50 protein-coding genes and 1 pseudogene are annotated in these 57,671 nt (G+C 69.4%); 35 read left to right on the top strand and 16 right to left on the bottom strand.

Features of this window, described 5'->3' with window-relative positions; genetic code table 11:
• Positions 1–84: 84 nt before the first annotated feature.
• The 7 genes from map (at position 85) to rplQ (ending at position 4,542) form a co-directional block, all read left to right on the top strand.
• A complete protein-coding gene (gene map / locus FK267_RS04085; protein ID WP_075378882.1) occupies positions 85–966 on the top strand; it encodes a type I methionyl aminopeptidase in 882 nt (293 codons plus the stop codon).
• 287 nt (positions 967–1,253) lie between these two features.
• Positions 1,254–1,475 carry a translation initiation factor IF-1 gene (gene infA, locus FK267_RS04080; protein WP_003781847.1) on the top strand — a complete coding sequence of 74 codons (222 nt, stop codon included), beginning with the start codon at positions 1,254–1,256 and terminating at the stop codon, positions 1,473–1,475.
• 33 nt (positions 1,476–1,508) lie between these two features.
• A complete protein-coding gene (rpmJ, locus tag FK267_RS04075) occupies positions 1,509–1,622 on the top strand; it encodes a 50S ribosomal protein L36 (protein ID WP_003781903.1) in 114 nt (37 codons plus the stop codon).
• A 165-nt stretch (positions 1,623–1,787) separates the two neighbouring features.
• Complete coding sequence (rpsM, locus tag FK267_RS04070) at positions 1,788–2,162, top strand: 30S ribosomal protein S13 (RefSeq protein WP_010614542.1); 375 nt, start codon at positions 1,788–1,790, stop codon at positions 2,160–2,162.
• Positions 2,163–2,224: 62 nt separating this feature from the next.
• On the top strand, positions 2,225–2,626 hold the full coding sequence (gene rpsK / locus FK267_RS04065; RefSeq protein WP_003781888.1) for a 30S ribosomal protein S11: 402 nt from the start codon (positions 2,225–2,227) through the stop codon (positions 2,624–2,626).
• A 158-nt stretch (positions 2,627–2,784) separates the two neighbouring features.
• The gene (locus FK267_RS04060) at positions 2,785–3,786 is read left to right on the top strand and encodes a DNA-directed RNA polymerase subunit alpha (protein WP_003789324.1); all 1,002 of its coding nucleotides are present in this window, start codon (positions 2,785–2,787) and stop codon (positions 3,784–3,786) included.
• Between the two features lie 30 nt (positions 3,787–3,816).
• Positions 3,817–4,542: a 50S ribosomal protein L17, sunset domain variant gene (gene rplQ, locus FK267_RS04055; RefSeq protein ID WP_141406395.1), complete on the top strand. Its 726-nt coding sequence runs from the start codon at positions 3,817–3,819 to the stop codon at positions 4,540–4,542.
• 446 nt (positions 4,543–4,988) lie between these two features.
• On the opposite strand, the gene FK267_RS04050 is transcribed toward rplQ, so the two are convergent.
• Complete coding sequence (locus FK267_RS04050; protein WP_141406394.1) at positions 4,989–6,818, bottom strand: tetratricopeptide repeat protein; 1,830 nt, start codon at positions 6,816–6,818, stop codon at positions 4,989–4,991.
• A 177-nt stretch (positions 6,819–6,995) separates the two neighbouring features.
• Between FK267_RS04050 and FK267_RS04045 the strand changes: the two genes are divergently transcribed.
• Positions 6,996–7,724 (top strand): MgtC/SapB family protein, encoded by a 729-nt coding sequence (locus tag FK267_RS04045; protein ID WP_141406393.1) that lies wholly within the window; start codon positions 6,996–6,998, stop codon positions 7,722–7,724.
• A gap of 12 nt (positions 7,725–7,736) precedes the next feature.
• Here the strand turns inward: FK267_RS04045 and FK267_RS04040 are convergent, their stop codons facing one another.
• The 3 genes from FK267_RS04040 to FK267_RS04030 all read right to left on the bottom strand — a co-directional run bounded on the left by FK267_RS04040 (position 7,737) and on the right by FK267_RS04030 (position 11,722).
• Positions 7,737–9,215 (bottom strand): NAD(P)(+) transhydrogenase (Re/Si-specific) subunit beta, encoded by a 1,479-nt coding sequence (locus FK267_RS04040; protein ID WP_141406392.1) that lies wholly within the window; start codon positions 9,213–9,215, stop codon positions 7,737–7,739.
• Between the two features lie 12 nt (positions 9,216–9,227).
• The gene (locus FK267_RS04035; protein ID WP_141406391.1) at positions 9,228–10,778 is read right to left on the bottom strand and encodes a Re/Si-specific NAD(P)(+) transhydrogenase subunit alpha; all 1,551 of its coding nucleotides are present in this window, start codon (positions 10,776–10,778) and stop codon (positions 9,228–9,230) included.
• A 188-nt stretch (positions 10,779–10,966) separates the two neighbouring features.
• Positions 10,967–11,722: an ROK family protein gene (locus FK267_RS04030; RefSeq protein ID WP_075375122.1), complete on the bottom strand. Its 756-nt coding sequence runs from the start codon at positions 11,720–11,722 to the stop codon at positions 10,967–10,969.
• A 48-nt stretch (positions 11,723–11,770) separates the two neighbouring features.
• Between FK267_RS04030 and truA the strand changes: the two genes are divergently transcribed.
• The 7 genes from truA (at position 11,771) to FK267_RS04000 (ending at position 19,938) form a co-directional block, all read left to right on the top strand.
• Positions 11,771–12,658 (top strand): tRNA pseudouridine(38-40) synthase TruA, encoded by an 888-nt coding sequence (truA, locus tag FK267_RS04025; protein WP_141406390.1) that lies wholly within the window; start codon positions 11,771–11,773, stop codon positions 12,656–12,658.
• A gap of 258 nt (positions 12,659–12,916) precedes the next feature.
• Positions 12,917–13,360, top strand: coding sequence for a 50S ribosomal protein L13 (gene rplM, locus FK267_RS04020; protein WP_003789346.1), 444 nt, complete (start codon positions 12,917–12,919; stop codon positions 13,358–13,360).
• A 43-nt stretch (positions 13,361–13,403) separates the two neighbouring features.
• Entirely contained in the window at positions 13,404–13,898 is a 495-nt protein-coding gene (gene rpsI / locus FK267_RS04015) for a 30S ribosomal protein S9 (RefSeq protein WP_141406389.1), read from the top strand.
• Between the two features lie 311 nt (positions 13,899–14,209).
• Positions 14,210–15,571 carry a phosphoglucosamine mutase gene (gene glmM / locus FK267_RS04010; protein WP_141406388.1) on the top strand — a complete coding sequence of 454 codons (1,362 nt, stop codon included), beginning with the start codon at positions 14,210–14,212 and terminating at the stop codon, positions 15,569–15,571.
• A gap of 225 nt (positions 15,572–15,796) precedes the next feature.
• Positions 15,797–16,147, top strand: coding sequence for a DUF7718 family protein (locus tag FK267_RS13840; RefSeq protein ID WP_428839584.1), 351 nt, complete (start codon positions 15,797–15,799; stop codon positions 16,145–16,147).
• A gap of 33 nt (positions 16,148–16,180) precedes the next feature.
• Complete coding sequence (locus tag FK267_RS04005; protein WP_141406387.1) at positions 16,181–16,642, top strand: hypothetical protein; 462 nt, start codon at positions 16,181–16,183, stop codon at positions 16,640–16,642.
• Between the two features lie 98 nt (positions 16,643–16,740).
• Positions 16,741–19,938 (top strand): AfsR/SARP family transcriptional regulator, encoded by a 3,198-nt coding sequence (locus tag FK267_RS04000; RefSeq protein ID WP_141406386.1) that lies wholly within the window; start codon positions 16,741–16,743, stop codon positions 19,936–19,938.
• A 16-nt stretch (positions 19,939–19,954) separates the two neighbouring features.
• Here the strand turns inward: FK267_RS04000 and FK267_RS03995 are convergent, their stop codons facing one another.
• The 3 genes from FK267_RS03995 to FK267_RS03985 are packed head-to-tail and all read right to left on the bottom strand — an operon-like array spanning position 19,955 to position 22,921.
• On the bottom strand, positions 19,955–20,788 hold the full coding sequence (locus FK267_RS03995; RefSeq protein ID WP_141406385.1) for an ABC transporter permease: 834 nt from the start codon (positions 20,786–20,788) through the stop codon (positions 19,955–19,957).
• Complete coding sequence (locus FK267_RS03990) at positions 20,785–21,855, bottom strand: ATP-binding cassette domain-containing protein (protein WP_141406384.1); 1,071 nt, start codon at positions 21,853–21,855, stop codon at positions 20,785–20,787. Before FK267_RS03990 ends, FK267_RS03995 begins: the two co-directional genes overlap by 4 nt.
• 58 nt (positions 21,856–21,913) lie before the next feature.
• Positions 21,914–22,921, bottom strand: a complete 1,008-nt coding sequence (locus tag FK267_RS03985; RefSeq protein WP_070511627.1) for a ketopantoate reductase family protein — start codon at positions 22,919–22,921, stop codon at positions 21,914–21,916.
• 309 nt (positions 22,922–23,230) lie between these two features.
• Between FK267_RS03985 and FK267_RS03980 the strand changes: the two genes are divergently transcribed.
• A complete protein-coding gene (locus FK267_RS03980) occupies positions 23,231–23,671 on the top strand; it encodes a helix-turn-helix domain-containing protein (protein ID WP_141406383.1) in 441 nt (146 codons plus the stop codon).
• 28 nt (positions 23,672–23,699) lie between these two features.
• The gene (locus FK267_RS03975) at positions 23,700–24,764 is read left to right on the top strand and encodes an alpha/beta fold hydrolase (RefSeq protein ID WP_141406402.1); all 1,065 of its coding nucleotides are present in this window, start codon (positions 23,700–23,702) and stop codon (positions 24,762–24,764) included.
• A 533-nt stretch (positions 24,765–25,297) separates the two neighbouring features.
• Here the strand turns inward: FK267_RS03975 and coaA are convergent.
• Positions 25,298–26,281: a type I pantothenate kinase gene (gene coaA, locus FK267_RS03970; protein ID WP_141406382.1), complete on the bottom strand. Its 984-nt coding sequence runs from the start codon at positions 26,279–26,281 to the stop codon at positions 25,298–25,300.
• A gap of 172 nt (positions 26,282–26,453) precedes the next feature.
• On the opposite strand from coaA, the gene glmS reads away from it, so the two are divergent.
• On the top strand, positions 26,454–28,358 hold the full coding sequence (glmS, locus tag FK267_RS03965; RefSeq protein ID WP_141406381.1) for a glutamine--fructose-6-phosphate transaminase (isomerizing): 1,905 nt from the start codon (positions 26,454–26,456) through the stop codon (positions 28,356–28,358).
• Between the two features lie 81 nt (positions 28,359–28,439).
• Here glmS and FK267_RS03960 read toward each other — a convergent pair whose 3' ends face one another.
• A complete protein-coding gene (locus tag FK267_RS03960; RefSeq protein WP_141406380.1) occupies positions 28,440–28,919 on the bottom strand; it encodes a holo-ACP synthase in 480 nt (159 codons plus the stop codon).
• 197 nt (positions 28,920–29,116) lie between these two features.
• Between FK267_RS03960 and FK267_RS03955 the strand changes: the two genes are divergently transcribed.
• The 9 genes from FK267_RS03955 (at position 29,117) to FK267_RS03915 (ending at position 39,550) form a co-directional block, all read left to right on the top strand.
• Positions 29,117–31,027 carry a bifunctional ADP-dependent NAD(P)H-hydrate dehydratase/NAD(P)H-hydrate epimerase gene (locus FK267_RS03955; RefSeq protein WP_141406379.1) on the top strand — a complete coding sequence of 637 codons (1,911 nt, stop codon included), beginning with the start codon at positions 29,117–29,119 and terminating at the stop codon, positions 31,025–31,027.
• Positions 31,028–31,148: 121 nt separating this feature from the next.
• The gene (gene alr, locus FK267_RS03950) at positions 31,149–32,465 is read left to right on the top strand and encodes an alanine racemase (RefSeq protein ID WP_141406401.1); all 1,317 of its coding nucleotides are present in this window, start codon (positions 31,149–31,151) and stop codon (positions 32,463–32,465) included.
• Positions 32,466–32,545: 80 nt separating this feature from the next.
• The gene (gene tsaE / locus FK267_RS03945; RefSeq protein ID WP_141406378.1) at positions 32,546–33,184 is read left to right on the top strand and encodes a tRNA (adenosine(37)-N6)-threonylcarbamoyltransferase complex ATPase subunit type 1 TsaE; all 639 of its coding nucleotides are present in this window, start codon (positions 32,546–32,548) and stop codon (positions 33,182–33,184) included.
• A complete protein-coding gene (locus FK267_RS03940) occupies positions 33,181–34,230 on the top strand; it encodes a hypothetical protein (protein ID WP_141406377.1) in 1,050 nt (349 codons plus the stop codon). Before tsaE ends, FK267_RS03940 begins: the two co-directional genes overlap by 4 nt.
• 9 nt (positions 34,231–34,239) lie before the next feature.
• On the top strand, positions 34,240–34,998 hold the full coding sequence (gene tsaB / locus FK267_RS03935; RefSeq protein WP_141406376.1) for a tRNA (adenosine(37)-N6)-threonylcarbamoyltransferase complex dimerization subunit type 1 TsaB: 759 nt from the start codon (positions 34,240–34,242) through the stop codon (positions 34,996–34,998).
• 25 nt (positions 34,999–35,023) lie between these two features.
• Positions 35,024–35,629: a GNAT family N-acetyltransferase gene (locus FK267_RS03930; RefSeq protein ID WP_141406375.1), complete on the top strand. Its 606-nt coding sequence runs from the start codon at positions 35,024–35,026 to the stop codon at positions 35,627–35,629.
• 388 nt (positions 35,630–36,017) lie between these two features.
• Complete coding sequence (locus FK267_RS03925) at positions 36,018–36,770, top strand: succinate dehydrogenase cytochrome b subunit (RefSeq protein ID WP_178389488.1); 753 nt, start codon at positions 36,018–36,020, stop codon at positions 36,768–36,770.
• 12 nt (positions 36,771–36,782) lie between these two features.
• A complete protein-coding gene (locus tag FK267_RS03920; RefSeq protein WP_141406374.1) occupies positions 36,783–38,783 on the top strand; it encodes a fumarate reductase/succinate dehydrogenase flavoprotein subunit in 2,001 nt (666 codons plus the stop codon).
• Positions 38,780–39,550, top strand: coding sequence for a succinate dehydrogenase/fumarate reductase iron-sulfur subunit (locus tag FK267_RS03915; RefSeq protein WP_003785183.1), 771 nt, complete (start codon positions 38,780–38,782; stop codon positions 39,548–39,550). The genes FK267_RS03920 and FK267_RS03915 overlap by 4 nt, the downstream gene beginning before the upstream one ends.
• 10 nt (positions 39,551–39,560) lie before the next feature.
• On the opposite strand, the gene FK267_RS13590 is transcribed toward FK267_RS03915, so the two are convergent.
• Positions 39,561–40,217 carry an HAD family hydrolase gene (locus tag FK267_RS13590; protein WP_282958435.1) on the bottom strand — a complete coding sequence of 219 codons (657 nt, stop codon included), beginning with the start codon at positions 40,215–40,217 and terminating at the stop codon, positions 39,561–39,563.
• 45 nt (positions 40,218–40,262) lie between these two features.
• Here FK267_RS13590 and tsaD point away from each other — a divergent pair, with 45 nt between their 5' ends.
• Positions 40,263–41,309: a tRNA (adenosine(37)-N6)-threonylcarbamoyltransferase complex transferase subunit TsaD gene (gene tsaD / locus FK267_RS03905; RefSeq protein ID WP_141406373.1), complete on the top strand. Its 1,047-nt coding sequence runs from the start codon at positions 40,263–40,265 to the stop codon at positions 41,307–41,309.
• Here tsaD and FK267_RS03900 read toward each other — a convergent pair.
• Positions 41,293–42,015, bottom strand: coding sequence for a TetR/AcrR family transcriptional regulator (locus FK267_RS03900; protein ID WP_141406372.1), 723 nt, complete (start codon positions 42,013–42,015; stop codon positions 41,293–41,295). The two genes, tsaD and FK267_RS03900, sit on opposite strands and share 17 nt — an antisense overlap.
• Before the next feature lie 120 nt (positions 42,016–42,135).
• Between FK267_RS03900 and FK267_RS03895 the strand changes: the two genes are divergently transcribed.
• Positions 42,136–46,020 carry an ABC transporter ATP-binding protein gene (locus FK267_RS03895; RefSeq protein ID WP_141406371.1) on the top strand — a complete coding sequence of 1,295 codons (3,885 nt, stop codon included), beginning with the start codon at positions 42,136–42,138 and terminating at the stop codon, positions 46,018–46,020.
• A gap of 728 nt (positions 46,021–46,748) precedes the next feature.
• Here the strand turns inward: FK267_RS03895 and FK267_RS03890 are convergent.
• Both FK267_RS03890 and FK267_RS03885 read right to left on the bottom strand, forming a co-directional pair.
• Positions 46,749–47,981: a glutamate--cysteine ligase gene (locus tag FK267_RS03890; RefSeq protein ID WP_003789393.1), complete on the bottom strand. Its 1,233-nt coding sequence runs from the start codon at positions 47,979–47,981 to the stop codon at positions 46,749–46,751.
• A 76-nt stretch (positions 47,982–48,057) separates the two neighbouring features.
• The gene (locus tag FK267_RS03885) at positions 48,058–49,329 is read right to left on the bottom strand and encodes a class I SAM-dependent methyltransferase (protein WP_141406370.1); all 1,272 of its coding nucleotides are present in this window, start codon (positions 49,327–49,329) and stop codon (positions 48,058–48,060) included.
• A 357-nt stretch (positions 49,330–49,686) separates the two neighbouring features.
• Between FK267_RS03885 and FK267_RS03880 the strand changes: the two genes are divergently transcribed.
• Positions 49,687–50,337 carry a SanA/YdcF family protein gene (locus FK267_RS03880; protein ID WP_075378907.1) on the top strand — a complete coding sequence of 217 codons (651 nt, stop codon included), beginning with the start codon at positions 49,687–49,689 and terminating at the stop codon, positions 50,335–50,337.
• A gap of 250 nt (positions 50,338–50,587) precedes the next feature.
• The gene (gene groES / locus FK267_RS03875) at positions 50,588–50,884 is read left to right on the top strand and encodes a co-chaperone GroES (RefSeq protein WP_003789398.1); all 297 of its coding nucleotides are present in this window, start codon (positions 50,588–50,590) and stop codon (positions 50,882–50,884) included.
• Between the two features lie 181 nt (positions 50,885–51,065).
• Here groES and FK267_RS03870 read toward each other — a convergent pair whose 3' ends face one another.
• Entirely contained in the window at positions 51,066–51,368 is a 303-nt protein-coding gene (locus tag FK267_RS03870; RefSeq protein ID WP_075378908.1) for a WhiB family transcriptional regulator, read from the bottom strand.
• A 439-nt stretch (positions 51,369–51,807) separates the two neighbouring features.
• Between FK267_RS03870 and guaB the strand changes: the two genes are divergently transcribed.
• The gene (gene guaB, locus FK267_RS03865) at positions 51,808–53,370 is read left to right on the top strand and encodes an IMP dehydrogenase (protein WP_198498099.1); all 1,563 of its coding nucleotides are present in this window, start codon (positions 51,808–51,810) and stop codon (positions 53,368–53,370) included.
• 132 nt (positions 53,371–53,502) lie between these two features.
• On the opposite strand, the gene FK267_RS03860 is transcribed toward guaB, so the two are convergent.
• Positions 53,503–54,285: an exonuclease domain-containing protein gene (locus FK267_RS03860; protein ID WP_141406368.1), complete on the bottom strand. Its 783-nt coding sequence runs from the start codon at positions 54,283–54,285 to the stop codon at positions 53,503–53,505.
• 136 nt (positions 54,286–54,421) lie between these two features.
• On the opposite strand from FK267_RS03860, the gene FK267_RS03855 reads away from it, so the two are divergent.
• The 3 genes from FK267_RS03855 (at position 54,422) to FK267_RS03845 (ending at position 56,974) form a co-directional block, all read left to right on the top strand.
• Complete coding sequence (locus FK267_RS03855; RefSeq protein ID WP_060956634.1) at positions 54,422–55,546, top strand: GuaB3 family IMP dehydrogenase-related protein; 1,125 nt, start codon at positions 54,422–54,424, stop codon at positions 55,544–55,546.
• Between the two features lie 166 nt (positions 55,547–55,712).
• Positions 55,713–55,979, top strand: coding sequence for an HPr family phosphocarrier protein (locus FK267_RS03850; RefSeq protein ID WP_010614584.1), 267 nt, complete (start codon positions 55,713–55,715; stop codon positions 55,977–55,979).
• A 101-nt stretch (positions 55,980–56,080) separates the two neighbouring features.
• Positions 56,081–56,974 (top strand): GRP family sugar transporter, encoded by an 894-nt coding sequence (locus FK267_RS03845; protein ID WP_075378910.1) that lies wholly within the window; start codon positions 56,081–56,083, stop codon positions 56,972–56,974.
• Positions 56,975–57,018: 44 nt separating this feature from the next.
• Here FK267_RS03845 and FK267_RS03840 read toward each other — a convergent pair.
• Positions 57,019–57,671, bottom strand: a pseudogene (locus tag FK267_RS03840) (IS1634 family transposase); the annotation flags it as partial.

Here is a 57,671-nt window from a genome sequence, read left to right as displayed (position 1 = left end):
ATGCTCCGGCCCGTCCCCGTCCCTGACGGGGGAGCCGGAACCGCCCCAGGCCCAGCCCGCTACACACGACCCCAGGAGGCACCCGTGCTCTCACGCGAACAGATCCAGATCAAGACGCCGGAGCAGGTTCGTCTCATGCGCCGGGCCGGGCTCGTCGTCGCCGACATCCACGCCGCCTTGCGCGAGGCGGTGCGCGCCGGCATCACCACCGCCGAGCTCGACGCCGTCTCGGCTGGGGTCATCAAGGCCGCCGGCGCCCACTCCAACTTCCTGGGCTACTACGACTACCCGGCCACCGTGTGCATCTCGGTCAACGAGGAGGTTGTCCACGGCATCCCCGGTGAGCGGGTTCTGGCCGACGGCGACCTGGTCACCTTCGACTGCGGCGCCTACATCGTCGACGAGGACGGCACTCAGTGGCACGGCGACGCCGCCTTCACCACTGTCGTCGGCGGGACCTACCTGAGCGAGACCGACCGGCTCGTGGATACCACCACCCGGCAGGCCCTGTGGGAGGCCATTGCCGCCGTCGCCCGCGCCGCAGCGGGGGAGGGGCGGGGGCGCCAGCTGTGCCTCAACGCGGTCGGCGACGCCGTCGAGACCGTTGTCGCGGAGGTGGCCGAGCGGGAGGGCCACGAGCTGGGGATCCTTCAGGAGTACGTCGGCCACGGTATCGGCACGAGCATGCACATGGCCCCCGACGTCCTCAACTACTCCGTCAAACGGCGCGGCCCCCGCCTGCGCCCCGGCATGGTGCTGGCCATCGAGCCCATGCTCACCGCTGGCAGCCCGGCCACCCGCGAGCTCGACGACGGCTGGACCGTCGTCACCCGGGACGGCTCCCACGCCGCCCAGTGGGAGCACACCGTGGCCATCGTCCCCGGCGGTGTCTGGGTCCTCACCGCGCCCGACGGCGGAGCCGAGGGCCTGGCCCCCTACGGCATCGAGCCCAAGGCGCTGGGCTGAGTCGCTGATGCGGGAACTGCTGCGGGGGTGCGTCCTCGACGACGCACGCGCCTGCGGTGTGTCAGGAAACACCGCGTGATCGCGCCATCTGGCATGGTGGAGCCCGGGCCGTCTGCCGTAAAGTTATCCGCTGGACGCGCGTCCGTCGATGACGCATGCCCTCATACCGCATTCACGACCCTGGCAACGGGGACCCGCCCGCGGTGGGCCTGCGCAACGGCGACCGCGACTGCCCGGCGGCGACGTCGTCGGGGTGAACTCGAGCGAGAAAGCACCGATGGAGGAACATGGCTAAGAAGGACGGAGTCATCGAGGTCGAGGGATCGGTCGTCGAGGCCCTTCCGAACGCGATGTTCCGGGTGGAGCTGAGCAACGGGCACGTCGTGCTCGCGCACATCTCCGGAAAGATGCGGCAGCACTACATCCGCATCCTCCCCGAGGACCGGGTGGTCGTGGAGCTGAGCCCCTACGACCTGTCCCGCGGCCGAATCGTCTACCGGTACAAGTGACATGTCGGCTCTCAGAGCCGGCGGAGGAACATCATGAAGGTCAAGCCGAGCGTCAAGAAGATCTGTGACAGCTGCAAGGTGATTCGTCGCCACGGCCGCGTCATGGTCATCTGCGAGAACCCGCGGCACAAGCAGCGTCAGGGCTGAGTCCCCGGCGCCGGGCCGCCCAGAGAGCTGGACGGCCCTTTCCAGCACCCATCCCAGCGCACCCGCACCGCGGGTCCGCAACCCCCGGTTCTCGGAGGCCGGGGCCACCAGGCGAGGTGGGGGAGATGGGTGACGACCTCCGGGAGCACACAGGAGAACCACACCGTGGCACGCATTTCCGGTGTCGACCTGCCTCGCGAGAAGCGAGTCGAGATCGCACTCACCTACATCTTCGGGATCGGACGCACCCGCGCGGACGAGACCCTGAAGGCGACGGGCGTCAACCCCGACACCCGCGTCAAGGACCTCACCGAGGAGGAGCTGGTCAAGCTCCGCACCCACATCGACGGCAACTACCAGGTTGAGGGTGACCTGCGTCGTGAGGTTCAGGCGGACATCCGCCGCAAGATCGAGATCGGCTGCTACCAGGGCCTGCGCCACCGCCGCCACCTGCCGGTGCACGGTCAGCGCACCAAGACCAACGCGCGTACCCGCAAGGGCCCCAAGCGCACCGTGGCCGGTAAGAAGAAGGCCAAGTAAGCAGCAGCTCGCGCCCCGCCCAGCGCAGGGCGCAGTGACGACCTCATCACGAAGAAGGAAGAATGCCTCCCAAGACCCGCGCCGCCGCGCGCAAGACGCGCCGCAAGGACCGCAAGAACGTTACCCACGGTCACGCCTACATCAAGTCCACCTTCAACAACACCATCGTCTCGCTGACGGACCCGCAGGGCGCCGTCATCGCCTGGTGCTCCTCCGGCCAGGTCGGCTTCAAGGGCTCGCGCAAGTCGACCCCCTACGCCGCCCAGCTCGCCGCCGAGGCCGCCGCCCGGCGCGCCCAGGAGCACGGCATGAAGAAGGTTGACGTCTTCGTCAAGGGTCCCGGCTCCGGCCGCGAGACCGCGATCCGCTCCCTCCAGGCCGCCGGCCTCGAGGTCGGCTCGATCACCGACGTCACCCCCCAGGCCTTCAACGGCTGCCGTCCGCCCAAGCGCCGTCGCGTCTGAGCTTTAAGGGGACGACGGCGCAGCCGGTTGCTGCGTCGTCGTCTCACCACGTTCCGCTCCCACGGCGGGACGCGGAGTAGGGCCGGCCCAGTCGGGCCGGCTGCTCCACCCATGAGGAACGGCGTCATATAGCGGGCGCCGCGACGAAAGGAAACCACGTGCTCATTGCACAGCGACCCACGCTCACCGAGGAGGTCGTGGTCGAGGACCGCCGCTCGCGCTTCGTACTCGAGCCCCTCGAGCCCGGCTTCGGCTACACGCTCGGCAACTCCCTGCGCCGCACGCTGCTGTCCTCCATCCCGGGGGCGGCCGTGACCAGCGTCCGCATCGACGGGGTGCCCCACGAGTTCCGCACGATCCCCGGGGTCAAGGAGGATGTCGCTCAGATCATCCTCAACATCAAGGAGATCGTCCTGTCCTCGGAGAACGACGAGCCGGTCGTCATGTACCTGCGCAAGTCCGGTCCGAGCGAGGTCACCGCCGGTGACATCACCCCGCCGGCCGGCGTCGAGATCCACAACCCCGATCTGGTCATCGCCACTCTCAACGAGAAGGGCAAGTTGGAGATCGAGCTGACGGTCGAGCGCGGCCGCGGCTACGTCTCCGCCAACCAGAACAAGGACCCCAACGCGGAGATCTCCCGCATCCCGGTGGACTCGATCTACTCGCCGGTCAAGAAGGTCTCCTACTCCGTCGAGGCCACCCGTGTGGAGCAGCGCACCGACTTCGACCGTCTCATCGTCGACGTCGAGACCAAGTCCTCCATCACCCCGCGTGACGCCCTGGCCTCGGCCGGTAAGACCCTCGTGGAGCTCTTCGGCCTGGCCCGTGAGCTCAACGTCGAGGCCGAAGGCATCGAGGTCGGCCCCTCGCCGATCGACGAGGCCTTCCAGCAGGACCTGGCCCTCATGATCGACGAGCTCGACCTGCAGGCCCGCTCCTCCAACGCCCTCAAGCGCGAGGGCATCCACACCGTCGGTGAGCTCGTCTCGCGCAGCGAGGCCGACCTGCTCGACATCCGTAACTTCGGCGCCAAGTCCATCTCCGAGATCAAGGACAAGCTGGCCGAGCTGGGGCTCTCCCTCAAGGGCTCCCCGGTCGACTACGTCTCGGACGACGACTACGCCAACCCCACGTTCAGCGACGAGACCCAGGCCTGAGCCGGCTCGTTATTCACCTAGGAGACAACCATGCCTCGCCCCACTAAGGGTCCCCGTCTGGGCGGCAGCGCCCAGCACGAGCGTCACCTGCTCGCCAACCTGGCCACGCAGCTCATCGTTCACGAGTCGATCAAGACCACGGAGGCTCGCGCTCGTCGCCTGCGTCCCTACGTCGAGAAGCTCATCACCAAGGGCAAGCGCGGTGACCTGCACGCCCGCCGCACTGTGCTGAAGAAGGTGACGGACAAGTACGCCGTCTACCGCCTCTTCGAGGAGCTCGCCCCCAAGTTCGAGGGCCGCGAGGGCGGTTACACCCGCATCATCAAGACGACCCCCCGCAAGGGCGACAACGCCCCCATGGCGGTCATCTCCCTGGTGCTGGAGCCGGTTGCCCGCAAGGAGATCGTGGAGGACGCGGTCGCCACCGCTAAGAAGGCCGCCCAGAAGGCTGTCGCCGACGAGGACAAGGCCGAGAAGAAGGCCACGACCGAGAAGGCTGAGGAGAAGGCCGACAAGGCTGACAAGGCTGACAAGGCCGAGTACGCCGGCGCGGTCCGTCTCGAGGAGGGCGCCACGGACGCTCCCGACGACGACCACCTGGTCAAGGGCAACGAGGACTCCATGAAGTACCACGTTCCCGGCTCGCGCTGGTACGACGCCACGGTCGCCGAGGTCTGGTTCGCCAGCGCCGAGGACGCCGAGGCCGCGGGCTTCGCCCCCGCCGGCGGCGCCGCCGCCCAGAAGGTCGAGAAGTGAGCCAGAGCTGACGCTCTGAGCCAATACTCCGGGGAGGGCCGGTCACCTGATGGTGACCGGCCCTCCCTGTGTTAGTCGGCAGATGGTGGCCGACGGCATCGGCACTGGCCGGGGCCTGGCACGCACCAGAGGAGAATGCGGCCTGCCCGTGTTGACTCCCCGCATAGTAGACGATGACCACCCAGGTATCCCGCGATGGGGTGGGGCTGACGGGGCAAGCGGGAAACTCAGGGCAGGCCGGTAGATCGGGGCCTTGTGCGTCGGACATCGTGATCGGGGACGTACTTTTTCGACGAGAACTGCGATGTCCTCCAGATCACTGGGGACGGACCGCAGTCGTATGGGGGAGAAGTACGTCCTGGGCACAGAACGCAGTTCCCGATCCGCCCGGCGTCGCGTTCTGCGCTCTCCGCGCCCGCGCGGCACTGCCGGGCCGGCGCCGCTCCTCAGAATCCCCGGATGGAGTCCTCCAAGGCCGTTTCCTCCGTCATGGCCTCGCTCTCCTGGCGGATGCGGGCGGCGTCGGCCTTCCTGCCCGCCCACTCGAGGACTGACGCATAGGTGCCGAGCGCGCCGGCGAGCCCCCGGCTGAAGTCATCCGGGCGCCTGCGGGCCAGGCTCCGGTAGGCGGCGACCGCCTCCCGTGCGGTCTCCAGGGCCTCGCCTCGGTGACCGGCCTCGGCCAGGCGCTTGGTGAGCCGGTGCAGGCACGGGGCCAGCGCCGGGGCGTGCGTCGCTGGGTCGCGCGCTGCCAGCTCCCGACGGAGCTCCGCCGTCTCCCGGATCGCGGCCAGCGCGGCGGAGCGGTCCCCGATATCACCCAGGCACGTGGCCAGGTTGTGCAGGCAGGCCGCCAGGTCCGGCTTGTAGGCGGTCGGATCGACCTGAGCCAGGCTCCGGTAGAAGGTGACCGCCTCCTGTACCGCAGCCAGGGCCTCGTGCGCACGCCCGGCCCGGCTGAGGTTCAAGGTGAGGATATTGAGTGCCCGAGCCAGGTTGGCGGTATGAGGGGCCGGGTTGGTGCGGACCAGCTGCCGGTAGATGTCGATGGCCTCCCAGGCCATCGCGAAGGACTCCTGCAGCTGCCCGGCCGTGTACAGGTAGACGGCGAGGACGTACAGGGACTCAGCCAGGGCCGGGGTCTCAGTGCTGGGGCGGCTGTGCTCCAGAGCGCGTCGAATGCTGACCGCCTCCCGCGCCGAAGCCAGAGCGCGGTCCAGCCTGTCAGCCTCACGCAGGCAGGCGGCCTGGACCGTGAGGGTGTCGGCCAGGTCAGGCAGATGGCTGTCGGGGGCGCTGTGGGCCAGAGCGCGAGCGAGGTTGACTGCCTGCTCACCCGCGGCGAGTGCCTCGCGGTGCCGACCCACGTCGCTCAGGCGCCGAGCCAGTGTTCCCAGGGCATGGGCGGCCTTCGGCGAGGAGAGCGCCGGCGTGCGGCGGGCCAGTCCCCGGTAGAGCGCAGCGGCCTCCTCGGCCGCCTCCAGGGCCTCGGTTCGGTGCCCGACGGCAGCCCCGCAGGCGGCCAGCACCTCGAGGGCACCGGCAAGATCGCCGGTGCACGAACCGATCTCCTCCTCATCGAGGCGGCGGTAGAGACCCGCGGCTTCCCGGGCCATCTCGAGTGCCTCTTCGACATAGCCCACCGTGCGCAGCCTAGGAGCCAGACGTGCCAGGTCCGCTGCGAGTCGGGGCGTGTGCACATCCGGATCGGCCCGGACCAGACGCCGTCGGACAGTGAGGGCCTGCTGGGCGCTGACGAAAGCGGCGCTCGGCCGACCGGACTCACTCAGGCAGCAGGCGAGCGTGACCAGAGCCTGAACCAATCCGGTCTCGTCGGTGACGGAATCATCCCGGCGCAGGCTCCGGTAGAGGTCCACGGACTCCTGAGCGCTGGCCAGGGCGTCACGCAGCTCGCCGGAAGCGCTCAGGTCGACGGCGAGACGGCACAGAGCCTGCGCCAGCCCGGAGGCGTGGGCGTCGTAGTCGTGCCGGGTCAGGCGCCGTCGGAGCCGGACCGTCTCCTGCGAGACCGCAACCCCCTCACGCATGCGGCGGGCCTCGCGCAGGCGGGATGCCATGACCGACAGCCCCTCGGCAAGATCTGGCAGGTACGTGCCTGAATCGAGCCGGGCCAGGCTCCGGAGAACCTGGCAGGCCTCCCGCGCGGCATCCAGCGCCTCCCCCCGACGGCCCGACTCGGCCAGGCGCTCACTGAGCTCCAGCAGCCGACCGGCGCGAGCAGCCCCCTCGGGGGCGGCGCAGGAGGAGAGCAACACGTCGGACAAGCCTCAGGAACAGGGGGAAGATGGTGTGCTCACGCTAAACGGTGCCTGAGCGCCGCCGCGATGGGGAGACATCACCAAAGGCGCGCCCGGCCAAGGGCTCCTTTAGAATCGTCGCTGTGCTGGCAGCGGGCCGGCAGGGAACCGGCGGCTGCCGGCAGGACAGGCACGGTGACGACACGGAAGGGAGCCGGTGTGGACACGCTGTTCAGCCTGAACCACGTGGGGGTCCAGGTCGTCGCGATGCTCGCCACCTTCGTCCTGTGCCTAACGCTGGGCGCCGAGCGCCACCTGCGCCACAAGGACGCCGGCGTCAAGACGCACGTCCTGGTGGGACTGGGCTCGTGCCTGTTCACCCTCGTGTCCGCCTACGGCTTCGCCCCGATCACCGGCTCGGATGTCGCGGTGGACCCCAGTCGCGTGGCCGCGCAGATCGTCTCCGGCATCGGCTTCCTGGGCGCCGGGGTCATCTTCGTCAACAACGACACCGTCCGGGGCCTGACCACCGCCGCGACCGTCTGGCTCAGCGCCGCCATCGGCATGGCCTGCGGGGCGGGCATGATCCCCCTGGCGGCCACGGCGGTCGCGCTGGACTACATCGTCGTCCTGTTCCTGGGCCCCCTCACCTCGCGCCTGCAGCGCCGCCGCGGCGAGGTGACCGTGCGCATCGACTACGAGATCGGCAGCGCCATCATGCCGGAGATCCTCCAGGTCGCCACCGCGTCGGGCTTCACCGCCACCCTGGAGGAGACCGAGGTGACCCGTGGCGAGCACGGACGCACCATGAACGCCGTCATGCGCTTCCACGGGCAGCGGCCCGCCGTCAACCTCATCGAGGCCCTCTCCGGGCTCGACGGCGTCGACGGCGTCGAGTGCCTCGAGGGCGGCCGGCTCGACTGAGACCGGCCCCTCCTACTCCAGGGCGCGGATGATGGCCTCAACCGTGTCCTTGGCGTCGCCGAACAGCATGGAGCTGTTCTCCCGGAAGAAGAGCGGGTTGTTGACCCCCGCGTAGCCGGTCGCCATGGAGCGCTTGAAGACGATGACCCGGCTCGCCTCCCACACGTGCAGCACCGGCATACCCGCGATCGGGGATCCCGGCTCCTTCGCGGCCGGGTTCACAGTGTCGTTGGCGCCGATGATGAGGACGACATCGACCTCGTCGAAGGAGTCGTTGACCTCATCCATCTCCAGGACGATGTCGTAGGGGACCTTCGCCTCGGCCAGCAGCACGTTCATGTGCCCGGGCAGGCGGCCCGCCACCGGGTGGATGCCGAAGGTGACCTCCACGCCCTCCGAGCGCAGCATCTCGGTCAGCGTGGCCACCGGGTACTGGGCCTGGGCGACGGCCATCCCGTAGCCGGGGGTAATGACCACGCGCCGGGCGGACTGCAGCAGGTGGGCCACCTCGCCGGCAGTGGTCTCATGCACCGTGCCCTCCTGTCCCGAACCGCTCGAGGCGGCGCTGGTGGAGTCGGTCCCGTAGCCTCCCAGTAGCACCGAGAGGAAGGAGCGGTTCATGGCCTGGCACATGAGGTAGGACAGGTAGGCCCCCGAGGAGCCCACCAGCGCCCCGGTGATGATGAGCAGGTCGTTGTCCACCATGAAGCCGGTGAAGGCGGAGGCCCATCCCGAGTAGGAGTTCATGATCGAGACGACCACCGGCATGTCGCCGCCGCCGATGGCCAGCACCAGGTGCGCCCCCAGCGCCAGTGCGATGAGCGTCATCACCGCCAGGAGGGCCCAGCCCGCGGCGGAGCCAGCCGGTGCCATCATGAAACCGACCATGAGGACCAGGGAGCCGATGAGCGCCCCCAGGTTGAGCAGGTTGCGGCCCGGCAGCGTCAGCGGCCGCCCCGGCACCCGGCCGGCCAGCTTGGCGGCCGCCAGGACCGAGCCGGTGAAGGTCACCCCGCCGACGAACACGCCCAGGAAGACCTCACCCAGGTGGAAGGCGCCCAGCGAGGCGGACAGGGCGTCGGGGGAGACGTAGGAGTTGTAGCCCACCAGGACGGCCGCCAGCCCCACCAGCCCGTTGAGCACGGCGATGAGCTGGGGCATCCCGGTCATGGCGACGCGCCGGGCCACCACCAGCCCGATGACCGAGCCCAGGGCCAGGCCCATGGCGATGAGCAGCAGCGTGGGCAGCACGCCGCGTGCGGGGTGGTTGCTCAGGGCCAGGCCGATGGCGGCCAGCACCGCAACGCCCATGCCGACGGCGCCCGCCACGTTGCCGGCCACGGCCGTCTCATGGCGGGACAGGCCGGCCGCGGCCAGGATGAACAGGATCGCGGCGGCGATATAGGCCAGGACCACCGGCGAGGGCAGCGACGGCACGGCGGCGATCAACGTGCTTGACGACGTGGCCGGCATCAGGATGTGAGTCATCATCTGCTTCTCACCTCAGTCCTTCGTGAACATGGCGAGCATGCGGTGGGTGACCGCGAAGCCGCCGACGATATTGATCGTGGCCAGGACCACCGCCGCCAGGCTGATGGCGCTGATGAGCGGATGGGGGTGGCCGACTTGCGAGATCGCCCCGACCAGGATGATTCCCGAGATCGCGTTGGTCACCGACATCAGCGGCGTGTGCAGGGCCGGGGTCACGTTGGAGATGACGTGGAAGCCCAGGATCACCGAGAGCATGAGCACGATGTAGTGGCTCGTGGCGGCCGACGGCGTCACCAGCACCAGCGCGGCGGCCACGAGGGTCGCTGCGGCCAGCCCCAGCCACTGCCGGGAGCGTGAGCGCGCCTGGGCCGTGCGGGCGGCCTCCTGGGCAGCTGCGTCGTCGGCGGCTGTCCGCTCCGGTTGGCTCGCAGCGGGGGCGGCCGAGACCTGGATCGGGGGAGGGGGCCACAGGAGCTCGCCGTCGTGAGTGACCGTGATGGCCCGGACCACCTCATCGTCCAGGTCCAGGGCGAGGGTCCCATCCTTGTCGGGGGTGACCAGGCTCAGCAGGTTGACGATGTTGCGCCCGTAGAGCTGGGTCGCCTGTGCGGGCAGCATCCCGGCCAGGTCCGTGTGCCCGACGATCGTGACGCCGCCGTCGGTGGTGACCACCTGCCCGGGCACCGTCAGCTCGGTGTTGCCGCCGGTGGCCGCCGCCATGTCGATGATGACCGATCCGGGGCGCATGGCCTCGATCGCGGAGCGGTCCAGGAGCACCGGGGCGCGGCGCCCCGGGATGCTCGCCGTGGTGATGACGACGTCGGACTCGGCGGCCTGCTGGGCGTAGAGCGCGTTGGCCGCGCTCGCCTGGTCGGCGCTCATCTCCTTGGCGTAGCCGTCGGAGGACACCTCCTGGGCGCTGGGCAGCGGCACGAACTGCGCCCCCATGGAACGCACCTGGTCGGCGACCTCCGGACGCACGTCGGAACCGCGCACCTGCGCGCCCAGGGAGCAGGCGGTCCCGATGGCGGACAGGCCGGCCACGCCCGCGCCGATGACATAGACGGTGGCGGGCGGGAACTTACCGGCGGCGGTCACCTGCCCGCTGAACAGCCTGCCCAGGTGGGAGGCCGCCTCAATGACGGCGCGGTAACCGGCCAGGTTCGCCTGCGAGGAGAGCACGTCCAAGGACTGCGCCCGCGAGATCCTGGGGACCACGTCCAGGGCCAGAGCGGTGATGCCGCGCTCGCGCAGCGACTCGAGGAGCTCGGGGTGGCGCGCCGGGTCCAGCCGGCAGATGAGGACCGCGCCCCAGCTCATCAGCGCCAGGTGCTCCTCGGCGGGGGCCGAGGCGCTCACCACGACGTCGCAGCCCCAGACCCGGGCCCCGCCGGCCAGGCGGGCCCCGGCGGCCTCATAGGCCTCGTCGGGGAACTGCGCCCGCGCCCCGGCGCCGCTCTCCACCAGGACCTCGTAGCCCAGGCGGATCATCCGCTCCACCGTCTGCGGGCTCGCAGCGGCACGCGGCTGATCGGCCGGCTCGCAGGGGACTCCGATACGCATAGTGCCTCCTTGCACAATGAGGGTGCCGCCGCGGGCACGTCGCATAACTTATCGGCAAGATAGAAGGTGATGCGCCCCTCGGCAAGGGACTGTTGGTGCTGAGTCGGAGACATGAGCGGCCGGGTGCGCCGCGAAGGTAACCGGCCTCCCCTGGGGGAGGGCTCCGGCGACGGACGGAGTAACGGGAATCAGGGGCGGGCCATGTCCCAGCAGCGGGCGCCCCCGGTCATGCCGGCCTCGTTGGGGACCACGACGACGTCGTCGCCGATCTTGGCCAGCTGGGCCGCCGTGATCCGCCGCGAGTTGCCGCCGCCCAGGTAGAGGCGGTCCCACAGGTACATGGGGCGCAGAGCGTCGACGACGCGGCGTACCCGGCGCGACCAGTGCGCGTCGCCCAGGCGCAGGCGCTCGTGCTCGCCGATGTAGTCGTCGTACGTCAGTCCCCAGCGCACCGGCCCCTGGGAGACCTCCACGTGCGGGGCCAGGACCCCGTTGTCGAAGACGGCGTTGCCCAGGCCCGTGCCCAGGGTCACGATCATCTCCAGGCCGTGGCCCGTGACGACGCCGGCCCCGGCGACCTCGGCGTCGTTGAGGACCAGGGAGGGGATTCCCAGGGCCCTGGAGACGGCGGTACCCATGTCGAAGCGGCCCCAGGCCTCCACCAGGTCGGGCAGCACCTTGGAGCGCGGGCCGTCCTTGGTGATGTAGTGCGGCGTGGCGACGACGACCCCGTGGCGGATCATGCCCGGCATCCCCACCGTCACCCGGTCCGCGCCCGGCAGCTGTGAGGCCAGCGAGGCGATGGTCTCCACCAGCTTCTCCGGCGGCAGCGGGTAGGGGGTCGGGGTGCGCACGGCGCGGGAGATGATGTTGCCCTCGCAGTCCAGCACCGAGGCCTTGATGCCGCCGCCTCCGCAGTCCACGGACAGAGTCGTTGTGCTCACGGCCGCGAGCCTAGTGGAAGGGCGAAGCCGGTGCGGTTCAATGGGGGCATGCCACGCATCCGCCTCGACCTGGCCTACGACGGCACCTTCTTCTCCGGGTGGGCCGCCCAGCCCGGGCTGCGCACCGTCGAGGGGGTCCTCACCTCTGCCCTGGCCACCGTGCTGCGTGAGCCCGTCCGCCTCACCGTGGCCGGACGCACCGACGCCGGCGTCCACGCCGCCGCCCAGGTGGCCCACCTCGATGTGAGCCCCGAGGCCTGGGCCGCACTGCCCGGACGCTCCCAGCGCCTCCCCGAGACCGCCCTGCTCACGCGGGTGGCGGGCGTCCTGGCCCGCGAGGCCCAGGAGAGCCTGGCACGCACGCCGCGCGGGGCCGGCGACGTCGTCATCACCGGGGCGCGCACCGTGCCGGAGGCCTTCGACGCCCGCTTCGGCGCCCTGAGCCGCCGCTACACCTACCGGATCGCCGACGCCGCCGCCCCGCGCGACCCCGCCCGGCGCGCCACCGTCCTATGGCTGCCCGATGTGCTCGACGTCGAGGCCATGGACGCCTCCGCCCGCGCCCTGCTCGGCGAGCACGACTTCCTGTCCTACTGCAAGCCCCGCGAGGGCGCCACGACCATCCGCACCCTGCGCACCCTGCAGTGGCGCCGGGCCGAGGCAGGGCCGGACGCCGGGCTCGTGACCCTGAGCGTCGTCGCCGACGCCTTCTGCCACTCCATGGTCCGCTCCCTGGTGGGGGCGGGCCTGGCCGTCGGGCAGGGACGCAAGCCGGTCACCTGGCCGCGCGAGCTCCTGGACGCCCGCACTCGCCAGAGCGCCGCCCCCGTCGCCCCGCCGCACGGACTGACCCTGGAGGAGGTCACCTACCCGGCCGACGACGAGCTCGCCGCCCAGGCCGAGCGGGCCCGCACCACCCGGCGTCTGAGCTGCTGATCGGCAACCAGGAGCCCACCGGGCCGCGTGGTGCGATTCACGGAACTGGGAAGCCGCACCTTTTGACCCTTCCGCGGGGCGCCCGGTACTGTTGGCAATCGTCGTGCAGCACACGTGTGCGTGTCCGCGGTGCCGTCCCACTCGCCCCGGATCGCCTGTGCTCCGACCACTCACCTGACCATGGTGGTCTCGCCGAACCGCGAACGCTTCACCGCGCTTCGGCGTGCCCACTCGCCAAGAGAAACGAAGGCAACGCCCGTGCGCACGTACACACCGAAGCCCGGCGACGTCGAGAAGAACTGGTACGTCATCGACGCCACCGACGTCGTCCTGGGTCGACTCGCGGCCCAGGCCGCCACCCTGCTCCGTGGGAAGCACAAGCCCCAGTTCGCCCCCAACGAGGACTGCGGCGACTACGTCGTCATCATCAATGCCGACAAGGTGGCTCTCACCAACGGCAAGGCTGACAAGAAGTTCGCCTACCGCCACTCCGGCCACCCGGGTGGCCTGACCGCCGTCTCCTACCGCGAGCTACTGGCCACCCGCCCGGAGCGCGCCGTCGAGAAGGCCATCAAGGGCATGGTTCCCCACACCAAGCTCGGTCGCGCCCAGCTCAAGAAGCTCAAGGTCTACGCAGGTGCCGAGCACCCGCACGCCTCCCAGAGCCCGAAGACGTTCGAGATCACCCAGGTCGCCCAGTAAGCGCTCCAGCGCTCGGCACCCCGCGACAAGCAAAGGACATATCGTGGCTGAGACCACTGTCGACATTGACGCGCTGGACGAGGAGAACGCCCCCTCCAGCTACACCACCGAGACCGAGGAGTCCGTTCCGGGTCGCGGCCAGTCCATCACCGCCCCCGGCTCCGGCCTGGGTCGCCGCAAGGAGGCCGTCGCTCGCGTGCGCCTCGTTCCCGGCACCGGCCAGTGGACGCTCAACGGCCGCTCCCTGGAGGACTACTTCCCCAACAAGCTGCACCAGCAGCTCGTGCGCGCCCCCTTCACCATCCTGGACCTCGAGGGCCGCTTCGACGTCGTCGCCCGCATCAACGGCGGTGGCGTCTCCGGCCAGGCCGGCGCCCTGCGCCTGGGCATCGCCCGCGCGCTCAACGAGATCGACCGTGAGGCCAACCGCGCCACCCTGAAGAAGGCCGGTTTCCTCACTCGCGACTCGCGCATCGTGGAGCGCAAGAAGGCCGGTCTGCACAAGGCCCGCCGCGCCCCTCAGTACTCCAAGCGCTGATCGGGTCAGGTCCTGGCCGAGCCGGCCGGGCCTCCCCTTTCGCTACGACGGCGGTCGTCCCCTTCCCGGGGGCGGCCGCCGTCGTCATGTGTCAGGGGTGGCGGGGAGCCTCCCGGTCGGCGGCGCCAAAGCCGATATGCGGCTGGCAGGCGTCCGAGGCGCGGCGGTGAGGGGCGCGATCTCGGGCGCGAGCCGCCGGGCCGGGGTCGGCGCAGGACATCAGACCTTGTGTGCTGGCCGAAGGTTGGGCCCCGATGTTCGGCGCCCCATGGCAGGATGGTGCTGTTTCGTCACCCTTCAGGAGGATTTCCATGGCTCGTCTCTTCGGAACCGACGGCGTACGCGGCCTGGCCAACGACCTGCTCACGCCCACCCTGGCCGTACAGCTCGGTGAGGCCGCGGCCCGCGTCCTGACCAAGGACACGTCCGCTGCACGGAGCTCACGCAGCGGCCGCCCCCGCGCGATCGTGGGCCGCGACACCCGCGCCTCCGGAGAGTTCCTCGACCACGCCATCAGCGCGGGCCTGGCCTCCTCCGGCATCGACGTCACCCGCGTGGGCATCCTGCCCACTCCGGCAATCGCCCACCTGACGGCCACCCAGGACATCGAGCTGGGCGTCATGATCTCCGCCTCCCACAACCCCTTCCCGGACAACGGCATCAAGTTCATCGCCCGCGGCGGCTACAAGCTCGCCGACGCCGTCGAGGACGAGATCGAGGCCCTCCTGGGCAAGGTCAACGACCGTCCCACCGGCGCCGACGTCGGCCGCGTCATCAAGGGGGAGACCGTCGCTGACCAGAACTACATCAACCACCTCGTCGACTCCGTCGCCACCGACCTGTCCGGCCTGCGCATCGTCGTCGACGCCTCCAACGGCGCCGCCTCCGTCGTCGGCCCGGCCGCGCTGCGGGCCGCCGGCGCCGAGGTCATCGTCATCAACGCCTCTCCGGACGGCCTCAATATCAATGACAACTGCGGCTCCACCCACCCTGAGCAGCTGCAGAACTACGTCACGGCGGTCGGGGCGGACATGGGTGTGGCCTACGACGGCGACGCCGACCGCTGCCTGGCCGTGGACGCCGACGGCCAGCTCGTCGACGGTGACCAGATCATGGGCATGCTCGCCATCGGCATGAAGGCGGACGGCACTCTCGGCTCCGACACGCTCGTCGTGACCGTCATGAGCAACCTCGGCCTCATCCTGGCCATGCGCGAGCACGGCATCCGCACCGTCCAGACCGGCGTGGGCGACCGCTACGTGCTCGAGCGGATGCTCCAGGGCGGCTACACCCTGGGCGGCGAGCAGTCCGGGCACGTCATCGACACCGTCCACGCCACCACCGGTGACGGCGTGCTCACCTCCCTGCACGTGGCCGCGCGGGTCAAGCGCACCGGCAAGACGCTGGCCGAGCTCGCCAGCGTCGTCACCCGCCTGCCCCAGACCCTCATCAACGTCAAGAATGTCGACAAGGGCGCCGCCAGCACCAACAAGGCCGTGCAGGACGCCGTGGCCTCCGCGGAGAAGGACCTAGGAGAGACCGGCCGGGTCCTGCTGCGCCCCTCGGGTACCGAGCCGCTCGTGCGCGTCATGGTCGAGGCCGCCACTCAGGAGGAGGCCGACCGCGTGGCCCGCTCCCTGGCCGACACCGTCAAGAGCAACCTCAGCCTGTGAGCTGACGGCGGTTTTCTCCCCTGCCTTCAAAAGGCATCATGCCCGATCTATGTGCCCCGCCCAGAACCTATGGGCGGGGCACAGGCCATTGAAGGTTCTGGGACTGCAGGTGCACGGCGTGGCCGTGTAGTGGGTGACGTCTATGCCTCAGCCCCAATGTTATTGCCGATCTACTTCTGATATAACCGTTGGGATACAGCGTCTAACAAATCGAGCGGAGCGAGCATGGACCTGCCCGACGGCGGATACCGTCCTCCGCCGATCCACGTATGTGAGGACGAGACCTACCCAATCGATGTCGGCCCGATCTCCGGGCCAGGGCGCCACCGGATAGTCATACGGTTGAGGACCTACAGGGGGCGCGTGGTCGACTATGCGCTCCAGCATGAGTGGCGATCCAGCACTGATGACGGCTGGCAGCCCGTGTTTCGGATCGACACGCGTCATGGTTGCATCCACTCTCACCAGTACCATCGGGACCGCGACCGTGAGACCCGTCCCATCCAAGTACTGGGGAGGAACGACCAATGCCATACTGGGGGCGTCTTACGACGAGTCATACAAGCAGGTAATTGACTGGATGGAACAGCACTTCAGGAGCTGGCAGAGATGAGTGACACCAAGACGACGCGGCGTGATGCGGCGCGCGCTGTGGGGCTCTTCCTCGGTACGACTCAGGGGCGGGAGCTGTTCAGGCGCAACCACTACCTCAATGAGACCAGGATCCTTGCGGTCCCTGAGTCCGAGCCCATCGACTCCGTGATCGCCGATCACCTCGACCACGGTGCCGACACGATAGTCGCCGTGTTCTTCCCCGATCGCCAGGGCAGCAAGCGCTTCGGCTTTTTCAGGTGGGAGATGCCTTCAAAGCAGGCCCCCGAAGGCTGGTGTGCTGCCGAAGGGGTGACGCTTGGGACCGGACCTCAGGGCCACGCATCGTCCATCGGTGCTGTCATGGATACGATGAAGGCTCAACGTTTTGCTCTTTCTGACGATGGTCCCCACGATGACGTCCCGGACGTGTCTGCCCTGCTCAAGCGCATGTCGTCTCAAGCCTTCGCTGCTTCCTAGCGCCTGAGTCTCATCTGAGGATCTCGGAACCGGCGTACCGTCATGACGGTGGCCGGCGTCGCGACCGGCCCCGGCGTGTGGAGCACCTGCTGACGGTGATGGGTGAGAATGGCCTCGTGACCTCCTCTTACCGCCTGGCTCTCCTGACGGAGCCGCCGACCTGGCAAGGCCGGCCCCTGAGCGGAAGGAGCCTTGACCTGCTCGCCGTGCTCGCCGGCAGCCAGGACGCCAGGGTGAGCGACGGCGCCCTCATTGAGGCCCTGTGGCCCGACGACGCCCCGGCCCGGCCGCTGCGGGCGCTTCATGTCGTCGTCTCCCGGCTGCGTGCCGTCGTGGGGGAGGGTGTCGTCGAGCGCAGCGGCGATGGCTACCGACTGGAACTGGCGGAGGCGGAGGCTGATGTCCGGGACCTGTCGTATCGGGCGGAGCGCGCCCGAGCCTGCGCCGCCGCCGGCCAGTGGGAGCAGGTCCTCGATCTCACCGACCGACTGCCCCAGGTGCCCGTTCCCGACGAGGTCGATGACAACGGTGGAGCAGGAGCCGCCCCTATGGCCCTCTTGCGAGAGCGGGCTGCAGCCCTGACCGAGGGGGCCCGCCGTGACCGGGGGCTCGCCCTGGAGGCCACCGGTGAGCACGAGCGGGCCGTGGACCTGCTGCGTGAGGCCTCCCAGCGCGACGGCGGCGACGAGACCGTCCTGGCCGCCCTCATGCGCGCCGAGTCCTGGGTGCGCTCACCGGCTGCGGCCCTGGAGATCTACGAGCACTACCGCCGTCGGCTGCGCGAGCTGGGAGCCGTGCCCGGACCGGCCACGCGCGCCGCCCACGAGGCCGTCCTGGCCGCCGAGAGCCCTGTGCGCCACGGCCTGCAGCCCGAGCCCGAGCACTTCCTGGGGCGCGAGGCGGACGTGACCGGTGTTCTCAAGGCCCTGAGCACCCACCGTCTGGTGACGCTCACCGGCCCCGGTGGGGTCGGAAAGACCACCCTGGCCCAGGTGGTGGCGGCCCGCAGCCGCCGCCCCGCCGTCTACGTCGTCGCCCTCGCCGAGGTGTCACCCGGAGCCGATCTGGCCAGGGTCGTGCTCGACGCAATCGGAGGCTCCGCAGTCGTCAACGGTGACCCGCACCGCGATCTGGCCGCCGCCCTCTCCCAGCCCGGAACCGTCCTGGTGTTGGACAACTGCGAGCACCTGGCCGGCGAGGCGGCCGACCTCATCGGGCCGCTCCTGGTCGCCTGCCCCGACCTGCGCGTGCTGGCGACCTCGCGCCGCCCCGTCGACCTGGCCGCGGAGCACGTCCACCGCCTCGAGGCCCTCGATGCCGCATCGTCGACTGAGCTGTTCCGTGCCCGCGCTCTGGCCGCTCGCCCCGGCCAGGTCATCGACGATGACGACTTAGGCGAGCTCCTGAGCCGGTTGGAGGGCATCCCCTTGGCCATCGAGTTGGCCGCCGCGCGCACCCGCAGCCTGTCGGTCGGCCAGATCGCCGAGCGACTGCCCGGCAGACCCGATCTGCTCACCGCCGCCCGTGACGCCCCCGCCCGTCAACGCACCCTGATAGCGGTCATCGAGTGGTCCTGGAACCTGCTCGACGCCGCCGAACGCCGCGCCCTGGCTCGGCTGGCCCTGCTCCCCGACGGCTTCACCCTCCTGCCTGCGGAGGCGCTCATCGGCGCGCAGGCCGCCGACCTCCTCGACGCCCTGGTCTCCCACTCCCTGCTCGTGGTGCGCGACCACGGCCTGCCCCGCTTCCACATGCTCGTCACCGTCCGCGACTTCGCTCTGGCGCAGCTGTCCGCCTCCGGTGACGAGGCCGAGGCCCGCACGGCCCTGCGCCAGTGGGCGGTGGACCTGTGCTCCCAGATCCGTTTTCCCGTGGACGCCGGCGACTTCGGCGACGCCCGTCACCCCGAGGCGCGCCGCCACGACCGCCTCTTCCGGCAGGTCGCCCACGATGAGGCCGTCATCCTTCAACAGCTCGACCGGCTCCTGGCACAGGCCGACGGCCACGGCACGGATCACCTGCCGGCGGAACTGCGCGACGCCATCTGCCTCATCGGTGCCGCCCTCATGCGCCTGTGGAGCGTCACCTGGAGCTATGAGCGCATCGCCGACTACGGTGCGCGCCTCATCGCTGCCGCTGTCCAACCCGCCCAGGACTCACGCGGCAACGAGGCAGGCCTGAGCGTCCTGGCCCTGTGCGTTACCCTCTTCGGGCTCCTGAGCCACGTGCCCGAACAGGTCCGCTCCCTGCTGCCGGCCTCCTTCGACGGAGAGGGACCATTCAGCCGGGTCAGGCGCTTCCTGCGTGCGAGCGACGAGCAGTGGCCCGAGCTGACCGGCGACGCCGACCCCTGGGTCGCCTGGGCGGCGACCCGCTGCCTGGCCGCCCAGCAGGAGGACGACGGCGATCCTCAGGCCTCCCTGGAGACCATCGAGGCCCTCCTGGGGCGGCTCCATGGCCACGACCTGGCCGGCATTCACCTGCTCGAGCTGCACCTCCACCGGCTGCAGGTGCTCATGTCCCTGGGGCGTTACAGCCAGGTCGTCGACGCCTGCTCGCGCGCCCAGGTGCTCCTGGAACGGGTCCTGCCCAGCTGGGGCGAGTTCTTCCGCACGACACTGCACATGGAGGGGGCCTACTGCGCGGTCTACCTCGATCCGCGCCCTGAGACGGCGGGCAGGCTGCTGGAGAGCCTGGAACCGATCGACCTGCCGGGAACCATGCGCTTCATCGCTCGCTCCGTGCGCGGTGAGCTGGAGCTCACCCGCGGGAACGTGCGCACCGCCGCCCTCATCCAGCGCGTGAGCCTGCGCTACGCCGGGAACTGGCGCTCCATCCTGGGATCGGGCTCCCAGTGGGAGCTCTACATCCTGAGCATGTGCCTGGTCACCGACGTCGAGCTCAGCCCCGACGACGCCGTCGAGCTCGATGCCCGAGCCGTCCGTGCCCGAGCCACCTCCCTGCTGCGCGAGATCCTCTCCGATCCGGCTCCACGGCAGCGTGACATTCCCACGCTCATGGCTTTCGCGGCCGCCGTCGGCCTGTCCGCCGTGGCTGCTGAGGACGTGGGCTCCGACCGGCGGGCAGTAGGGGGCGAGCTGGTCGCCACCGCCCTGGCGGTGGGCACCAACCAGACCTGCCGCCTGCTCTCCCACGACTACCTGCGCAGCCGCACTGAGCGGCTGGACGCCCGGGCGCTGGCGCAGGCCGAGGAGAGGATTCGGTCCCTGGACCGCGGTGGGCTCGTGGCTCACGCCGCCGACCTCGCCGGCCGTCTGGCGGGCGAGGTCGGCTGAGTCCCTGAGGTGCGGCTCAGGCGTTGCGCCGCTGGTAGCGCACGACCGTCAGGGGAGCCATGACGGCCAGGATCAGGAGTGAACCGATGATCGCGGCCCGTACGTCCCCGGCCGAGCCCGCTGTTCCGTCCAGCAGGTACCGGTCGCCGTCGACGATGTGCGAGACCGGGTTGTGGTGCACGAAGGCCTTGAGCCAGCCCGGTAGCGTCGAGGTGGGCACCATGGCGTTGGACAGGAAGGTCAGCGGGAACAGGACGATCACCGTGAAGGAGGTGACCGCTTGGGCCGAGGAGAAGACTGTCCCCAGGAAGAGGAAGATCCAGGCGATGGCCCAGGCGCAGCCCGCCGCCAGGGCGATGGCGCCAATCGTTCCCGACCAGCCGTTGGCAGGCCGGTAGCCCAGGATGTAGCCGGTGAGTACGGTCAGTGAGGTGCAAATGAGGTAGCGCAGCACGTCGGAGACCATGGGCCCCAGGACCGGCGCGATACGGGACATCGGCATGGTGCGGAAGCGGTCGAAGACGCCCTTGTCCATGTCCTCGCGCAGGTCCACGCCCACGCTCTGGCTCGTGGTCAAGGCATTCATGATGATGAGACCCGGGACGATCGTGGGCAGGTAGGCCTTGACGTCGCCGGCGATGGCGCCGCCGAAGAGCTCGCCGAACAGGACAGTGAACATGACCGGCTGGATGAGGATGTCGTAGAACTCCCCGGGGTTGCGCACCATGGTGATGAGTGAGCGCCAGGCCATGGCCAGGGTGTCAGGGACGAGCCGGGCCTCGCTGAAACGCCAGACGCCGGGGGAGAGGGAGGTACTGGTCGGTGCGGTCGCGGTGGCGGGGACGGTCATGACTGCTCCTGAGAGTCTGCGGGACGGGAGGACGAGGAAGCGGGTGATGGCGCTGACGGTGCGGCGGCATCGGGTGAGGCCGCGTCATCGTGCTTCGTGGGTTGCCCGGTCAAGGCCATGAAGACCGAGTCCATGCTGGGGCGGTCCACCGAGACGGTTCTGGGCGACAATCCGGCGTCGCGCAGGGCCACGAGCACCTCGGTGGCCACCGACGCCTCGCTCAGCGGCGCCTGCAGGTGGGTGCCCTGGTCGACGGTCGCCGGGGCGTGACCGGTCACCCGCTCGATGACGGCAGCGGTAGCGGCCTGGTCCTCGGGGGTCGCCGGCGTCAGCACCAGAGAGCTGCTGCCCACCCGGTCCTTGAGCTCATCGGGGGTGCCCTCGGCGATGAGCCGTCCGGCATCGATGATGCCGACCCGGTGAGCCAGGCGGTCGGCCTCCTCCAGGTACTGAGTGGTCAGCAGGATCGTCGAGCCGCCCTCCACCAGGGAACGGATGACGTCCCACATCTGCTCACGCGTACGCGGGTCCAGACCAGTGGTGGGCTCGTCGAGGAAGATGAGCGGGGGACGGGAGATGAGTGAGACCGCCAGGTCCAGTCGCCGCCGCATCCCACCGGAGTATCCGCTCACCCGCTTGCCGCCTGCCTCGGTCAGGCTGAAGGCGGCCAGCAGCTCCTCGGCCCGCTCCCGCGCCCGACGCCGGCCAAGGCCCAGCAGGCGCCCGAAGAGGCGCAGGTTCTCCGAGCCGGTGAGCGTCTCATCGACGCTGGCGTACTGTCCCGTCACCCCGATGAGGCCGCGCACCGCGTGGCGCTCGCGGACGACGTCGTGCCCCAGGACCATCGCCCGGCCCCGGGTGGGGGCCAGCAGGGTGGTCATCATGCGCAGCGCCGTCGACTTGCCGGCACCGTTGGGGCCGAGCAGGCCGTAGACGATGCCGGTGGGGATCTCCAGGTCCAGGCGGTCGACGGCGGTGAAGGAGCCGAAGGTGCGGGTCAGGCCATCGGTCCTGATGGCCGGTGTCTCGCCCGGTGAGAGCGATTCGTTTGCTGTTCGTGTTGCCATGCCGCCAAGGCTGGACCCCAGCGGTTTCACCGCGGCTTCACTGCGACGCCACTCGGTTTCACGCCGTTTCGTTCCGTTCACGGACCATGCCAGGTAGGTGCTGATCGTGACGGGTGGCCTTGTCTTGGGCCGCCTCGTAGCTTCTGTAGAAGATGGGCGCAGAGACTCCGTTGGCCCGGCCCTGCTCGTAGACGGTCCGGCACACGAACAACAGGTCAGCGGTGTTGCCATGCAGTGTCATGATCCGTCGGGTGAGGAGATTCCTGGCGAACATCCGCTTCATGAGGGGTGCGGACACGGCGGTCGGCAGCCGATAGACGAGCATCTCGCTGCGATAGCGCCTCAGATCAACGCCGCGCGAGGCCACGATCCTTGATGCTTCCCGGATCGCCTTGACCACCCGGGCGAGCATCCTGGTAGAGCCCATGAGCTGCTCGGCGGCGCGCGTCGTGTCCTCGACGTCGCCGTACATTGCTGCCACGGCACCGACACCGGCGTTGATCGCCATATGCAGCCAGATCCACTCGAGCATGTCATGGGGGTGCTCGAGGCTGATGCCGCAGGAGCCGAACAGCGCCTCCACCCCCTCGTAGCCCGGGAAACGGGCTTTGTCGTGCCGCTCCAGCATGACGTGGTCGAAGACGCAGCAGGTGAGCCGTTCTCCCGTGATGCTCCCGCCCGCCACCGGGTACCCCAGGAGGACATCGCGGCCGGCCATCAAACGGTCGAGCTCCTTGCGTTCTCCCCAGAACCCGCAGAACAGAAGCACAGGTCCCTCGATCCCACCCGTACGGAGGGCGGCCATTGCCTCGGCGATCCTGCCCTGCGGCACCGAGACCACGATGAGGTCGTAGCTCGTGTGTCCCCGGTGGTGAACGGTGTACTGGTCCTGGGACAGCGAGCCTTTCGGGTCACGCCTGCCATCGAGGATCTCGACCTCGAGCGAGCTGACTGAGGCCCTCGTACTGCTTTGTCGCACCAGGTGCTCGACGTGGTGACCGGCCTTCTGAAAAAGGTATCCGTAGGTTGTCCCGATGACTCCGAGGCCGACGACGAGGATGCTCATCGGAGCCGTGCATGTCTCCTGTGCTGTCATGACCTTGAGTCTGCTGCCCTCCGGTTTCAGACCGCCTTCACGGTGGCTTCAGGGACGGGCGCTCAGGACTTGCGCAGCAGGACCCGGCTCATGCGGTGCTCGGCGTCCTTGGTCAGGACCAGGGTGGCCCGCCCCAGGAAGGTCGTCAGATCAGACTGGTGAAGAGTGGGTTCTGGTGTGATTCAAACAGGTGCGGATGCCACTATTTTTAACATGCAAACCTCATTGTGTCTGTATTGTTTGATTGACGACCACAGTGTGCTGTTTTATTATTTGTTTATGATTAGTAGCAACATCGCCACCTTGCGTAAAAAGCATCGCTGGACTCAGGAAGCGTTGGCAAACAAAGTTGGTGTCTCTCGACAGACCATTGCCAAGTGGGAGGCTCCGGGTGGTAATCCCGACATTTCCTCATGTGTTCGGTTAGCGCAGGTGTTCGATGTTGCGATCGACGATCTTGTCAACGGTGACACTTCATTTGTTGCCATGCTCGATCGCCCCGGCAAATACATATTTGGCACCGTTGTGATCGATCAGGATGGAAGACTTACGCTTCCGGTCCGTGCCAGAAAGGTTTTCAATATTAAGGCTGGTGATGAACTCCTACTGATTGGCGATGTCGACCGGGGGCTCGCCTTGATGGATACGCAGTTCTTTGTGCAGGCTGCTCGTCATGTGGAGGGAGATCATCGTGTGGCACATGACAATACTGAAAACTAAGCGAAAGAGGGTGCGTGTGCTGATAATAATGTGCTCCGTGCTTGGCCTGCTCGGAGGGGGTGTGACTTATTATGCTCATCGAAATATGACGTATGATCGGGCTGCGGAGGCGGTTGTTCGTCGTGCTGGTTTTGTCGAAAGGCAGGTAACGCTGCCGAGCGGTTCAGTCATTCACTATGGTGAGGGGCCGGCCAATGGTTCGCCGCTCATGTTGGTCCACGGTCAACAAACAACGTGGAGGGACTATAGTGCGGTGCTCGGAGAACTATCTCAACGCTATCACGTGTTTGCGGTCGACTGTTATGGCCATGGTGGATCGAGTAAAAATCCGGCAGATTATACGGCGATCAAGAATGCGATTGATTTCGTGTGGTTTATCCAGCACGTTATCAAGTCTCCAGTCTTGATCTCCGGTCACTCTTCGGGAGGTCTGTTGGCGACTATCGTTGCCGCCAGGGCTCCGCAGCTTGTCACTGGTTTATTGATTGAGGATGCGCCATTCTTTGCGACTGAACCTGGAAGGGCCGAGAAGACATTTGCCTGGCTCGGGTTTCGCGATATGCATCATTTTTTGCGAAGCGGTGAACGAAATTTCACCCGCTACTCGCTTGAGCACACCTATCTTGCGCAAGTTCTTGGGCAAAAGAACTTTGATGTGTTTGTTAAGCGTCCTGCCCTCGATTACATGAGGCGCCATCCCGGCGAAATACCGCGCCTTTGGTACTACCCTCCTGAGCTGCATGTCAATGAGTTCTTCGACTTGACGGCTAACTTGCAGGATGGTACGGGCGCTTATGATTTACGATTTGGTGAGACCTTCTATGATTTCTCGTGGTTTGCTGGTTTTAATCAGGCGGAAACACTGAAGGCTGTTCGCTGTCCGTCAATTATTTTACATGCTGCTCATCCATCAAATATGCGGGGCTACTATGATGGTCGTGGGGTGCTGCTCGGTGCTATGGATGATCGTGATGCGTCGCGTGTCCACTCGCTTCTCTCTCGTGGCACTCTAGTCGACAACGTTAAAAGCGGTCATGATATTCATTCTGAACAACCTGAGGTTTTTATCAAGGCCGTCGATGATCTTCGTTAACCTTGTTGCAGGAGTGGGATAGGAGTGTTTTCTGAAAATTAAAATCGGTGCCGACACCGCGGTGTTAACGCTGGGTGCTGCACTGGACTCTTCGGGGAATCGGCCTGTTGGTGTCCATATCGGTGACAAAGGGATGTTCGAACTCCAGGTCGCGTGAACGATAACCTTGAAATCATGCGGTTTTGTTTCGTCACCACGAGAACGGTCTGGGCCTTTTGTCACCGATGTGGACATCCTTGGCCCCTCTTCGGGTTGCTGACGGTGCACGCTTGATGCCGGTTCGGGCATGTCCCTCTTCTGGTGCGGTCTACTCCACGAGGGTGGGGATCTACTGGCCAGGGGTTGTGCGCACTGCACGAAGGTCCTACCTACCCGGAGTACACCCAACCCTCCCGCAGTAGCACCCGACCCTCGTGCAGTGCGCGCCCAAGGCCTGCACGGCGACAGCGGGCGGCCCGCCCCTCCAAGGAGCCGGCGGACGACTCCCACCCCCAGGCGGCTCGCCCCCGCTGGAGTCTCAGCGCGAGGAGGAATCAGGACTTGCGCAGCAGGACCCGGCTCATGCGGTGCTCGGCGTCCTTGGTCAGGACCAGGGTGGCCCGCCCTCGGGTGGGGGCGATGTTCTCGCGCAGGTTGACCAGGTTGACACTCTCCCAGATCTCGTTCGCTCCAGCCAGGGCCACGTCGTCAGGGATCTCGGCGAAGCGCCGGAAGTAGGAGCCCGGCTGGGTGAAGGCCGTGTGCTTGAGGGTGAGAAACCGGTCCAGATACCAGCGGCGGATGTCGTCGGGGTCGGCGTCGACGTAGATCGAGAAGTCGATGAAGTCGCTCACCGCCAGCGCCGAGGCCCCCGGCCGCGATCCCCGCGGGGCGGGCTGGAGCACGTTGAGTCCCTCCAGCACGAGAATGTCGGGGCGCTCCACCGTCACGTGCCGGTCCGGGATGATGTCGTAGACCGTGTGGGAGTAGACGGGCGCCTGGACGCGCTCGCTACCGGACTTCACCGCCGCGACGAACTCCAGCAGGGCGCGACGGTCGTAGGACTCGGGGAATCCCTTGCGGGCCATGAGCCCGCGCTCCTCAAGGACCCGGTTGGGCAGCAGGAAACCGTCGGTGGTCACCAGATCCACCCGGGGCGTGTCCGGGAAACGGCCGAGCAAGTGGGCGATGAGACGCGCCGTCGTCGACTTGCCCACGGCGACCGACCCGGCCACCGCGACGATGAAGGGCGTGGGCGGCTCGCTCACCCCCAGGAAGGCGCCGGTGCGGTGCGCCCGCTCGCGCGAGGTGGCGATGTAGTCCTCCAGCAGGGCAGTCAGGGGCCGGTAGACGGCGTCGACCTCCGCCAGGTCGATGGGGTCTCCCAGTCCCCGCAGCTTCTCCACATCGGCCTGGGTCAGCGGCAGCGGCGCCGAGGACGCCAGGGCGGACCACTGGTCCCGGTCCAGCTCGATGTAGGGCGAGGCGCCCGGAATACCCAGGTCACTCGGGTCGCTCAGCTCGGATGTCACCGACACAGTGTCGCAAATGAAGACGCCCGGCGGACAATCCCCGAGGAACGAATGGGGCCCGTCGGGGCGCCTGTGGGGTGCTGGCGGGGAACGGGATCACGCAGAGATCACGCCGAGATCACATCGACGTGTGCCTGCGCTCGTTGTCAACGCCGCGCCGGCATGATTCGATCGGAGCATGTGTGGAATTGTCGGCCACGTCGGCCCTCTGAGTGAAACTGGTTCCTCCCGTTCCCTGACCGTTCTCATGGATGGCCTCGGCCGTCTGGAGTACCGCGGCTACGACTCTGCGGGCGTCGCGCTGGTAGGGCCCTCCGGCCTGGATGTCATCAAGGAGGCGGGCAAGCTCTCCGGGCTGCGCGCCATCCTTGAGGCCACCCCGCCGGCTCCCGCCACCGCAGGCATCGGACACACCCGCTGGGCCACCCACGGCGGCCCGACGACGGCCAACGCCCACCCCCACCGCGCCGGCCACCTCGCCGTGGTCCACAACGGCATCATCGAGAACTTCCGTCCGCTGCGCGAGGAGGTCGAGGCCGCTGGGCGTGAGCTCGTCTCCGACACCGACACCGAGGTCGTCGCCCACGTCCTGGACATCGACTTCACCTCCCGTCTGCGCCAGGACCCGTCCGCCGCCTCCGACCCGACCCGGGTCGCCGACCTCCTGGTCGCCTCGATGCAGGCCGTCACCGCCCGCCTCGAGGGCGCCTTCGCGCTGCTGGCCGTCACCGACCTGGCCCCCGCGGCGATCGTCGCCGCCCGCCGCTCCAGTCCCCTGGTCATCGGCCTGGGCGAGGGCGAGAACTTCCTGGGCAGCGACGTCGCCGCCTTCGTCGCCTTCACCAAGAAGGCCGCCGAGGTCGACGACGACCAGGTCCTCCTGCTGACCGCCGACGCCGTCCACGTCTGGGACAAGGACGGTAACGCCGTCGAGCCCAAGGCCTGGGAGGTCTCCTGGGACGCCTCCGCCGCCGTCAAGGGCGGCTACGACACCTTCATGGACAAGGAGATCCACGAGCAGCCCACCGCCGTGGCCGACACCCTGCGCGGCCGCGTCGACGAGCGCGGTGAGCTCCAGCTCGACGAGATGCGCATTGACCCCGCCGTTCTGCGCAGCGTCGACAAGATCATCGTCATCGCCTGCGGCACCGCCGCCTACGCCGGGCACGTCGCCAAGTACGCCATCGAGCACTGGTGCCGTATCCCCGTGGAGGTCGAGCTCGCCCACGAGTTCCGCTACCGCGACCCGGTCGTCAGCGAGAAGACCCTGACCGTGGCCATCTCCCAGTCCGGCGAGACCATGGACACCATCCAGGCCGTGCGTCACGCCCGCGAGCAGGGCAGCAAGGTCCTGGCCATCGTCAACACCTACGGCTCGACCATCGCCCGCGAGGCCGACGCCGTCCTCTACACCCACGCCGGCCCGGAGGTCGCCGTGGCCTCCACCAAGGCCTTCCTCGCCCAGATCACCGCCTGCTACCTGCTGGGGCTCTACCTGGCCCAGCTGCGCGGCAACAAGTGGCCCGACGAGGTCGCCGAGTACCTGGACAACCTCGCCGCCATGCCGGACCGCATCCAGCACGTCCTGGACCACGAGGAGGCCCGCGTGCGTGAGCTGGGCTCCGAGCTGGCGGACAAGTCCTCCTTCCTGTTCCTGGGCCGCCACGTCGGCTTCCCGGTGGCGCTGGAAGGGGCGCTCAAGCTCAAGGAGCTCGCCTACGTCCACGCGGAGGGCTTCGCCGCCGGTGAGCTCAAGCACGGCCCGATCGCGCTCATCGAGGAGGGCCTTCCGGTCTTCGTCATCGTGCCCACCCCGCGCCGCCCTGTCCTGCACGACAAGGTCATCTCCAACATCCAGGAGATCCGGGCCCGCGGCGCGCGCACCATTGTCATCGCGGAGGAGGGGGATACCGACGTCGAGCCCTTCGCCGACCACATCATCCGGATGCCCGTCACTCCCACGATCCTGTGGCCGCTGCTGACCGTGGTGCCGCTGCAGATCTTCGCTGCTGCGCTGGCCGGGGCCAAGGGGCTGGATATCGACCAGCCGCGCAACCTGGCCAAGTCCGTCACCGTCGAGTAGGACCGACGCCGAGACGTCGACTCGCCCCTTAACTCGACCCTCAACGGTGCCGAGCCCGTATTCCGGGCTCGGCACCGTCGTCTACAGGGCTGGGCGCGGGGACCGGATCTGCTGCTTCGTGCGGGCCTGTGAGCGTTGAGAGGACAGAGTCAGGTCGTCGTCGTTGTCGACGTGATCGGCCTGGGCGACGACGAAGGCCTGGGCCATACCACCGTCGTGGGCCAGGGAGATGTGCCAGTGGCCGATGCCGGCCTGGCGGGCGGCCATGGCGGCCGCCCCGGTCAGGCGCAGGCGCGGTGGGGTGCCGGGCGTGGAGGTCACCTCGATGTCCTGGTACTCCCAGCCCTGGGGCGCGTCCAGTCCGAGCTCGGCGTAGGCCGAACCCAGGGCCTTGAGAACCGCCTCCTTGGCCGCCAGGCGCGCCCCGAGTGAGGCGGCCCGTTTCTGGCAGGCGGCCAGCTCGGCGGGGGTGAAGAGCCGCTCGCGCAGGCCGGGTACCCGGTCCATGTAGCCTTCGAGGCGGGGGATATCAACCAGGTCGGTCCCTACAGCGCGGATCACTCGGCCATTGTGCCGGGTGAGCGGGCAGCGCGAGGGGTGAACGCGCCACCAATTCTGGAAGAGACAACTTCTTGGCGCTTGGCCGCGGACGGGCAATGCGGGCCGGCGGCCACCCGCGAGGTCTTGCTCTGTGAAACTGCCCGTCTCAAAGCCGTGTTGGAGGGGCGAGGAGAGCGGAGCGGAGGACAATGGGACGGATGAGTGACCTCAACGACCTCCCGCGTTCCCACGACGTCACCGACCCCACCACCTGCGCCTGGCCTGCTCAGGAGATAGCGGCCGCGGAGGCCCCCGTCACCGCAGGCACTGACCGCTACATGAGAGCCGCCGCCCACGCGGTAGCCCGGGCGGCACTGCGTGAGCTGCGCCAAGGAGCCGGCACCGCGGGCACCGCGGTGGCCCCCGCCCGGCCGGTTCCGGCGCCGTTGACCTCGATGAGCCCCATGGGGGCGGCCGCCACCCCAGCCTCACCGTTGTCCCCGGCGACGCCGCTGGGAGGAACAGGTGAGGCGGCGGGGATGCAGACCGGCCTCGGATGGATCTCCGGGGCCCCGGTACTCCTCTTAGTCGGCGGTGGACACAACGGGGCCGATACCCTCCTGGCTGGAGGTCTGCTCGCCCACAGCGGCTGCGCGGTCAGCGCCGTGCTCGCCACCGAGCACCCCCATCCCGTCGCCCTGGAGGAGGCCCGCGGCCACGGCGTCACCATTCACGGCGCCGGCTACCGCAGCGACGACGGAACCGGCCAGGACTCCGCCGAGGCCATGACCGCTATCGAGGCCTTCCTCGTCCACGGCGGACTCGTCCTGGACGGACTGACCGGCATCGGCGCCACCGGGGCGCTGCGACCTGACGCCGCCGCCCTCATCGCCCCGCTCATCGCCGCCGGAGAGCCGGGGCGCCGCCCGCTGCGAGTCATCGCCGTCGACCTGCCCAGCGGAACCGGCGTCGACGACGGCACAGTGAGTGGCCCGGTCCTGGCCGCCGACCATACCGTCACCTTCACCTGCCTCAAGGGATGCCAGTGCCTGCCCCCGGCCCGGCACCTGTGCGGCGTCGTCGAAGTCGTCCCCCTCGGACTGCCCGCGCCCACGAGCCGGCCCCTGGCCCGCCGCCCCGTCGACGGCGCCCTGGGCGACTACCTGACCCGCGCCGTTGGCGAGCCCGGCCCCGGCGACCACAAGTACACCCGCGGCGTGGTCGGCCTGTGGGCCGGCAGCGAGTCCTACCCCGGCGCCGCCGTCCTGGCCGCCAGCGGCGCGGTACGCGCCGGCGCCGGCATGGTGCGCCTGTCCGCCCCCAGACGCGTGGAGGACCTCGTCCTGGCCGCCCGCCCCGAGGTGGTCCCCGCCGCCGGACGCGTTCAGGCGCTCGTCCTGGGGCCGGGCATCGACCCCGCTGACGCCACCAGGGCCGATGAGGTGCGGACCGTCCTCGCCTCCACCCTGGGTCCCTGCGGCAAGGACCGGCAGTGCCCCACCCGGGTCCCCACCGTCGTCGACGCCGGCGCCCTGAGCATCCTGCCCGAGCTCCTCACCGAGGACCTGAGCTGCACGCCGCTGCACGTGCTGACCCCGCACGCTGGAGAGGCCGCCGCGCTGCTGATCGCGCTGGAGGATCAGGGGACGCCGGCGCAGGAGACCTGTCGCTGGAGCCGCGAGCGCGTCGAGGCCCACCCGGGGCTCGCCGCCCGCGAGCTCTGCCGCCGCACCGGCGCCACCGTCCTGCTCAAGGGGGCCACCACCCTCATCGCCGCGCCGCAGCGCCCCCTGGTCAGTGTGGACGGAGGACCCGGTTGGATGGCGAGCGCCGGAAGCGGGGACGTGCTGGCCGGGATCCTCGGAGCCGTCCTGGCCGGCGCGGCCGCCCGCTGGGAGCAGGGCGCGCCGGACGCCTCCGGGGCGGACCTGGTCCTGGACGCGCTGGTCGACTCGGTGGCCGCCGGCGTCAGACTGCACGCGCTCGCGGGGGCCTATGCCGCAGCAAGCCCGCAGGGCGCCGGGGGAGCGGGGACCGGCGGGCACCCGATCGCCGCCCTGGACATTGCCGTTGCCCTCGGCCCGGCCCGCCTCGAGCTCAACTGGCTCCAGGCGGTGCCCCACGCCTGAGACGCGTCAGCCACGCGGTATCCGTCAGGACTCCTGACCGGAGGCGTGCGCCAGGAAACAGCGGCGCTACCGGCCCCAGTGCGACAATCGCGCCGTGACCACCTCCCCGGACTCAGTCGCAATGCCCCCGTCCACCGCTCCGCGCCCGGCAGTCGCCCAGTGCGCGCGACCGCCGGCGGCCACTACCTCGCGGGCCGTCGTCGACCTGGCGGCCGTGGCCCACAACGGGCGGCGCCTGGCACAGGTGGCGGGCGTGCCGTGGATGGCCGTGGTCAAGGCCGACGCCTACGGTCACGGGCTGGGGCCGGTCGCTCTGACGGCTCTGTCGGCGGGAGCCTCCTGGCTGGGGGTGGCCCAGCTCGCCGAGGCCCTGACTCTGCGTGCCCTTCTGGACGAGGCCGGTGTGAGCCGCCCGGCGGGGGAGTCCGCCTCGCAGGCCCCCCGGCTCCTCACCTGGCTCCTGCCCGTCATGGAGCCTGATCGTGCGGCCGCCGAGGACTCGCCCCTGCGTGCCGCCCTGGCGGCCGACCTGGACCTGTCGGTCTCCACCCTGCCCCAGCTCGAGGCCCTGTCGGCGGCGGCCCGGGCGCAGGGGAGGGTGGCGCGTCTCCATCTCAAGGTCGACACCGGCATGTCGCGCGGCGGCGCCACCGTCGAGGAGCTGCCCGCCCTGGCCGCCGCGCTGAGGCGGGCCGAGGATGAGGGAACGGTCGACGTCGTCGGCCTGTGGTCGCATCTGTCGCGCGCCGATGAGCCGGCCAGCGGCTCCACCGAGGAGCACCTGGAGCGCTACCGGCAGGCCGAGCAGGTCGTCCTCGCCGCCGGCCTCAACCCACCCACTCACCACCTCGCCGCCACTGGAGGACTCCTGTGGCACCCGCAGGCCCGCATGGACCTGGTGCGCGCCGGCATCGGCCTGTACGGGCTGAGTCCCGACCCCTCCGTGGCCACCGGCGCCGAGCTCGGGCTGCGGCCCGCCATGCGCCTGGAGTCCCCGCTGGTGCAGGTCAAGCGCATCGAGGCCGGGCAGGCCGTCTCCTACGGGGGAACCTGGAGCGCTCCCACTGATCGCTGGGTGGGGCTCGTGCCCCTGGGCTACTCCGACGGCATCCCGCGCGCCGCCAGCTCCGCCGGTCCCGTGGGAGTCGGCAGCCTCATGACCTCCATCGTGGGGCGGGTGTGCATGGACCAGGTGGTTATCGACCTTGGCCCGGCCGTGGACGAGACCGGCGCGCCCCTGCCGGCACCGGCCCGGGTCGGGGAGACCGCCGTGCTCTGGGGAGCCCCCGAGGTATCAGACCAGGAAGCCGTCCCTACCGCGGATGAGTGGGCGCAGGCCTGCGGCACCATCAACTACGAGATCGTGACCCGGTTGGGAGCTCGTGTCCCGCGCTGCTACATCGGGGAACCCGGCACCGGCGACTACTCTCGACCCTAGACGGCAGACGTCGGATATCGCCGGTCCCCGCCGGGTCGGCCGGTTCCACCATCGGAGCCATGCACGGAAGAGGAGGGAATATGAGCCCAGCGCCGCACACACCGCAGACCGCCCCCGGGATCACCGTCGCCACCGGCGACGCCGACGAGACCCGGGCACTGGGGGCCCGCCTGGCCCGCCTGCTGCGCGCCGGTGACCTCGTGATGCTCTCCGGCGGGCTGGGGGCCGGCAAGACCACGCTCGCCCAGGGCATCGGCGCAGCCCTTGAGGTGCGCGGCCGGGTCTCCTCACCCACCTTCATCATCGCCCGCGTGCACCCCGCCCTGTCCGACGGCCCCGACCTCATCCACGTGGACGCCTACCGGATCACCTCCCTGGAGGAGATCGACGCCCTTGACCTGGACTCCTCCCTGGAACGGGCCGTCACCCTGGTCGAGTGGGGCGAGGAGAAGGTCGAGGCCCTGAGCCCCGACCGCCTGGAGATCCAGGTACTGCGCCCCCACGGAGCCGTGCGCGCCGAGCACCCGCAGCCCGAGGACGCCCCCGCCGGGGCGGAGTCTCCCGCCGGCTCGGTTGCCGGGGAGCCGGTCGTGGACCTCGGCGAGGTCGACGACGGCAACCGGACGATCATCGTGCGCGCCGTCGGTCCGCGCTGGGCCGACGTCGACCTGAGCCCACTGGCCGCAGACGCCTCCTGCCAGCCGGGAGCGCCGCTGTGAACACTCCCACCACCGTGGCGCCGGTCCGCAACGCCATCCCCATCCGGGCCGCCCAGCGCTCCCGGCGTCCTCGGCGCCTGCTCCTGCCGGCTGCGGCGGCGACGCTCCTGGGTGTCTGCCTCCTGACCCCGGGGCCGGCCCGAGCCGTTGCCGACACCGGCCCCCGCCCCGTGCCGATCACATCGGCCGGCGGCGTGGCGGGTGTCCCAGCCGACGCCGACTCGCGCGACGAGGCCAAGACGCTCATGGAGAGCGAGTGCGTGGCGCAGGTGCGTCAGAGCACTGGCGAGCAGGGCGAGATCACGGTGGGTGATCCGCGCAGCGTCTACACCTGGGCCTCCGGCTTCCTCGACGGATCCCAGCCCTCCGCCCAACCCGTCGACACCGGAGACTGGGCCGCGACCGTCTCCTCGGGCGGCAAGTCCGTCGGTCTTCTCGAGGTGGTCCATGACAAGGGGCACGCCACCTGCACCCCCGTCTTCGACGACGACCTGGCCACCGATGTCGACCAGATGGGCGAGGCCCACCTCGTCCACGACCGCAACGCCAACGCCTGGTACTCGCTGAACGGCACCACGGTGACGGCGATGGGGGAGGCCGCCACGCGGCGCCTGGCCGGCCCCATCGAGCTGCGCGACTACGGAGAGATCCTGCGTGAACGCGCCGGGTCCAAGCCCAAGACCTCCGCAGGGCAGAGCGAGGAGCGCTCCACCACGGGGGGCTGGGCGATCTGGGGCCCGGTCCTGGCGGTCGTCGTCGTCGGGATCATCACCGTCATCATCACGGTCCGTCACGAGCGCAAGGTGACCGCCCCGTTGCGCCAGGCCCGCAACCGCGCCGACATGGCCGAGCGCGCCGACCGGCTCAGCCGGGACGAGTCCGACACCCAGGGGGCGGCAGTACGCCGGGGCATCCCCCGCGCCGCCATCGACCTGTCCCTCCTGGGGGACGGGGCCGATGACGACGCCGATGCGACCGCCGGTGAGACCCTGGGGGACACGATCCCCGAGAGCCGCGTCAACCTGCCGCGAGACCCGAGGGCATAGGCTGGTCCGGTGCGAATCCTCTCCATCGACTCCTCCCTGGGGACTCAGCTCGCGGTCGTCGACGCCGCCCCCTCCGCCGCCGGAGCACGCGCCCTGCAGGTGCTGAGCCAGGACGAACAGGCCGATACCCGCCGTCACGCCGAGTCCCTCGGACAGATGCTCTCCCGGGCCCTGTCGGCTCCCGAGGCGGCCGAGCGCCCGCTGGACGCCGTGGTCGCCGCCACCGGGCCGGCCCCCTTCACCGGGCTGCGTGCGGGGCTGGTGACGGCGGGGGTCGTCGGACGCACCCGGGGCGTCCCCGTCCACGGGGTCTCCAGCCTCGACGCCGTCGCCCGCCGCGCCCTGGACGAGCTCGGAGCCCAGGAGGGGCAGACGGGGCCGGTCGTTCTGGTCGCCACCGACGCCCGCAGGCGCGAGGTCTATACGGCACTCTTCCGCGCCAACGGTCCCGACGACGTCACCCGCCTGACCGAGATCATCGTCTGCTCTCCGGCCCAGGTCGCCCAGCGCCTCGCCGAGCAGGCACCGGGACCGGGCGGGGGGAGTGGAGACATCGACGTCGTGGCCGGCTCCGGTGCCTCCCTCTACCCCGAGCTGGCGGAGATGGCCTCCTGCCAGAAGGCCCTGGCCCCCGTCTCCGGCGACGCCCTGACCCAGGTGCGCATCGCCCTGGCCCGCCTCGAGCGCGGCGAGCAGCTGAGCACGCAGCCGCTCTACCTGCGCCACGCCGACGTGCAGATGCCTGCCGCTCGCAAGCGCGTGCGCTGACCCCGGGGCGAAGAAGGACACTGAGGTGCCCGAGGCGACCGGAGCGGGCCGGGCCCCAGGTCTGCGGGAGATGGCGGCGGGGGACCTGGAGGCCGTCGCCCGACTCGAGGGCGAGCTCTTCGGAGCCGAGGCCTGGAGCCGTGACCTGCTGGCCGCCGAGCTGGAGGCCTCCCACGGGCCGATGGCGGACCGCCGCTACGTCGTCGTCGAGTCCGAAGAGAGCGATGGCGACGGTGACGCCTATGACGCCGCGGATCGCGCTGTTGGAACCGGGTCGCACGGGCCACGGCTCCTGGGCTACGCCGGGCTCTACCACGCCGGTGGGCTGACCAGTGCGGACCTGCTGACCATCGCCACCATCCCGGCCGCGCGCGGACGAGGGATCGCCTCCCTCATGCTCACCGAGCTCGTCTCCACCGCCCGAGAGGTGAGCTGCCCCGATGTCCTGCTGGAGGTGCGTCAGTCCAACGAGACCGCCCAGCGGCTCTACACCAGGCACGGGTTCGTTCCCATTGGCCGGCGCCGCCGCTACTACCAGGCGCCGCCGGAGGACGCCGTGGTCATGCGGCTGACCCTGCGCCCGCGCCCGGGGCCGGTGGGGGCCGAGGCCGGTGAGCCCGGCGAGGCCTGAGTCCGTGGGGCGACTCACCGGGAGCAAGCTCCAGAGTCCGACTGGACGGATTGCGCTGGGCCTGAAGAAGCAGATGGATGCTGCAGCAACCGGAGATAAACACGGGCCGCGGGAGGACAAGCGACGAGTGTCGGCCACTTCACAGATTTGTCTGACGCCCCCGTGACGAAAAGGCGGCCCCAGACGGTGGCGTCAGCATATTCCGCGGCGTTGAATGACGAATCGAGACCCGGTGAGATCCCCAGGATTCCGCGGATCGTCACACCAACGTCGCTGGTGGGGCCGCAGATGGCACCTACGGGACCTGGTGCCCGGCTAGCCTTCTGCCGTGGCCAAAACATCTGCTCCTTCCCTGAAGAGGCGGACCGCCTTCTCCACGACCGTCTTCATGAAGCGCATGATGGCGATCTCGGGACTGGTGTTCCTGTTCTTCGTCCTCTTCCACGCCTACGGCAACCTGCACTACTTCGAGGGTGAGGTCGCCTACGATCACTACGCCGTGTTCCTGCGAGCACTGCTGGTGCCGATCATGCCCTACGGCGGTGTCCTGTGGATCCTCCGCCTGGCTCTCATCGCCTGCCTCCTGGCTCACGCCGGCAGCGCCTTCCACCTGTGGGCGCGCAACAAGCGGGCCCGCGGCAACGACAAGTACGCCGTCAAGAAGCCCGGCGCCGAGTACTTCGCCTCCCGCTACGCCATGCGCACCATGCGCTGGGGCGGCGTCATCCTCCTGCTGTTCATCATCTGGCACATCCTGCAGTACACCACCCTGTCGCTGACGCCGGGGGGACACTACGTGCACGGACGGGCCTACCTCAACATGTACTACGGCTTCCAGCTGTGGTGGGTGTGGCTCATCTACGCGGTCGCTCTGGCCGCCCTGTGCCTGCACGTGTGGCACGGCGTGTGGTCTGCCCTGCAGACGCTGGGCGCGGTGCGCGGAAACACCATCCCCTTCATCCGGCTGATCGCCTTCGTGCTGGCCTTCGCGCTGTTCGCCGCCTTCATGGCTGTTCCGACGGCGATCCTCTTCGGCTATGTCGATGCCCCCATGGCCACTGGCGACTACTACCCGCAGTTCTGTGACGCGATCGGCTCCTCCGCCGAGCACTTCGCCGAGTGTGCTACGGCGACCCACTGAGAGTGAACGACTATGACTGAACTCATCGACGGCCTGTACTACGAGGGCGAGAAGATCGCCGACACCAAGGCCCCCCACTCCGTCCCGATCGACCGGCGCTGGGAGCAGCGCAAGTTCGAGGCCAAGCTGGTCAACCCCGCCAACCGCCGCAAGCTGGACATCATCGTCGTCGGCTCCGGCCTGGCCGGCGGCGCCGCGGCCGCCTCCCTGGGCGAGCAGGGCTACAACGTCAAGGTCTTCTTCTACCAGGACTCGGCTCGCCGGGCGCACTCCATCGCCGCCCAGGGCGGCATCAACGCCGCGAAGAACTACCGCAATGACGGCGACTCCGTCTACCGGCTCTTCTACGACACGGTCAAGGGCGGTGACTACCGCGCCCGCGAGGACAACGTCTACCGCCTGGCGGAGGTCAGCGCCAACATCATCGACCAGTGCGTGGCCCAGGGTGTCCCCTTCGCCCGCGAGTACGGCGGTCTGCTGGACAACCGCTCCTTCGGAGGCGTGCAGGTCTCCCGTACCTTCTACGCCCGCGGCCAGACCGGCCAGCAGCTTCTCATCGGTGCCTACCAGGCCCTCGAGCGTCAGGTGCACGCCGGCACGGTCAAGGAGTTCCGTCGCCACGAGATGGTCGAGCTCATCATCGTCGACGGTCGCGCCCGTGGCATCGTCACCCGCGACATGGTCTCCGGGAAGATCGAGACCCACCTGGCCGACGCCGTCGTGCTGGCCAGTGGCGGCTACGGCAACGTGTTCTTCCTGTCCACCAACGCGATGGGTTGCAACGCCACCGCCGTGTGGCGCGCGCACCGCAAGGGCGCCTACTTCGCCAACCCCTGCTACACGCAGATCCACCCCACCTGCATCCCGCAGTCCGGGGACTTCCAGTCCAAGCTCACCCTCATGAGTGAGTCCCTGCGCAACGACGGACGCATCTGGGTGCCCAAGAAGGCCGAGGACTGCGACAAGGACCCGCGCGACATCCCCGAGGAGGCGCGCGACTACTACCTCGAGCGCATCTACCCGGCCTTCGGCAACCTCGTGCCGCGCGACATCGCCTCCCGCCAGGCCAAGAACATGTGCGACGAGGGTCGCGGCGTGGGACCGGCCATCAAGGAGCGCGACGCCAACGGCAACGAGCGGATGATGCGTCGCGGCGTCTACCTGGACTTCTCCGAGGCCATCAACCGCCTGGGCAAGGACGCCGTCTCTGCCCGCTACGGCAACCTGTTCGAGATGTACCAGCGCATCACCGGGGATGACCCCTACGAGGTCCCCATGCGCATCTACCCCGCTGTGCACTACACGATGGGTGGCCTGTGGGTGGACTACGACCTGGAGTCCAACGTCCCGGGCCTCTACATCGCCGGAGAGGCCAACTTCTCCGACCACGGCGCCAACCGCCTGGGTGCCTCCGCCCTCATGCAGGGGCTGGCCGACGGCTACTTCGTCCTGCCCGACACCATGAACAACTACCTGGCGGACATGCTGCGCCTGGGCAAGGTCGACCCCAACGCCCCGGAGATCGCCGAGGCCAAGCGCTCCGTCGAGGAGCGCGTCGCCCGCCTCATGGCTCTTCGCGGCACCCGCAGCGTGGACGACTTCCACATGGCCCTGGGCCGCATCATGTGGGAGTACTGCGGCATGGAACGGCGCGATGCCGGGCTGCGCGACGCCATTGGGCAGATCCGGGCCCTCAAGGAGGAGTTCTGGCGCGACGCCCGCATCACGGGCCAGGCCGACGAGCTCAACCAGGCCCTGGAGAAGGCCGGCCGACTGCTGGACTTCTTCGAGCTGGCCGAGCTCATGTGCATCGACGCCCTGCACCGGCGGGAGTCCTGCGGTGGCCACTTCCGGGCGGAGTCCCAGACTCCCGAGGGTGAGGCCCTGCGGCACGATGACGAGTTCCTCTACGTCGCCGCCTGGGAGTGGGGCGGGGAGAACCAGCCGCCGATCCTCCACAAGGAGGACCTCGTCTACAAGGACATCGAGCTCAAGCAGCGGAGTTACAAGTGAACATCAAGCTCAAGATCTGGCGCCAGAAGAACAAGGACTCGAAGGGCCACTTCGAGGAGTACGCCATGAGCGGGATCGAGGAGCACATGAGCTTCCTCGAGGTCCTCGACCTGCTCAACGAGCAGCTCTTCGCCGAGGGCAAGGAGCCGGTGGCCTTCGACTCCGACTGCCGTGAGGGCATCTGCGGTCAGTGCGGTGTGGTCATCAACGGGCAGGCCCACGGGCCCATCCGCTCGACCACCTGCCAGTTGCACATGCGCCACCTGGCGGAGGACCCCTCCTTCAAGGACGGCTCCACCATCACGATCGAACCGTGGCGCTCCACCGGCTTCCCGGTGCTGCGCGACCTCATCGTGGACCGCTCCGCCCTGGACCGCATCGTCCAGGCCGGTGGCTACATCTCGGTCAACACCGGTGGGGCCCCGGAGGCCCACTCGGTGCCCGTGCAGAAGGAGAAGGCCGACGCCGCCTTCGAGGCCGCCGCCTGCATCGGCTGCGGTGCCTGCGTGGCGGCGTGCCCCAACGCCTCGGCCATGCTGTTCACCGGTGCGAAGATCTCGCACCTGGGTCTGCTGCCGCAGGGTCAGCCCGAGCGCCTGGCTCGCGTGGTGAGCATGCTCAACCAGCACGACGCTGAAGGCTTCGGCGGCTGCACGAACATCGGCGAGTGCGCGGCCGTGTGCCCCAAGTCGGTTCCGCTCGAGGTCATCTCGCGCCTCAACCGGGATCTCGGCCACGCCCTGTGGAAGGGCCAGCACGCCCACTGATCCACCTGCCTCACTCCATACCGAGCCGGGCACTTCTCGCGTCGTCCTCCAGACATTCTGTCGGGGGTCGCGAAAAGTGCCCGGCTCGGTGGTGTTCTACGTGCATACCTTTTACCAGCGCACGCCGGTGGGGACTTTCTGCGCGTGCGGGGGCACTCTCTTCCGGGCGGGGGCATGTGGCGCGTACGGTGACAGGATTGCTGTCCCCGACGGCGTCGAATGGCCCCGCCCGGAACGACACGCGCCCGGCTGCGTGAAATGTCCCCGCCCGCAAGACATGCCCGGCTCGGCGTTCATGGATGGTGAAGGTGATCCCGGTGAAGTCCGCGATGCGTGGGACGTGCGAGCCGGCCTCGGGGACGCCGTCGCCCACGAGGAGGACCTGTGCGCCGGCGCGCCGGGCGGAGGTGTAGCCGGAGGGAGCATCCTCCAGCACCAGGCAGGAGGAGATTGGCACGCCCAGGAGCTCGGCGGCCTTGAGGTAGGGGTCGGGATCGGGCTTACCGCGCTCGACGTCGCCGGCGGAGACGACCACTGGGGGAATGGGGACGCCGGCATCCTCCATGCGCACCCGCATGAGCTCGATCGGCGCGGAGGTCACCAGTGCCAGCGGAACGCCGGCATCGATCAAGGCCGCCACGAAGGATGCGGCACCCGAGGCCTCGATAGGCGCCTGTTCGGCGTCCGTCTCTCCAGGCGATAGTCTGGCCCCGTGAGCGACCCCCTCATTCTCGGCATCGAGTCCACCTGCGACGAGACCGGCGTGGCCCTCGTGCGCGGCCGCGAGCTCCTCGCCGATGTCACCGCCACCTCCATGGACCAGTACGCGCGCTTCGGCGGCATCATCCCCGAGATCGCCTCACGCGCCCACCTGGAGTCCTTCCTTCCAACCCTCGACGCCGCGCTGGAGAAGGCCGGTGTCGACCTCAGTGAGGTCGACACCGTCGCCGTGTGCGCCGGCCCCGGACTCATCGGCTCCCTGACCGTCGGCATCTCCGCCGCCAAGGCCCTGGCCGCGAGCCTGAACCGGCCGATCTACGGCGTCAACCACGTCATCGGCCACCTGGCGGTCGATGAGCTGGTCGACGGCCCCCTGCCGGAGCGCTTCGTCGGACTCATCGTCTCCGGCGGCCACTCGAACCTCCTGAGCATCCGCAACGTCGCCACCGACGTCGTCGAGCTCGGCGGCACTCTCGACGACGCCGCCGGCGAGGCCTTCGACAAGGTCGGCCGCCTCCTGGGCCTCCCCTACCCCGGCGGCCCGCACGTGGACCGGCTCTCCCAGGAGGGCGACCGCGGCGCCATCCGCTTCCCTCGAGGGCTGGCCGCGGGCAAGGACAAGGAGCGCTACCGCTACGACTTCTCCTTCTCCGGCCTCAAGACCGCTGTGGCCCGCTATGTGGAGTCCCTGGAGGACTCCGGCCAGGAGGTGCCCAGTGCTGACGTCTGTGCCGCCTTCTCCGAGGCCGTCAACGACTCCCTGACGGCCAAGGCGGTCCGGGCCTGCCTGGACACCGGCTGCGACACGCTCGTCGTCGGGGGAGGGTACTCGGCCAACTCCCGCCTGCGCTCCCTGGCGGCCGAGCGCTGCGAGGAGGCCGGCATCACCCTGCGCCTGCCTCCACTGCGCTTCTGCACCGACAACGGCGCCCAGATCGCAGCCCTGGGGTCAGCGGCCGTGCGGGCCGGTGTCGCCCCCAGCCCTATGGACTTCGCCCCGGACTCGGGGATGCCGTTGGACGTCAGCGTCGCCCACTGACGTCGCCCCCTGAGGCCGACTTCCCTCCCGTATCCGCTGCGCTCGGGGGCAGGCCGGCGGCCACTCCCCGGATGATGATCTCGATCTTGCGGTCCAGGCCGCCGCGCTCCAGCCAGCTCTCGTTGGGCGTCAGCGCCTCGGGCAGGGGAGGGTTCCCGGCGGCGGCCGCGAACCGGCTGGTCTCCTCCAGTCCTGTGGGGCCGCCCAGCCCCGAGGGGGCCGCGGGGGAGCGCATGACCTCGATCTGCGCGTGCGTGGAGATGACGGTGTCGCCGACGAAGTCCAGGACCACCCCGGCCTCCTCGACCCCCAGGCCGCCGTCGACCAGGACCTGGCACGCCTGAGCCACGGGGGTGGCGAAGAGCTGGTGGGCCCACGGCACCCCCATGATGACTCCGGCCAGGCCGGGGTAGCGCTCCAGCATCGCCCAGATGGCCTCGGCGTGGGCCCGCACCGCATCGGGCCAGCGCCTCCCGGCGCCCGGAGTCTCCACCTCGGCGGCGATCCTCTCCAGGCAGGCGGCCAGCAGATCCTCGCGCGAGGAGATCGTGCGGTACAGCCCGGAGACCGCCACTCCCAGGTGCTTGGCCACCGCCGTGAGCGTGAACTCCGCGATGCCGATCTCGAGGGCGGCATCGACGACGTCGTCGCGCGAGAAGCCCGGTCTCGGTCCGGTCGGTCGGCCCAGTCGCGCAGATCGTGTCATGGCAGCACCGTAATGGTCCGTGCGAGCTGTTGCCCGAGGTTCAGCGGCGAGAGTAAGGTGGACCTCACTAAGTTCTGAAAGCCATTCAGAATTAGGGTCGACGGAAGGTTGGGATACCTGATGAGCACGCGGACACAGTCGTCAGCTCCGGGAGCCTCGCCGTATCCATCGCCCGCGCCGTCGTCGCCGCCCTCAGCCGGTGCAGCAGCGCCTGACGACGCAGCTGAGCCGCCCCCTCAGGGCAACGCCCAGCGCTCGCGCGAGGGGCAGGCAGCCATCGCCCGCCTCGGCGCCCCCGTGCGCACCCGCCTGCGGATCGGTCAGGCCCTCGTCCTGCTCTCCGCGGTCCTGTCGGTGGCCCCCTACATCGCACTGGTCCAGCTCGGCGATATCCTGCTGCGCGCCCACCGGACGGGCCTGAGCCCGGATCCTCAGCAGGTGTCAGGCGTGGTCATGGTGCTCGTGAGCGCCTACTCCACCCGCCTGCTGCTGTACTTCCTGGCGCTGCTCATCACCCACCTGGCCGACCTGTCCCTGCGCGACCGCCTGCGCCGCGACATCGTTGCGCGCATCTCCCACGCCCCGCTGTCCTGGTTCACCGCCTCCACCTCCGGGCGCCTGCGCAAGGCCGTTCAGGACGACACGACCCTCGTCCACACCGTCATCGCCCACGGCCCCGTCGAGCGCCTCAACGCCATCGTCACCCCGCTGGCCCTGCTGGGGTGCGCCTTCTGGATCGACTGGCGCCTGGCCCTGCTGGCCGTCTCCGCACTCGTCCTCTACGTGCTCACCTACTCGGTGTCCATGCGCGGCATGAACGAGAAGACCGTGGAGATGGACCGCAAGCTGGCCGCCATCTCCTCGGCCATGGTCGAGTTCGTCTCCGGGATCGGCGTGGTCAAGGCCTTCGGACGCGTGGGACGCGCCCACTCGGCCTACCTCACCGCTGCGGACGAGTTCTCCGCCTTCTACCGCGCCTGGGCGATGCCCTTGGTGACCGTCACCTGCCTGTCCTTCACCTGGGTCTCCATCCCCGTGCTGCTCCTGGTCAACCTCGGCGGTGGGGCGCTGCTCATCCACGCCGGGGCCGTCACCCTGCCCCAGGTCCTGGCCACGACCCTCGTCGCCCTGGTCCTGCCCGCCGCCCTCATCACCATCGCCTCGATCTCCTGGTCCTACCAGCTCGCCGGCGCGGCAGCCCTGCGCCTGTGCGAGGTCCTCGACACCCCCGTCCTGCCCGCCGCCGACCGGCCCGCACAGCCCCGCGCGGAGCGAGTCGAGATCGACCACGTCTCCTTCTCCTACGGGGAGGTCCTCGCCGTCGACGACGCCTGCCTGACCCTGGAACCGGGAACCGTGACCGCGTTGCTGGGCCCCTCCGGCTCGGGCAAGTCGACACTGGCCACCCTCATCGCCCGCTTCGCCGACCCCGACGCCGGAGCCGTCCGCATCGGCGGGGTGGACCTGCGGGACATGGACGAGTCCACCCTGTACTCCACCGTCTCCTTCGTCCTCCAGGACGCCCAGCTGCTCGCCACCACCGTGCGCGAGAACATCGCCCTCGGGCGCCCCGAGGCCGACCTGGCGCAGGTGCGCGCCGCCGCCCGCGTGGCCCGCATCCACGAGGAGATCATGGCGCTGCCACAGGGCTACGACACCGTCCTGGGGCAGGACACGGCACTGTCCGGTGGACAGGAGCAGCGCATCGCCATCGCCCGCGCCATCCTGCTGAACACCCCCGTCATCGTGCTCGACGAGGCCACCGCCATGGCCGACCCCGAGTCCGAGGCCGAGATCCAGCAGGCACTGAGCGCCCTGGTCAAGGACCGCACCGTCCTGGTCATCGCCCACCGGCCGGCCGCCGTGCGCGGCGCCGACCGCATCGCCGTCATGGACGGCGGACGCATCGTCGCCGCCGGCACCCACGATGACCTGGCCGATGAGCCCCACTACCGGGCTCTGCTACGCCAGGCCGGCGAGATCGAAGGTGCCACGGAGGTGGACGGTGACGAGACCGCCACCAGGACGGAGGACCCCGCACTCGCCGACGGTGCGGCCGACAGTCCGGACGACGGTGTGGCCGACAGTGTGGCTGACGGCGCGGCTGACAGTCCGGACGACGGTGTGGCCGACAGTGTGGCTGACGGCAGGGTCCTGGCGACGTCGCCCTCCCGCGTCGATGACCGGGATGGGCGGACGGGGGCCACGCGTCCGGTGCCCTCCACCCCCGGCGGGTCCTCTCGGCCGGCGAACTCCCTGCTGTCCCGCTTCCGCCGACTCATGACCGACTCCTCTTGGAGACAGACCCGAGGGTGCATCGCCCTGGCGGGAGTCAACGGGGTCCTGGTGGGACTGGCGCTGCTGGTGCTGCTGCCCGCCTCAGTGGCTCTGGCGACCGGTGCGCCCCGATGGGGGCTGTCCTTCGGTGGCTGGCTCGTCGTGCTGGTCGTTCTCGGTCTCGGTGCGGCCGTCTGTGACTTCCAGGGGCGGCGCCTGGGCATGTCGGGGGCGCTGGGCTTCATGCACGACGTCCACCACGCAGTGGGCGACCGGATCGCGCGCCTGCCCCTGCGCTGGTTCACCGCGGACTCCGCCGGTACCCTGTCCCGGGCTGTGAGCCAGGAGATGGTGGCCCTGGGGGAGTCCGCCGCCCACTTCATGTACCTGCTCACCTCCACTGCTGCTGCATGCGTGGTCGTCGGGGTCGGCTCCTGGGCCTGGGACTGGCGCCTGGGGCTCCTGCTGACGCTGGCCGCGCCCCTGTTCGCCGGATTCGTGCGCCTCTCGCGCCGTCTGCTGGACCGTGGCAAGTCCATCTCCGAGCCCGCCGAGCGCGAGCTCGCCTCCCGCATCGTCGAGATCGCCCGCTGCCAGGGCGCCCTGCGATCCTGTCGGGCAGCCTCCGGCTACAGCCGCCTGACTGCCGCCTTCGACGACGGGGCACGCGCCTCCAGGCACGCCCTGTGGTGGGAGTCCGCCGGCAACCTCGTCAACGGCGCGCTGAGCCAGATCGTCGTCGTCGCCATGATCGTCCTGACCTCCTCACTGGCCGCCTCCGGTGCCATGGAGCCGCTGGTGGCCATCGCCGTCATCGGCATGTGCCTGCGTTTCACCACCATGCTCGACGACATCGGAGCCGCCGTCATGGGTGTGGAGGAGCGGCGCCAGATGATGAACCACCTCGATGCCGTCATGGACGCCGAACTCATGGCCGAGCCCAAGGTGCCCAGCTCGCTGCCCGAGCCGGGCGTCGTCGAGCTCGACGACGTCGTCTTCGGCTACCGCCCCGACGCGCCCGTCCTGACCGGGGTTTCGATGAAGGTGCCGGCACGCACCATGTGCGCGATCGTGGGTCCCTCCGGCAGCGGAAAGACGACTATCGCCCGCCTCGTCGCCCGCTTCTGGGATGTGGACTCGGGAACCGTGCGTGTCGGCGGCACCGACGTGCGCGACATGCCGACCTCCCAGCTCATGGAGCAGCTCTCCATGGTCTTCCAGGACGTCTACCTCTTCGACGACACCCTGGCCGCCAATATCCGCATCGGCAACCCCGCGGCCGACGACGCCCAGGTGCGCTGGGCCGCGGACCTCGCCGGCGTCACGGAGATCGTCGACCGCCTGCCCCATGGCTGGGACACGCGCGTGGGAGAGGGCGGGCGGGCCCTGTCCGGTGGGGAGCGCCAGCGCGTCTCCATCGCCCGTGCCCTGCTCAAACGAGCCCCGATCGTCCTGCTCGATGAGGCCACCAGCGCACTGGACGCCGAGAACGAGGCCAATATCGTCGCCGCGATGCAGGAGCTGCGCCGCACCTCGACCCTCATCGTCATTGCCCACAAGCTTGAGACGATCGCCGCCGCCGACCAGGTCATCGTCCTCGACGACGCCGGGCGCATTGCTCAGCGGGGACACCACAATGAGCTTGTCTCCGTCGAGGGGCCCTACCGCAGCTTCTGGGAGCAACGCACCCGCGCCCGCGGATGGGCGCTCGTATCGAGGCAGAAATGATCCCCCAGGAATCACCGAACGCCGGTCGAGACTCGGGTCCGCGCCGGCTCGCAATAGCAGTGGGGCACGAGTCCGGACATCAGGCCGACTTCTCAGTGAGCAGATGATTCAGCGCCTCAGAGGATCCATGAGGCTGTCAGAGGAGGACCGAGAGGGAAATGAGCTCATGGGCGCGGATGCGGGGTGCGCTTCATTAATGCACAATGTTTCGGAGAATTGTGGTGGCAATGGTGCGATGACGTGGAAAGTCATGTGCTAGGGGTGGGGAGGGAAATGCTCAGATGTACCCCGGACGTTTGGTTCCGTGTTCTGTCGGGACGTCAGTGCATGTTGTTCTCTCTTGCATTTTCCATTGTTCGTCCTGCGGGAGGATAAGGAGAATTCGGGTCCATCTCCTCCGCTGCAGCGCAAGCCGATCCCTCCGCCCGGGTCCTCGCCAGCTCCTCAGCGGTCCTGCGAGCAAAGCTCGGAGCACTGGTCGGGTTCGTGGCCGTCGGGATCGTGAGCTCGTGCCTGTGGGCGGGGTACCCGGTGGAGCGCATATCGCAGTACCGCAGGCTGGAGAGAGTTTCTCCCACGGTGACACAACGATCCCGCTTCCCGCCCTGCTGGGGATCCCCGTCACCAGGATGACCAGCCTTCTGTGTGAGGAGATGAAGCGGCGGACAGGGCGCTCCTGAGCCGGAGCCCCGACGCCACCGGCCACAGGTGGGTCGTCGGCGCTCGGTTCAGGACTTGGCCGCCAGCGAGAGCACCTCGGTGGGACGCAGGGGCCTGCCCGCGCGGGCCTCGGCCAGCAGCAGCCTGACGGCCGCCTCCCGCTGCCCTCCGTAGGCCCTGACGGCGGCGATCTGACGCTGGTAGGAGGCCCCCGTCTCCAACGTGGTGCGCACGGAGTCCAGTTCGGCGGCGCAACCGAGATCCTCGGCGACGGGAGCGAGCTCGGTGAGCATCCGCTCAACCGTGTCTCCCACCAGCTCCTCCTCACCGGCGGAGTTGACGATGAGGATCGCGTCCATGCCGTAGCGGGCTGAGCGCCACTTGTTCTCGGCGACGTACCAGTCCGGCAGCGCATCGAGCTCCTCACCCCGGTCCAGGGTGCGGGAGAAGGACTCCACGAGGCACTGGGTCAGTGCCGCCATGCCGGCCAGCTCGGTCAGGTTCGTGGCGGCGTCGCAGGCCCGCACCTCGATGGTTCCCAGGCGCGGTGAGGGGCGCACGTCCCAACGGATCTCGGTGAAGTCCTCGATGACGCCGGTGTGGACCAGGTCCCCGGTGTAGCTCTCCAGCTGCTCCCAGGTGCTGAACTGCTCGGGGGCGCCGGCGGTGGGCAGCTGCTGGAACATCATGGCGCGGTTGTCCGCGTAGCCAGTGTCCGCCCCCGCCCAGAAGGGCGAGGAGGCGCTCAGGCACTGCAGGTGGGCGGTACGCGTGAGCAGGGCCTTGAGGATCGGCAGGACCTTGCTCCGGTCCTCGACGCCGACGTGCACGTGGGTGCCGAAGATGAGCATCTGGTGGCCCCACAGCCGGGTGCGGTCCACCAGGCGTGCGTAGCGCTCGGCGTTGGTCACCTTCTGCACCAGCGGGTCGGCGAAGGGGTGGGTCCCGGCCGAGGCCAGGTCCACGCGCAGCGGGTCGGTGACGGGAAGGACTCGGTCGAAGGCGAAGGCGATGTCCTCCATGCACTCGGCCACGGTCCTGCGCGCCCCGGAGACCAGCTCGATGGTGTTGAGCATCATCTCGCCGTGCACGTGCGGGTCCGGGCCCACCTTCTGGAGGATCTCCTCGGCGCACTGACGCAGGTCGAGGCTGTCTCGGTCGATGAGGGCCAGCTCCCACTCCACCCCCAGCGTGGAGCGGGCCGATCCGGCGAAGTCAAGGGACTGGGGGCGGCGGGCCGGCGGCAGTTGAGCGTCGGCGGACGCGGCGTTCGGGCTCGTCGTGTCAGTCGTGTTCTGCATGTCCTGGCCTCCTCGGGTTCCCCGGTTCCCTCGCGGGTGCTGACCGGGGGTCTGTCGTCGCGGGAATAATGGGGGTCTATGACGTCGGTGAGTGAGCTGATGAGGCGCTGGTGATCGGTTCGACGACGAGGACGGCGCCCTTCGCCTTGTCTCCCAACCGGGTCAGGATCCAGGTCTCCGATTCTTGGCCGCTGAGCCTCAGTGAGGCGCGCAGGGCGTCGGGGGAGACGTCGACTCCGCGCTTGAGGATCTCCAGGCGCCCGATGCCCAGCTCGCGCCCACGGGAGCGCAGGGTCTTGAGCCGTAGCGGCAGGACCTCGGTGAGTCGGAAGGAGCGTACGAAGGGGGCAGTCGCCTCATCGGGCAGGCGCTCGCCCGTGAGGTAGCCGATCCGGGGTCCCACTGGCCTGGCGTCCAGGGTCTCGCACAGGTGGGCGATGAGTCCGGCGCGCACGGCGGCGCCGTCGGGAACGTGGATGATGCTGCCCAGGTCGTCGGGCGAGTTGATCGGATCGACCTGGACCGGCGGCTGCGAGGGGTCGGAGGTGCTCGGATCAACCAGTGTGCAGGCGGTTGCGTTCTGCGCTCCTGAGCGCAGGATCAGTGCGGAGCGCCCGGGGCCCTCCGGCGCCAGCGGTCCGCACCAGATGGCCGCTTCGACGACGTCGCCGTCCACGCTCACCCACTGGGTGTGGGCGTCCGATGGCAGCGCGGCGTGGTCGATGCCGGGGGCGACCTTGACGCCCAGGGCGGGCACGGTCTCGCGCAGTGCGAGCACCTGCGACAGGGCCGGGGACCACTGCTCCGGATCGGTGATGCGACGTCCCTCGGTGCGGCGTGCGGGGTCGGCGAAGACGGCGTCCACCCCTCGCTCGACCAGGTCGATCTCCAGGGCGTCGGCGCACTCGACGCTCGCGTGGGGGAAGGGCATGAGGTTGATGGTGGCCAGGGCGGCTGCGGCCTCATCTCGGTCCACGGCGAGTACCGGCAGGTCGAGCCCGGCCAGGGCGACGGCGTCGCCCCCGATCCCGCAACCCAGGTCCGCGACCTTCGTCACGCCCGCGGCCGCGTAACGGGCCGCATGGTGGGCCGAGACCGTCAGGCGGGTGGCCTGCTCCAGGCCGTCGGCGGTGAAGAGCATCTGCTGGGCGAAGGGGCCGAACTTCGCCGTGGCCCGCTCGCGCAGGCGCTGCTGCGTCAGCGCGGCCGCCACCAGGGCGGGGGAGTGTCCCTCCTCGCGCAGAGAACGACCCAGGGACAGGGCCTCGGAGGGGTCGTAGGGGGGCAGGGAGGACAGAAGCTCCCAGCCCTCGGGGGTCAGCAGGAGCGCGACGTGGTTCTCAGCCATCACCCCCGATCATTCCATGCAGAACCTGCCAATGGGCGTGATGTTCACTGGGTGGAGCGGGAAGGGGCCCACGCAGGGAGGCCGGGAGGAGATCTGAGAAGGCCCTGGGGCCCTGCCTGGCCGGCGGTGAGTAGGGTTGTGTGCCGAGGCGCCGCGCACCGGCGGGGCCGAAAAGGCGCTGGACGGGAAGACGGGTGGGGACTGATGACTGAGGGGGAACCCCGGGGCGGTGCCAGTCAGGGCGCCGGTGCCGTTGCGGGGTGCGAGGACGACGGCGTGAGCACAGCCCGGCGGCCTGACGCTGCGGGGCGCCCCAGGGCGCTTCTGCGGTCGCTGGTGCGGATCTCTGCGGCAGTTATGGGGGTCATGGCCCTCCTGGCGGCCGGGGCCAGTATCTGGGCGTGGACGATCAGCGCCGGGCACATCGAGATCGCCGGTAAAGGCCGCGGCGACGGCGAGGCTGCCAGGGCGCCGGTGGCGATCGTCCTGGGGGCGGCCGTCGACGCCGACGGACAGCCCTCGCCCTGGCTGGCTCACCGCCTTGACACCGCCGCCGAGCTCTACACCAGCGGTCGCGTCGAGGCGATCCTGGTCTCCGGGGACAACCGGCGCGCTGGCTACGACGAGCCCACTGTCATGCGTAGGTACCTCCTCTCCCAGGGGATTCCCGACCAGGCGATCGCTGTGGACTACGCGGGCTTCGACACCTACGACACCTGCGTGCGGGCACGCAGGATCTTCGGGATTGAACGGGCCCTGCTCGTGACCCAGGACTTCCATGAGCCGCGCGCGGTCGCTATCTGCCGTGCGGTCGGCGTCGACGTCGAGGGCGTCGGCGACTCGCGGGCCCGCAGTGACCGCATCGGGTGGGCGGTCGGCTGGGCGCGCGAGCGAGCGGCGGCGATCAAGGCCGTCGCCGATGTCGTCTCCCGACGAGACCCGACCCTGGGACGCCAGGAGACGAGCGTCAAGGAGGCTGTCGCCTGGACCCGGGAGCGCCGGCGCTGACGAGGGCTGACGCCCACGGCGAAACCGCCGCCACGCTTTGGCACTCGCGTTGACTGAGTGCTAACGCCGACGTAGATTCTCCGTCAGGCGCAGCGGAGTGCTCTCCCGGTCCTGGGATGCAGGGCGGGCACCTTCTGCGACTCGCACTCCTGCATCGTGCCGGACCGACCCCCGCGACGGCGGCCGGGCACGCCTGGGGAGGGCGAACAAGCCGTTCTACTGCACGTTGAAGAGAAGGAGGAGGTCTCCAATGTCGATCTCCATCAAGCCGCTCGAGGACCGTATCGTCGTCCAGACCGCTGAGGCCGAGCAGACCACCGCATCCGGCCTGGTCATCCCCGACACCGCCAAGGAGAAGCCCCAGGAGGGCAAGGTCGTGGCCGTGGGCCCGGGTCGCATCGATGACTCCGGCAACCGCGTGCCCGTCGACGTCGCCGAGGGCGACGTCGTCATCTACTCCAAGTACGGGGGCACTGAGGTCAGCTACGCCGGTGAGGACTACCTCATCCTGTCGGCGCGCGACGTCCTGGCGGTCGTCACCAAGTGAGCCGTTGAGGTCGTGTGCGCCGCCCGGCGCCACGGCATGGTGAAGAAGGGGGAGGCACCCTTGAGGTGCCTCCCCCTTCACCGTGCGTGCACGGAACCTGCTCCATGGAGGCGCCGTGTCTGGATGATTGTCTCGAGATGGGAATGTCCGTGCTGTCGATTCCCTGGAGCGGGGCGGAGCGTCAGGCCGGCTCGTCGGTGAGGCGGCGTGCCTGCCGCTCGTAGTATGCGCGCCGCTCCTCCTCACTCATGCCTCCCCAGACGCCGTAGGGCTCGCGGGTGCTCAGGGCGTGGTCCCGGCACTCGTCCAGGACGGGGCAGTCCTGACAAATGGCCTTTGCTCGTTCGTCCCGTCGTCGACGGGAACCGCCTCTCTCTCCTTCGGGGTGGAAGAAAACCGAGGAGTCCATGCCGAGGCAGGCCCCCCGGTACTGCCACTCCCAGAGGGTGGAGATCGGGCCGGGCAGACGCGATGAGTCGTGCATTGCCTCCCCTCCTTTGGATATGGCGGTCGGGCACACCGAACGTGATGCGCTATATCTAACGATAAGATCGCGCGGTGCGTTAATCAAGAAGAATCATTCTATCTCACAACGAAACTTTCTCCAGATTTGCTGGATGTTGGCGTTCTGGATGTCTGAAAACGTGCGCCAGAATGTGGCGCTCGAATAGCAGAAACGTTTTGTGAATGATGTGTGTCTGAGGAGCATCTTTTTTCTGAAACGTTCCGCATTCATTGTCGCTTTATTTCTGAGACGCCCATCACCTCGGTGCGGTGGTCTCGCCGTCGGGCCGGCTGCCGTGTCGGCCGTCGGGTCGAGTGCTCCGCTCTGCCCTCGGGGCGCGTCGGTGCCGGACGGCTCGATGGGGACGGCTGTGTGGAGGCCGGTGGGCCAGCGGGCGGACAGGCCGGCGCCGGCGGATATGCACAGGGTGGTCAGGTCGTCCTACGATGGCCCCGTGAGCGACTCGATCACCAGCCCTGACGTCTTTGCCCCCACTGGACTCACTTACGACGACGTTCTCCTGCTGCCCAGGCTGACCGACGTCATCCCCTCTGAGGTCGATACGACCTCCAGACTGACCTCGAGGATCAGCCTGGCCACCCCGCTGCTCTCGGCCGCGATGGACACGGTCACCGAGTCGGACATGGCTATTGCCATGGCTCGCCAAGGTGGTATCGGTATCCTCCACCGCAACCTGTCCATCGAGGACCAGGCCCAGCAGGTGCGACGCGTCAAGCGCTCGGAGTCCGGGATGGTCACCGACCCGGTGACCGTCGGACCGGACGCCACCATCGCCCAGCTCGACGAGCTCTGCGGCCACTACAAGGTCTCCGGCCTGCCGGTCGTCGACGCGGGAGGCAACCTTCAGGGGATCATCACCAACCGCGACCTGCGCTTCGTCCCCCCGGAGCGCTGGGCGAGCCTGACCGTGCGCGAGTGCATGACACCGCGTGATCGCCTCATCACCGGCGAGACCGGCATCTCGCGGGAGGACGCCAAGGCGCTCCTGGCCGAGCATCGCATCGAGAAGCTGCCCCTGGTCGATGCCGAGGGGCGCCTCACCGGTCTCATCACCGTCAAGGACTTCGTCAAGACCGAGCAGTACCCCCACGCCACCAAGGACGCCGAGGGGCGCCTCGTGGTGGGTGCTGCCGTCGGCTACTGGGGAGACACGTGGGAGCGCGCTGGGGCCCTGGCTGAGGCCGGCGTGGATGTCCTCATCGTCGACACCGCCAACGGCGGTGCCAAGCTGGCGCTGGAGATGATCTCCCGTCTCAAGTCCGATTCCGCCTTCGGCGGCATCGAGGTCATCGGCGGCAACGTCGCTACCCGGGAGGGCGCTCAGGCGCTCATCGACGCCGGGGCCGACGCCGTCAAGGTCGGGGTGGGGCCGGGCTCCATCTGCACCACGCGCGTCGTCGCCGGCGTGGGGGTGCCCCAGGTGACGGCCATCTACGAGGCGGCTCGCGCCTGCAAGCCCGCCGGGGTGCCCCTCATCGCCGACGGCGGCCTGCAGTACTCCGGTGACATCGCCAAGGCCCTCGTGGCCGGTGCGGAGACCGTCATGCTCGGCTCCCTGCTGGCGGGCTGCACGGAGTCGCCCGGCGACCTCGTCTTCGTCAACGGCAAGCAGTGGAAGCGCTACCGCGGCATGGGGTCGCTGGGGGCCATGAGCTCGCGCGGGCGCACCTCCTACTCCAAGGACCGCTACTTCCAGGCCGACGTCTCCTCGGACTCTAAGATCGTCCCCGAGGGCATCGAGGGGCAGGTCCCTTACTCCGGTGCGCTGGGCGACGTCGTCTACCAGCTCATGGGCGGGCTGCACCAGTCCATGTTCTACGTGGGTGCGCGCACGATCCCCGAGCTCAAGGAGCGCGGTCAGTTCGTGCGGATCACGAGCGCCGGTCTTAAGGAGTCCCACCCCCACGACGTCAAGATGACCGTCGAGGCACCCAACTACAGCGGGCGAGACGGGGTCTGACACATCGCAGCCCAGTTGACCAGACAGACTCAGCGGAACACTGCCGCTCAGGGAGCCGGCCGGAGTGATCCGGCCGGCTCCCTGTGTGCGGGCGTACCTCGCCGGTTGCGCGGCGGGGCACCCGGAGGGGGCTCAGAGCGTGGGGGAGTCGGGCAGCGGCCAGGCGGTCTGGGCCGGTGTGCGTGAGGGGTTCTTGCGCGCCAGCCACTCGTTGAAGGACTCCGCCCAGGTGCGGTGGGCTCGGGCCTGGAAGGCCACGAGCTCATCGGGGCTGAGCTCTGAGAGCTTCGGATGGGCCGTGGCCAGGGCCTCGAGCACATCGAGTGTGGCGGCCACATCCACCTCTGCGGTGTGCAGGGCCTCATCGACGCGCACGCCGTAGACCTCGCAGAGGTCGCCCAGGCGGCGCTTGCCGCGGCGGTAGCGGTCCACGGCCCGGTCCAGGACCAGCGGGTCGGCGATGGGCCCCAGCTCGCGGCCAAGGCGCGAGCGCATTGTGGGCAGCCCGTGGCGAGCGAGCTCGGCCTCCATGAGAGTCAGGTCGTAGGAGGCGTTGAAGGCGACGACCGGGGTGCCGGCCGCCATCGCCGCCACCAGGTGCTCACTGACCTCTGCCAGCACCTCGGTCACCGACCGACCCTCGGCGCGGGCCCGCTCGGTGGTCACGCCGTGGACCGCGGCGGCGGCCTCGGGGATCTCCACGCCGGGATCGGCAAGCCACGTGGTCACCGACTGCGGCCGGACTCCGTCGGCCCGAGGAGCCGCCCGCCAGACGAGCGCCGCCGTGACCAGACGGTCGCCGGAAGGGTCCACTCCGGTGGTCTCGGTGTCGAAGCCGAGCAGGGGGCCCAGGGGCCAGGTGGAGGGAACGGGTGCGGCGGTGTCGGACATGGGGGAGGAGTGCGGGGTGCTCATGGGGCCAGCATGCCACCGGGCTACGACATCAATGCGCCGGTGCCAGTGCGCCTCGCCCGGCTGCCGGCGCCCGCGCAGGCCTCCGCCCCGCCGGTCGCTCCGGTGGATACCGGACCGGCCCCACTAGGATCGGGCCATGAGCACAGAGGTCGAGATCGGACGCTCCAAGCGTGCCCTGCGCGCCTACTCCTTCGACGACATCGCCCTGGTGCCAGCGCGTCGCACCCGGGACACCTCCGAGGTACGCGTGGGCTGGCAGATCGACGCCTACCACGTGGATCTGCCGGTCATGGCCTCCCCCATGGACTCGGTGATGAGCCCCGAGACCGCCATCCTGGTGGGACGTCTGGGCGGGATCGGCGTGCTGGACCTGGAGGGGTTGTGGACCCGCTACGAGGACCCCACCGAGGCGCTCGAGCGCATCCGCCGGGCGGATCCGTCCCGGGCCACCAGCGTCCTGCAGGAGGTCTACCGCGCCCCGGTCAGGCCCGAGCTCATCACTGAGCGGCTCACCCAGATCCGTGCCTCCGGCGTCGTCGTGGCAGGGCGACTCAGCCCCGCCCAGACACAGCGTCACTGGCGCACCGTGGTCGAGGCGGGTGTGGACCTCATGGTCATCCGCGGCTCCTTCGTGTCGGCCGAGCACGTCTCCGGATCCGTCGAGCCCCTCAACCTCAAGCGCTTCATCTACGAGCTCGACGTGCCCGTGGTGGTCGGCGGGGTGACCACCTACACCGCCGCCCTCCACCTCATGCGCACCGGCGCGGCCGGAGTCCTCGTGGGGCAGGGTGGCGGCGCCTCCTCCTCCGTGCGCCAGGTCCTGGGGCTGCACATGCCCATGGCCACCGCCGTGGCCGACGTCGCCGGGGCCCGGCGCGACTACCTCGACGAGTCCGGGGGCCGCTACGTCCATGTCATTGCCGACGGCTCGGTGGGCAACTCCGGCGACGTCGTCAAGGCCATCGCCTGCGGCGCGGACGCCGTCATGCTCGGGGCCGCCCTGGCCCGGGCCGAGGAGGCTCCCGGCGGCGGTTACCACTGGGGCGCCGAGGCCCGCCATGAGCGCCTGCCGCGGGGCTTCCGCAGCCACGTGGGCACAGTGGGCACCATGGCCGAGATCCTCAACGGCCCCTCCGACCGCGCTGACGGCACGCTCAACCTCATGGGCGCCCTGCGCCGCACCCTGGCCACCACCGGCTATGCGGACGTCAAGGAGCTCCAGCGGGTCGAGGTCGTCCTGGCGCCATACACCGGTTCTTGAGGAGGCCTCCTCGACGAACCGTGATTTTGACGGGAGGAACAGTGCAACAGAGCCGTGATCTCGGGTAGTCTCGGCCGGGACAGCAGCCGCTGCGCTGCTCAGATCGGTGTGGGGGCATGATCCGCTTCCCACACTGTTAGCCCCCACATGTCACAAGGAGCTTCACATGGCCCAGGTCACCGCCACCATCGCTTCCAAGGTCGGTCTGCACGCCCGTCCTGCTGCCACCTTCGTCAAGGCCGTCGCCGAGAAGGGCGTCCCGGTCACCATCGCCAAGGAGGGCGGCGCTGCGGTTGACGCCTCCTCCATCCTCGGTGTGATGACCCTGGGCGCCGGCTTCGGCGACGTCGTCACCCTGGCCTCCGATGCCGACGGCGCCGAGGCGGCCCTCGAGGACCTCAAGGCCCTCCTGGAGACCGACCTGGACGCCTGAGAACAGGCCCAGCCGGACGGGGCGCGCTCCACTGCGGGGCGCGCCCCGTCCGCGTTGAGACGCAGACAAGTACCCGTGTCGAAGAGCGTTGCGGACCCGCCATGAGCATTGCCATCGCCCTCGTGCCCTCCCTGCTGTTCGGGGCACTGTCCCTTCTTCTCGGAGCCTTCCCCACCGACATCCGCCGCCAGAACACCGCGGTCATGGTGGGAGCGGGAGCCGTCTCGCTCGGATGCGCCGCCATGCTCGGCTCGCCCTGGTCCCTGAGCGCCACCGTGTGGGGCGTGGCCTGCGGACTCATGTGGACCGGTGGGCAGGTCTTCGTCCTGTGGGCCTTCCGCGCCTGGGGCGTCAGTCGCACCATGCCTCTGACCACCGCCCTCCAGCTCCTGCTCAACGCCACCCTGGGCGTGAGCCTCTTCGGTGAGTGGCGCGCTCCCGGGGCCCTGATCTTGGGGATGGTGGCGCTCGCGCTCATCATGCTCGGCGCCGCCGCCTGCTCCTGGCAGGAGCGCACCGGCCCCGGTCCCACTCCCGCGCAGCGACGTGCCGGTCTGCTGGCCACCGCCGCCTCAGCCGTCCTCTACGGCTCCTACCCCTCGCTGCTGCGCGCCGTCGAGGTACCCCCGGCCCACGCCGTCGGACCCATGGGGCTGGGACTGTTGGCTGGTGCCGGACTGTGCGCCCTCATCCTGCCGCGGCGCGCGCCCCTACGAGGCCCGAGGATCGTTCCGGCCGCGCTCGCCGGGGGCCTGTGGGCGGTCGGTAACGCCCTCATGCTGCGCTCGACGGCGGCTGTTGGTGTGGCCTCCGGCTTCACCCTCTCCCAGCTCGGCTTCGTCCTGGCCACCATCGGTGGTCTGACCATCCTGGGGGAGGAGCGCACCGGGCGGGAACGCACGGCGGTGGCCGCCGGCGTCGCGGCAGCCGTCGTCGGCCTAGTCCTCATGGGCCTGGCGACCGGCATGGACACCGGCGCGTCCCCCTCACAGTAGCCGGTGCTCTGGAGGCGGATCTTCTGACCTGAGTTGCACAGTTTTTAGTGCCCTGTTGGGATGCTCAGGGCGGTGAGGATTTCTTCGGCTTCGGGGGTCAGGGGGTCGGCGGCGGTGAGGTGGTGGCCGTTGAGGTTGATGGTGATCTCCTGGAGGGGCTTGAGGGTGCGGATGATGCGTTTGATGCTGATCCCGGTGGTGTCCTGGAGGTGTCGGGCGATGGCCAGGGCTGCCATGACCACGGTCAGGTGCGCCTCGATGGCATCGCGGGTGTGGTGGAAGACGGGGCGGGCTCTCAGGTCGTGCTTGCTCATCGGCGAAGGACTGCCCGGGCGTGCCACAGCTCGTGATACGAGGAGACGACCTCACCGGCGCCCATGAGATGCGCGGGAATGTTGGTGACGTAGCCCTTGAGCCCCACCAGGGAACGGGCCCTGGCCAGGGAGGCCTCATCCAAGGTGGCGTCACCGGCGTGGGTGGTGACAAAACGCGTGCCCTTGGGACGCTTCTCACCGGCGACGGATGGCCCGGGCGCGGTTCTCCTGGGCGATCAGGGTCCGAGTGTCCCTGGCGGCGCGCTTCTTGGAGTAGGCCCACACCGCCCGCCACGACCCCGGGTGAGTGTCCGGGTCCCAGACGGGCTCAGCCCTGAGGCTCTTATCCCGCTCGGTGTTCGAGCCCCTCCTGGGGGTGATGG

The organism is Actinomyces oris (assembly GCF_006546825.1).
Classification (GTDB): domain Bacteria; phylum Actinomycetota; class Actinomycetes; order Actinomycetales; family Actinomycetaceae; genus Actinomyces; species Actinomyces oris.
This window is presented reverse-complemented; position numbering and strand designations above follow the sequence as displayed.

Coding starts and splice junctions, on each gene's coding strand:
- glmM (WP_141406388.1), top strand. CDS start 14,210: ATGGCTCGTCTCTTCGGAACCGACGGCGTACGCGGCCTGGCCAACGAC.
- guaB (WP_198498099.1), top strand. CDS start 51,808: ATGCACAGGGTGGTCAGGTCGTCCTACGATGGCCCCGTGAGCGACTCG.
- FK267_RS03850 (WP_010614584.1), top strand. CDS start 55,713: ATGGCCCAGGTCACCGCCACCATCGCTTCCAAGGTCGGTCTGCACGCC.
- FK267_RS04005 (WP_141406387.1), top strand. CDS start 16,181: ATGAGTGACACCAAGACGACGCGGCGTGATGCGGCGCGCGCTGTGGGG.
- FK267_RS03985 (WP_070511627.1), bottom strand. CDS start 22,921: ATGAGCATCCTCGTCGTCGGCCTCGGAGTCATCGGGACAACCTACGGA.
- FK267_RS03925 (WP_178389488.1), top strand. CDS start 36,018: ATGAAGCGCATGATGGCGATCTCGGGACTGGTGTTCCTGTTCTTCGTC.
- FK267_RS04000 (WP_141406386.1), top strand. CDS start 16,741: ATGGGTGAGAATGGCCTCGTGACCTCCTCTTACCGCCTGGCTCTCCTG.
- FK267_RS03975 (WP_141406402.1), top strand. CDS start 23,700: ATGTGCTCCGTGCTTGGCCTGCTCGGAGGGGGTGTGACTTATTATGCT.
- rplQ (WP_141406395.1), top strand. CDS start 3,817: ATGCCTCGCCCCACTAAGGGTCCCCGTCTGGGCGGCAGCGCCCAGCAC.
- infA (WP_003781847.1), top strand. CDS start 1,254: ATGGCTAAGAAGGACGGAGTCATCGAGGTCGAGGGATCGGTCGTCGAG.
- FK267_RS04040 (WP_141406392.1), bottom strand. CDS start 9,215: ATGATGACTCACATCCTGATGCCGGCCACGTCGTCAAGCACGTTGATC.
- FK267_RS03955 (WP_141406379.1), top strand. CDS start 29,117: ATGAGTGACCTCAACGACCTCCCGCGTTCCCACGACGTCACCGACCCC.
- FK267_RS04035 (WP_141406391.1), bottom strand. CDS start 10,778: ATGCGTATCGGAGTCCCCTGCGAGCCGGCCGATCAGCCGCGTGCCGCT.
- alr (WP_141406401.1), top strand. CDS start 31,149: ATGCCCCCGTCCACCGCTCCGCGCCCGGCAGTCGCCCAGTGCGCGCGA.
- truA (WP_141406390.1), top strand. CDS start 11,771: ATGCCACGCATCCGCCTCGACCTGGCCTACGACGGCACCTTCTTCTCC.
- FK267_RS03995 (WP_141406385.1), bottom strand. CDS start 20,788: ATGACCGTCCCCGCCACCGCGACCGCACCGACCAGTACCTCCCTCTCC.
- FK267_RS03855 (WP_060956634.1), top strand. CDS start 54,422: ATGAGCACAGAGGTCGAGATCGGACGCTCCAAGCGTGCCCTGCGCGCC.
- FK267_RS03885 (WP_141406370.1), bottom strand. CDS start 49,329: ATGGCTGAGAACCACGTCGCGCTCCTGCTGACCCCCGAGGGCTGGGAG.
- FK267_RS03860 (WP_141406368.1), bottom strand. CDS start 54,285: ATGAGCACCCCGCACTCCTCCCCCATGTCCGACACCGCCGCACCCGTT.
- FK267_RS03990 (WP_141406384.1), bottom strand. CDS start 21,855: ATGGCAACACGAACAGCAAACGAATCGCTCTCACCGGGCGAGACACCG.
- FK267_RS03980 (WP_141406383.1), top strand. CDS start 23,231: ATGATTAGTAGCAACATCGCCACCTTGCGTAAAAAGCATCGCTGGACT.
- FK267_RS03895 (WP_141406371.1), top strand. CDS start 42,136: ATGAGCACGCGGACACAGTCGTCAGCTCCGGGAGCCTCGCCGTATCCA.
- FK267_RS03920 (WP_141406374.1), top strand. CDS start 36,783: ATGACTGAACTCATCGACGGCCTGTACTACGAGGGCGAGAAGATCGCC.
- FK267_RS03880 (WP_075378907.1), top strand. CDS start 49,687: ATGGGGGTCATGGCCCTCCTGGCGGCCGGGGCCAGTATCTGGGCGTGG.
- groES (WP_003789398.1), top strand. CDS start 50,588: ATGTCGATCTCCATCAAGCCGCTCGAGGACCGTATCGTCGTCCAGACC.
- tsaE (WP_141406378.1), top strand. CDS start 32,546: ATGAGCCCAGCGCCGCACACACCGCAGACCGCCCCCGGGATCACCGTC.
- rpsK (WP_003781888.1), top strand. CDS start 2,225: ATGCCTCCCAAGACCCGCGCCGCCGCGCGCAAGACGCGCCGCAAGGAC.
- FK267_RS13840 (WP_428839584.1), top strand. CDS start 15,797: ATGGACCTGCCCGACGGCGGATACCGTCCTCCGCCGATCCACGTATGT.
- FK267_RS03890 (WP_003789393.1), bottom strand. CDS start 47,981: ATGCAGAACACGACTGACACGACGAGCCCGAACGCCGCGTCCGCCGAC.
- rpmJ (WP_003781903.1), top strand. CDS start 1,509: ATGAAGGTCAAGCCGAGCGTCAAGAAGATCTGTGACAGCTGCAAGGTG.
- FK267_RS03900 (WP_141406372.1), bottom strand. CDS start 42,015: ATGACACGATCTGCGCGACTGGGCCGACCGACCGGACCGAGACCGGGC.
- FK267_RS03870 (WP_075378908.1), bottom strand. CDS start 51,368: ATGCACGACTCATCGCGTCTGCCCGGCCCGATCTCCACCCTCTGGGAG.
- FK267_RS03845 (WP_075378910.1), top strand. CDS start 56,081: ATGAGCATTGCCATCGCCCTCGTGCCCTCCCTGCTGTTCGGGGCACTG.
- glmS (WP_141406381.1), top strand. CDS start 26,454: ATGTGTGGAATTGTCGGCCACGTCGGCCCTCTGAGTGAAACTGGTTCC.